Below are 57,671 nucleotides of genomic sequence, written 5' to 3'. Positions count from 1 at the left end.
CTTTTATGCCGATTTAACCAAACCTTACCAAGAATGGATAAAAGAGCTAGATGAGTTCCAACCCACGCTTTTGGTTGGTAGTGCGCAAGCTCTTCAGCTCTGTGCCCAGTTCAGCGGTCAATTTGGTCAACCCGAAATTCAACCACAGCGGATCATTTCTGGTGCAGAAGTCCTAACTGAGAGTGACCGTCACTTTATTTCTCAACGGTTCGACAGCGAACTCCATGAAGTCTATCAATGTACTGAAGGTTTTCTTGCATGTACTGATCAGCATGGACAAATGCGCTGGAATCAGGATGTTATTTACATCGAAAAACATTGGCTGAATACCGAACGTACTCATTACAGCCCAATTATCACCGATTTTCGTCGTAAAACTCAGCCCATTATTCGTTATCAGCTCGACGATATTATTGAGAATAAACAGGATAATGGCGTATTTGAACCTCTTGGCACGATTGCCGGACGATGTGGTGATCACCTCACGCTAAACGCAAACCACGTCCCAGTTACGGTGTTACCAGATCTCATCTACCGCGCTATAACACTATCTGCCAAAGGTCGCGTGGATTACCGAATCACCCAAACAGGGTCACAAGCCATTCAAATTGAAGCGGATGTTCACCACCATCGGGTTATACACCAAGCCTTGATAAAGTTGTTTGACCAATTGCGGCTTGATCCTGTCAGATTTAGTTACCGCCCTGCGCCTATTTGGACGCCAATGAATAAACAACGACGTGTGGTGAACATATGCGGGTCTTAATCACCGGAGCCCGAGCACCAGTTGCACTAGAGTGGGCAACCATGTGTATGCATCATGGGCATGACGTAACTCTCACCGATTCGCTAAAAAAGCCTCTGGGATCGTTTTTTCGAGGTATCGAGTCTTATATACCCACCGCTTCACCTCGATTTGCGTTTCCCACCTATCAACAGCAGATCCTAAAAATCATTACTCAGATGCGTATTGATATAGTGATACCCACTTGTGAAGAAGTGTATTACTTGGCTCATGTTGCCAAACAATGCCCAGAAGTAGATTTTTTTCTGCCCAATGTGGGACTACTCAATGCCCTGCACAACAAGTTGACCGTCTTTGAACAGCTTCAGGGTTTGCCAGAAATCACACTTCCAAAAACTCGTTTGGTCGCTGATAAAAGTGAGATTGAAATTAATAAGAGGACCGTTCTAAAGCCCGTTTACTCTCGGTTTGGCGGGCAAGTCATAAGAGATGTGACGACTCAGTCTATTTCTGCCGCCACGATATCGCCCCTTTTTCCTTGGGTTCAGCAACAAAAAATCCAAGGGACTCCGGTGTGTAACTATGCCATTTTTGAACATGGTGAACTTAAAGCACACCAAGCTTATGTACCGAAATACTGTGTAAACAGCTCGGCCGCCAGTGCTTTTCAGCCGATCTCGTGCGAACGACTAGATAGATTTATCGCAACTTTTGGTAAACGTCATACTTATCATGGGCAAGTGTCGTTTGACTTCATCAAATCACAAGATGAACTCTACGTGATTGAATGTAACCCAAGAGCCACCAGTGGTTTGCACCTACTCTCGTCTAGATGCAGTCAACTGCTCCCTAATATGGCATTTACTGCCCCTTCCAAACAGCGACTGCATCATTTAGGGCCAATAACACTCATCGCTGAAGGAGGGTTATCCCTGTTCAAGGCTCGAACTTGGCAAGATTGGTGGTCTGGAGTGAATGTGATGCAACAGCATAACTTACCGGTCGGGAGCCAAATCCGGAGTATGTTTGAATTACTCCGGTTAGCTAGGCAGAACAAGACGAAGTGGAGCAACGCTTCTACCGTTGATATTGAGTGGAATGGAGAGGCATTGAACTAATGACGCTTTCCTCTCAAGAATGGCATAAAACCTTTATCACTCTTATGCAGTCGAATCCCATTGATGAATGCACAGCACGCTTTGGTTGCTACTATATCGATGATGTTGCCATTCCCTACTCCGTAACACCAAAAATACCAAACAACTGTTATGCCGTGTCCCCTATGACACTGCTTAGTGGCTACGCCGAAGAAGAGCTTCACAAAGTCAAAAATGTGGCTGTTCGATGGGTATGTAAGTTACTTCTTAATATGACTAAACCAATCTTATCATTGGCTGGATTGGATCAAGTCCAAACGCTCAACAATCAGTGCTTGTCCACCAATATGTATAGCGAACAATGGGCAGCCTTAAATCTCGATGAACTGCGTCGCGTCGCACTCGATAAATATCCCACCTTTCCCTTGGTACTTCGCTCCATTAACCAACGTCAACAATCACGCTTTATTCAGCGATTAGAGCAGCAGCAATGGCAAAGCTTGGTAACACGACAAGTGTATTTACTTGATGATTGGCAAGCGTTCAGCTTCAACCGAGATTTAACGAAAGACTTCAAACTGCTTAATGATAAAGATTGGCAGTTTAGACCACTTACCACTGATGAAGAGTTTCAGCGTGCCAAAGAGTTATATGACATACTTTACCTTGATAAATACAGCATCAATAACATCCAGTTTTCAACCCAATATTTAAAACAGGCGAGCCAGAACAAATTAGTAAAGTTAGTGGGACTGTTTTATCAAGAAGAGATGCTGGCTACGTTAGGCATTGTAGAAATTGATAATGATATGACTTGCCCAATTTTTGGCTACGATACCAATAAGCCACAACGCCTCGCATTGTATCGTCGAATATCGGCCTATACCATCCGCCACGCAATGATATTCCAGCGTCGCTTTAATATGAGCTCAGGTGCTCCGGCTTTTAAACGCAACAGAAAAGCCCAGCCAGAAATTGAATTTAGCTATGTGTATATTGCGCACTTACCCTGGTACAAACGCATAATTTGGAAAAGCTTGTGCTGGCTCACTCAGCACTTTTATCGCCCTTTGTTGATACGTTTTCAGCTATAATCCGACATCTATAATCAGGTAAGCCTGCGTACACAGTCTCAATCGATAAAAAAGCCTGCGACGTTCGCAGGCTTTTTATAATGGAGCTGTGTGAGGTAACCGTTTTCTACGGTGTGTAGTATGTTGCTGCGCCAGGGCCTACTGGTAAACCAAATACGAATACCCATAGGTAGAACAGCACACTCCAACCTACAATGAAGCAGATTGAGTAAGGTAGCATGGTCGCGATCAGCGTACCGATACCTAAGTTCTTCATGTAACGAGTCGCTACGGCAAGAATCAAACCAAAGTAGCTCATCATTGGAGTAATGATGTTTGTCGTCGAGTCACCAATTCGGTAAGCAGCCTGAATCGTTTCCGGTGCATAACCAACAAGCATCAACATAGGAACAAAAATCGGAGCCGTTACTGCCCACTGTGCCGATGCCGAACCAATCATTAGGTTGATAAATCCACACATCAGGATGAAGGCAAAGAACAACATTGGGCCAGTTAAGCCAATTTCTTGCAGGAAGCTAGCGCCAGCAACCGCGAATACCTGACCGAAGTTAGTCCATTTAAAGAAAGCAACGAACTGAGCCGCAAAGAAAACTAATACAATGTACATGCCCATAGAAGACATAGATTTCGCCATTGCATCAATTACATCGCGATCCGTCTTCATCGTGCCAACAACTTTACCAAACACAAAGCCTGGAATAGCAAAGAACACAAAGATGAATGCCACGATACTTTTCAGGAATGGTGAACCTGCAATTGTACCTGCATCAGAACGTAGAATGCCGTCTTCTGGAACAACCGTCCAAGCAAGCAGCGCTGAAACAACCAGTACAGCAACACCTGCTAGTTTTAGGCCTTTCTTCTCAATGTCTGTTAAGCCACCCATTTTGTCGTTCGACAAATCTTCTGAGGCTTCTTCTTCACTGTATTTGCCAAGCTTTGGCTCAACAATTTTTTCAGTAACAAACGCACCTGTGATTGCAATGAAGAATGTCGACACAAACATGAAGTACCAGTTAACTTCTGGACCAACAGTGTAAGTTGGGTCAATCATTTGCGCCGCCGTTTCAGTAATGCCTGACAACAGCGGGTCAACCGTACCAATAAGTAGGTTTGCTGAGTAACCACCAGATACACCAGCGAACGCCGCAGCAAGACCGGCAAGTGGATGACGACCTAAAGAATGGAACAGCATTGCAGCCAGTGGAATAAGTACCACATAGCCAAGCTCTGATGCCGTATTTGAAATGATACCCGCGAAAACGACCGTCACTGTTACCATGCGTTGTGATGCACCCATGACTAAGCCACGCATTGCTGCAGATAGCAAGCCTGAGTATTCAGCAATAGCAACACCCAACATCGCAACCAATACCGTACCCAAAGGTGCAAAGCCGACAAAGTTTTTCACTAGATTGGTAACGATTAGTTCAAGGCCATCAGCGTTAAGCAAGCTAACGACATGAATCATGCCATCCGCGGCACGACCTTTTGCACCCTCAGGACGAGGATCAACTACGGAAACTTCGAAGTATCCTGCAATACCCGACATCACCAGAATGGCTAAACAGAAAATGGCAAATAGTGTGATCGGGTGGGGTAATAAGTTCCCCAAATATTCGACAGTATCCAAAAAGCGCGTAAACAGCGGCTTCTTAGGCGAGTTTTGTTTAATTGAATCAGATGAACTCATCTGTTCCCTCCTTGTTTTTATTCCTATGCAAATGTGACAAAAATGTCAAAAAGCGTGCGAAGGGTACTTGAGTAGAAGGTCAAATAAAAGCCCTAAATGTTACAAACTGTGACGAACAGAGGCATTTATAACCAACATTGAATAAAAATGTAGATATTTCATCCATGTAAGATAATTAACTCAACATTATCAATTAAACAAAACCATAAGTTAGATATATGCAGGTTGATTACTTTTGCACAGCTTTGAATCTCGGGTTCGTTTTACAAATGACATAAAGACGCCCTCTCCGTTTTACAATCTGGCAATCCGGATGACGACTTTTTGCACTTTTTAATGATTTTACTACCTTCATGATTTATTCCTTTTCGCTCTTAAATTGACCAAAACGACGGTTGAAGTTCGCAATGCGACCTTCGGTTTGTACAACGCGCTGTTTACCGGTGTAATACGGGTGAGAAGCTGACGACACATCTAACGTAAAGTAAGGGTAAGTTTTGCCATCTTTCCATTCGATGGTTCTCTCCGTTTTCAACGTAGAACCAACGACAAAGTACTTATCTACACTGGTGTCGTGGAACACCACAGGACGATATTCAGGGTGGATTCCTGGTTTCATAATACTTTTCCTTTTAATTAAATTGTTATGTTATAACATTTTAATTAATAATCATTATCAACAAGAAAAGCAAGAGAAATTTGTGATACTTTTCATCTCAATGAATTCTTAAAGATGTCCACCATGTATTCCATCGAACCCATCGGCGTCATTGAGACACCGTACAAAGAAAAGTTTGCAGTTCCGCGCCAACCACGCTTAGTACCAGAGGCTAAAGCACGCGTAAAACTGTTAGGTGCAGCAAATAGCCCTGAAGCAGTGCGTGGGCTAGAACAGTTCTCTCACGTTTGGTTGTTGTTTCTATTTGATCAGAATCTGGAAGCTGGTTGGAAACCAACTGTACGTCCGCCACGATTAGGCGGCAATGAACGAATTGGTGTCTTTGCCTCGCGCTCGACTTTCCGTCCAAACGGAATCGGAATGTCAGCCGTTGAAGTGAAAGGAGTCACTAAGCAAGGCGATCAAATCTATCTTGATTTAGGCAGTGTAGATCTCGTGGATGGGACACCGATTGTGGATATTAAGCCTTATATTCCCTATTCGGATTCTATTTCGGAAGCACAAGGCGGATACGCAGACCAAGAACCAGAAAAGTCACAAGTCACCTTTTCTGCTCAAGCATTAGCAACGATAGAAAATCGACCCGATACTGACTATGTAAGATCAGTCATTGAACAAGTTCTGGCACAAGATCCTCGCCCTGCATATAAGAAAAACAAGCCGGACGACAAAGAATATGCGGTAAATTTGTTCGACTTGAACGTAAAGTTCACAGCAACAAGCAACTTAATAACGGTTACCGCTATTGAAAGCTTTTGACAAACGCAATTGGCTGATATTATAGACGGCTAACAAATTTCCCTTTAGGGAACTCCCATACTCCTGCTTATTCAAGCTTGAGTATCTAACTTAAATAAACGGATAAATTTAATGCGTACCAGTAATTATCTTCTTTCTACTCTGAAGGAGACTCCAAACGACGCAGAAGTAGTGAGCCACCAGCTCATGCTACGTGCAGGTATGATCCGTAAGCTGGCTTCAGGTTTATACACCTGGCTACCTACTGGTCTACGTGTACTGCGTAAAGTCGAAAACATCGTTCGTCAAGAAATCGACAATGCAGGCGCAGTCGAAACTTTGATGCCCGTTGTTCAGCCGTTTGAACTATGGGAAGAGACAGGCCGCAGCGAAAAGATGGGTCCTGAGCTACTTCGCTTTACTGACCGTCATGTTCGTCCGTTTGTACTTAGCCCAACCGCTGAAGAAGTGATCACTAGCCTTGTTCGCAATGAAGTGAGCTCTTACAAACAGCTTCCGCTAAACCTGTACCAAATCCAAACCAAATTCCGTGACGAACGTCGTCCACGCTTCGGTGTAATGCGTTCACGTGAATTCTCAATGATGGATGCGTACAGCTTTGACATTGATAAAGACGGCCTACAAAAGTCATACGACGCAATGCACGATGCTTACTGTAAAGCATTCGATCGCATGGGTCTGGATTACCGTCCTGTACTTGCAGATAGCGGTGCTATCGGTGGTAGCGGCTCTCAAGAGTTCCACGTACTGGCTGAAAGCGGCGAGGATATCATCGCATTTTCTAGCGAGTCAGATTACGCGGCAAACATTGAAAAAGCAGAAGCACTAGCTCCAGCCTCTGAGGCTGCGGCACCAACACAAGAAATGACGTTGGTTGATACGCCAAACGCGAAAACAATCGCTGAATTGGTTGAGCAGTTCGAACTACCAATTGAAAAAACAGTGAAAACACTGTTTGTGAAAGCATCTGACGAAGTTGATACGCCAATCATCGCGCTTATTATTCGTGGTGATCATGAACTGAACGAAGTGAAAGCAGAAAACCTTCCTCAGGTTGCAGCTCCATTGGAAATGGCATCTGAAGAAGAAATTCGTGAGCTTATCGGTGCAGGCCCTGGTTCACTAGGCCCTGTTGGCCTTAAACTGCCGTTCATTGTTGACCGCAGCGTTGCGGTAATGAGCGACTTCGGTGCGGGCGCGAACATCGATGGCAAACACTACTTCGGTATTAACTGGGGTCGTGATGTAGAGCTTGGTCAAGTTGAAGACCTACGTAACGTTGTGGAAGGTGACCCAAGCCCATGTGGCAAGGGCATTATCCAGCTTAAGCGTGGTATCGAAGTTGGCCATATCTTCCAACTAGGTAACGCTTACTCCGCAGCGATGAACTGTGGTGTACTGGGTCCTGATGGTAAGAACGTCATCCTAGAAATGGGTTGTTACGGTATCGGTATCACTCGCGTAGTAGCGGCTGCTATTGAACAAAACCACGACAAATACGGCATCATCTGGCCAGATGCAATCGCACCATTCCAGGTAGCGATCGTTCCAATGAACATGCACAAGTCAGAAGAAGTGAAAGAAGCCGCTGAGAAATTGTACGCTGAGCTAACAGCAATGGGCATCGAAGTGCTATTTGACGACCGTAAAGAACGCCCAGGCGTAATGTTCTCTGACATGGAGCTTATTGGTGTACCGCATACCATTATTATCGGTGACCGCTCAATGAAAGAAGGCAACTTCGAATACAAGAACCGTGCTACTGGTGAGAAAACAGCAGTCGCAATGACTGACATTGTTGAGCACGTAAAAGCTCAACTAAAGTAAGCACTAGACGAGTTCGCATTTGAGGTAGTTTCAAATAGTTAAAAAGGGTTGGCTTCGGTCAGCCCTTTTTATTACAGCTCAACGCCCCCCTCCACCTTTTTCGAACTATTCACTTTGTTAATCTTTGGTTCAGCTTCTTGCTATTAAACTGATTTCATCATCTAAAGGAGGTCAGTTATGGATTTAAAAAGTCTTCTAAACCAAGCACTCAAATCAGACTTACTTAAGCAAGGTGCAGATGCATTGGGCAAACAAACCAACAACATCAAATCCTCATCAAATTCAAGTAGCCTAAAAACGCTAGGAGCAGGTGCTGTAGGCGGAGGCCTCATCGGTATGCTGATGGGCTCAAAGAAAAGTAAAAAAATGACTAAAAAAATAGGGTCAAGCGCATTAAAAGTCGGTGGCGCAGCTGCGCTTGGAGCCTTGGCCTACAAAGTGTATAACGACTGGCAAGCCAAGCAATCCGGTCAAGGTGTTCAAGAAACCTTTGACCCCGATGACAGTAAACACAGTGTCTTAATTTTAAAAGCAATGATTGGAGCTGCAAAAGCTGATGGTCACGTTGATGAAGAGGAAATGGCGCGCATTGAACAAGCTCTCGCGGATATGGGCGCAGATGAGCACGTTCGTCACCTCGTTCAGCAAGAGTTAAACAAACCGCTTGATCCTGCTGAAATTGCTAATCAGGCGACCTCTCCTCAACAAGCGTCAGAAATTTACCTGGCGTCTTTGATCGTCGCTGATGAACAAAACTTTATGGAAAAAGCGTATCTGCAAGAACTAGCAAAACAACTTCAACTTTCACCAGAAGTCACTCAGCAGTTAGAAGCACAAATGCAGTGATTAAATCTCGCTCAAGCAAACCTTCAACTTGAGCCAAAACAACTCTGTACTTTGAGTTTCAAATCCGCTGTGTGTATATTGAGATAAGTTATCATTTAGTGGAAAGAAAACATGCAAGTATACGGCTGTTGTGAACTGGTTCGTGAGCTTTATGCTCAGATTGGTAGTGGCGATCAAGCTTATATTCCCCAAGCAATTTCATGTGCAGTTAAAGCACTGAACGATGTTGCAGCGGATGAGTCCCTGCCTAAAGAAGTGCGTGAAAAAGCGGCATTTGCTGCGGCAAACCTACTGATTTCAGATTTTGAGGATAAGTAATGAATCTAGCGAACTTTGAATCCATGGACCCTGTCATGCTGATGAGCATTGTGAATATGAAGCTACGCGATGACTTCGGAGGTGATCTGGACAAACTGGTGGCTTTCTTCGATATCGAGCGCACAGCACTGGAGACAAAACTGGCTTCTGCTGGTTTTGACTTTCTTCCAGAAGCAGGACAATTCCGTTAATCCACACCATGCTTGGCGGATAACCGAAACGAGAATAACCAATATGAAAAAGGGCTTGATGAGTTACCATCAAGCCCTTTTCTTTTATTCGATAGACGTCTCGGTTAGCCAAATGAAGCCCAGATGACTGTCGCCACAAGAATTGGACATACAAACTTCACATACGCAGGCCATAACTTACCAAACCAACCTTGCGTAAACTCCGGGCAACCTTGCTCAAGCTCTTTGATTTTTGAGTTGCGATTCCATACCCAACCACCAAATAAGCAGAATAAGAGCGCAGCGGTTGGTTGTAGATACTGAGTAGCAACCGTCGCGACCATACCAAATAGAGCACCAAAATTATAAACAATCACCACACTGAACAAAGCAATGAGACCACCTAAAACCCAGCTCGTTGCGCTGCGCTTAGTATTGAAGCGCTCACTCACTAAAGCCACTGGACACTCTAACATTGAAATGGAAGACGTTAGCGCCGCAATCGTCAACAATAAGAAGAACACAATAGAGAATAATTGACCAAGCAAACCTAAACTATCAAACATTAGTGGCAATACCGTAAACACTAACGTATCTGAGCTTAAGAGAGAGCCATCTTCTGCATAGATTTGAACGCCCTTTTGCATTGCTACAAACATCGCTGGCATCACCACTAACCCTGCAATGAAAGCAACGGCAGTATCTACCATGGTCACGTTCATCGCCATCTTTGGTAGGTTCTCTTTCTTACTCAAGTAAGAGCCATAAATCAGCATTGAACAGCCACCGATCGTAAGCGAGAAGAAGCCCTGTCCCATTGCAGCAAGAATCAACTTGCGGTCCCATACCTTTTCAAAATCCGGCACTAGGTAATGTTTCAGACCTTCCATCGCACCGTTTTGCGTCATGATGTAAGCAAATAGCAGAGCAAACAAAACAAACAATGCTGGCATCAAACGTGTGGACCACTTCTCAATACCTTGTTTTACGCCACCTTGTACGATGAGAATCGTCAGTACATAAAAAGTAATGGTTCCGAACAAGTTACGTTCAACACTAAAGCCCTTTAGCCATTGAGTTGCAGCTTCTAACCCCATTAGATCTGTGATTGCACCCAGTAAAAAGCAGATCAACCAACCACCAACAATTGAATAAAACGCTAAGACAGCGCTTGGTACGCTTAAACCAATCCAACCCACAATGCCGCCGAGCTTTTTACCGGCAGGGTTATCTGTGATTGCACGCATACTGTCTACAGGGTTGGCTTGACCATGGCGACCAATCGCCATTTCAACCACCAGCATCGGAAATGCGACGATAAGAATCATCACCAAATAAACTAACAGGAAAGCACCGCCACCATTACTGGCTGCTTGAGTTGGGAAGCCCCAAATATTGCCAAGGCCAACTGCGGCACCTGCGGCAGCTAAGATGAACCCGAGACGAGAGCCAAAATGCTCGCGAGGCTGAGAAGAGGTTTGCTGTGTCATACTACTCACACAAAAATATCATTGAACTAGCTAACTAGTACACTATAGCAATATTCACTATTCAACAAGAGCACCTCGGTTAAATCCTCGACAGTTGAAACAATTTGTAGTCATTCAGCTTGTAAATTTTAACGTACATCTCATATTCATCGCTCAAAAGCCTCGCGACTGTTGTTCGTTTTACGTGGCTGAATTTTACCAATCCTTCTGCCGTGAAGTGAGCCGAAAAATAATGAGCTCTGGTGTAAGGGACGAACTGTTCCTCGTGATACTGTGTCGAAAAGCAGAATATTGTGCTTCGCTTTTTCCCCCTAATGTCTATTTATCAGCTAGTTATTACTCTGTTCTCATTTATACCCATGATTCAAGGAGAGGAAAATGAAGGTCACCCTACTTCACGGAGCGATGGTTGTAGCACTCAGCGCCAGCTACCAAGCTCAAGCCTATAACTGTCAAAGTTTACCCGACTGGGACAGCACTGCGACTTATACATCGGGCGCTTTAGTAAAAACGCAAGGAGCCGCTTATGAGGCTGCATATTGGACGCAAGGCAATGATCCCGTGACCAACTCAGGATCTTGGGAAGCATGGAAAGCGTTAGGGCAATGTGATGGTGGAAGCAACAATTTATCACCAACGGTGTCGTTCTCCTCTCCAATAAACAACGCACAAATTCCCGAAGGCAGTGCGATCACTTTGTTAGCCAACGCAACTGACGAAGATGGCCAAATCACACAAATTGAGTTTGTTGCAGGCAACCAAACCGTTGCTGTGGTAACTCAAGCACCATTCGAAGCTTCTTGGACCGCTATTGAAGGGATCTCGCAATTGACCGCAATTGCGACAGATAATGAGGGAGCTGTTAGCACCACGACGATTTCTATCCAAGTTCAACCACAAGTCGAATTACCGCCACCAAGCATTTCATTGACAAGCCCAGTAGGCACAGAAGTGCTTAATGTAGGCGATAACCTAACCGTAGCCGCTCAAGCTGACGATATTGATGGTGTGGTCACACAAGTTGAGTTCTTCGTAAACAATCAATCTGTCGCCATTGATACTAGCGCACCTTACGAATATCAATGGACCGCTAGTCCAGGTACATACTCGTTCAAAGCACAAGCGACTGATGATACAAACCTCGCAACGATGAGCCAAGAAGTAGCGCTGGTTATTAGTAATTCAGAAACCGGAACGGGCGGATGTGCAGATGCAGTACCTTATGTGGCAGGCACAAGTTATCAAGCTGGCGACCTGATTTCTCACTTCAACCAAAAATATCGTTGTGATGTTGCTGGTTGGTGCTCCTCGGATGCGACATGGGCTTACGAGCCTGGTGAAGGGCTATACTGGCAAGATGCTTGGAGTGGCCTAGGTGCTTGTTCGACACCACCGCAAGTTACCATTACGGCACCAACGGATGGACAAGTCGTGCTCGCTGGCAGCAATAACGAAATCACGGCAAACGCAAGCGATGCTGATGGCACAGTCACGCAAGTTGAGTTTTTTGCGAACAACACCAGCTTAGGGGTCACCACTCAAGCGCCATATTCCGTTACTTGGAACGCCACACTTATTGGCGCTAACCAGCTTAAAGCCGTCGCAACCGATAATGATAACAACACGTCAGAGTCCCTGGTTGGTGTGGAAGTCAGCGATAAAGATTTGGTCGTCTCTCTGACTTCACCAAGCAGCGGTCAAACCGTCGGATTAGGCAAAAGTCTCGCATTAAGCGCCGATGCAACGTCTTTAACTTCAGGCATTAAACACGTTGATTTCATGATCAACGGCTCTATTGTTGCAACCGATACCACAGCACCTTACACAGCCAACTGGACACCAACTGCACTTGGTAACTTTACAGTTAGCGCCCAAGCTGTGGATTTGTCAGGAAGCAATGCACTGTCTGACGCCGCAGCAATAACGGTGGTTGAGCAAGTAGAGAAACGCCATAAACTCATCGGTTACTGGCACAATTTTGTAAATGGTGCGGGCTGTCCAATTCGTCTAGCAGATATGGCAGATGCTTGGGATGTGATTGATATTGCCTTTGCTGAAAATGATCGCAACAGTGATGGCACTGTGCACTTTAATCTATATTCAGGCGATATTTACAGCGATTGTCCAGCACTCGATCCAACACAATTCAAGCAGGACATGGCAGCGCTTCAAGCTAAAGGTAAGAAGTTTGTTCTCTCTCTTGGCGGCGCAGAAGGCACGATTACGCTGAATACCGACCAAGATGAAGCCAACTTTGTCTCTAGCCTAACAGGTCTTATCGCTGAGTGGGGCTTTGATGGTCTAGATGTGGATTTAGAGAGTGGTTCTAACTTAGTTCATGGCTCGCAAATTCAAGCTCGCCTTGGTCGTGCTTTGCTTCAAATAGAGCAAAACATGGGTGGAGATATGTACCTAACCATGGCGCCTGAGCACCCTTATGTTCAAGGCGGCTATGTGGCTTACAGCGGTATTTGGGGAGCTTACATTCCTGTGATAAACGAGACACGCAGCACGCTCGACTTGCTTCACGTCCAGTTATATAACAACGGCGGTTTGCCAAACCCATACCTGCCAGGCAGTGCACCAGAAGGCTCTGTGGATATGATGGTAGCGCAATCTAAAATGCTTATCGAAGGTTTTGAGTTGGCCGACGGCACTCAATTTGCACCATTGCGCGATGATCAAGTCGCAATCGGTTTACCTTCAGGTCCTAGCTCGGCAAATTCAGGGCAGGCTCCAACACAGAATATTATCAACGCACTAGATTGTTTAACCAAAGGCACTTCATGTGGCACCGTAAAACCAGCGTACCATTACCCGAATTATGCAGGAGTAATGACATGGTCTATCAACTGGGATCAGCATGATGGCTTTAACTTCTCAAAACCTGTCGGCGATAAACTCACCGAGATGAATGCGCAATAAGCTATCAAAGAATAAGCGAGTAAAACGCAAAGAGAGCACAATAGTGCTCTCTTTCTTTATCTCATCGAGTTTTTGCTTTTTAATGAGTAATTAAATCGTAAATACTCGGTAATCTTTTAGCTCAGGGATTTTCTTCAACAGATCGTTTTCTTGCCCTGCCATGTCATCCAGCGAATCGCACAAGTCTTCTGCTTGTTGTTCTACCTCTTTTGAATGCTCGGCTAAACGCTCTTCTACTTTCGCGCTGAGTTCAGCCATACTCTCTGATAATGCAGTGAGGTTTATCCCTCCCTCTTCCTTCATTTTTTTCGATAAAGCATCCAACGAACTCGCTAAAAACTCTTTATTGAAGATCTCTTGTGCTTTTGCAAAGTCTTCAGTCCACCCTTGTGTCATGGACTCAAAACTTTCCGCTGGTAGAATGAAATCGCCATCTTTGTAGTAACGTGATTCAACATCAGCGAAAAAGTCCTGTACTGCGACTTTGACGTTATCAAACGCGCCAGGTGCGTCTAGGCTTTCCGCGACATCATCGATGATGTCATTTGCAAGCGCTAAACCATCACTCGCCAACTGCTTTGCTTGTGGAATATACGCGTTCATTTTTTCGCGATAGTCTTCAATTGCCGCTTTTTGGTCGGCATTGAGTTCAATTAGCTCACCTTTGATGAAGAGGTTGTTATCCTCATCCACGACAGCTTTATCACCTGTCGTTTGGCGAATTTCCAAGCTTTGCCCATCCATACGGACTTCATTATTGATGTCCACACGACACTGCGCTGCATAACCAGTAGCACTGACCATCAGCAATGAGAGTGTAAAAAGCTTTTTCATGTCATTCTCTTTTATTTAACATTACTCGTGTTAAACATAACACTGAGTGATACATGAGATGTCAGCAAATCGTCACGACTTCGTAACAAGTTGTTTTATCTCCTATTTTCACGTCAACCTCATCACCCTCTTCTTTCCCGAACAACGCTCGACCCAGAGGAGATTTGGCTGTTAAGACAAAGACTTCCAGAGTCTGATATTGAACAGTCAAACCACCAGAGCAAGGGCCTACAAAGAAGTGCTTTTCGATCAAATTCTCATCTGCGAGAACAACGTAAGCACCAACACCAACAGGCGCATTCTTAAAGTTACGAGTCACTAAAGAACGATATTGACGCAACTCCTCTTCACTATCTTGAATTCGCATGGCTTGTCCATGAGCAAGATACGCGGCTTCAAGTGCCAATGTATCGTACTTGTGCTCGGGAACAGTTTCTTCATCTGTGGCGGCATCGATAGCTCGCTGAGCCGATGAATGGGCAACTTGAAGTTTTTCTTCCAGATGTTGGATGATAATTTGGACTAAGTCAGCTTTGTTCATACTTTTAGGACGCGCGTTTAGTATTCGGGGTGTGTTAATGTAGCCAAGTTTACCATCAAAGAAAGGTTTCCCTATTATGCAAAGTGACTCGCTGCATCAAACACTTCAATCTGTATTTGGTTTTGACTCATTACGCCAAGGTCAGCAACCCGTTATTGAAGCCGTTATGAATGGTTACTCTGCTGCGGCAATCTTTCCTACAGGCTCGGGGAAGTCACTCTGTTATCAACTACCTGCAACCATATTACCCAACCTTACGTTGGTGATCTCTCCGTTGTTGGCGTTAATGAAGGATCAACTGAGCTTTTTACAAAGTAAAGGAATCGCGGCCGCTTCTATCGATAGCAGTCAAAGTAGAGAAGAAGCACAACAGGTCATGGCTGGCGTGAAGAATGGACAAATCAAAATCTTGATGATTTCTGTTGAGCGACTAAAAAATGAGCGTTTTCGTGAATTCATTCGCCAAGTACCGATTTCTTTGATGGTCATTGATGAAGCGCACTGTATTTCCGAATGGGGGCATAACTTTCGTCCAGATTATCTCAAACTACCGCAATATCAACGTGAACTGAACATCCCACAGTCTTTACTTCTCACCGCAACGGCAACGCCTGCAGTTATTGAAGACATGCAAAAAAAGTTCGATATTTCCAGTGAACATATTACCGTTACAGGCTTCTACCGCTCTAATCTGGATATCTCGGTGATCCCGTGTGAGGAAACAAAGAAACAAGAACAGCTCAGTGAGATCATCGCCTCTTCACCTAAGCTTCCGACCATCGTATACGTGACGCAGCAGCAAACAGCAGAACGAGTAGCAAAGTCATTAATCCATATTGGCATTAACGCTCACGCATACCACGCTGGCATGAAAAGCGACGTTCGTGAACAAATCCAACAGCAGTTCATGGATGGCCAAATTGACTGTATTGTTGCAACGATTGCATTTGGTATGGGGGTCGATAAATCTGATATTCGACGCGTCATTCACTTCGACTTACCCAAATCAATCGAGAACTACGCACAAGAGATTGGACGTGCAGGCAGGGACGGGCAACGCTCGGAGTGCATTCTGCTAGGCAATACGTCCGGCCTAACGGTGTTGGAGAATTTTGTCTATGGTGACACACCAGAATTTACGTCAATTAACTATGTAGTCGAGCAAGCGAAAGAACATGCTCCACAATGGGAGGTAGTGCCACTGCGTTTGTCGCGTGAAAGTAATATCCGCCAATTGCCACTCAAAACCTTGTTGGTTTATTTGGAGCTACATAACGTCATTGAAGCAAAGTACAGTTACTTTGCGGAATATCGGTTTAAGTTTTTGCACGATCAGCAATTTATTGTGAATCAATTTCAAGGCGAGCGACGTCAATTTGTGGAGGCTATTTTTTCCTGCTCACAAAAAGCCAAAGTGTGGTGCCAAGTTGATCTAGAAGCGCTATGGATGAACTATCAATCGGAACGCAGCCGAGTTGTCGCAGCGCTCGACTATTTTCACCAGAACGGCTGGATAGAACTAGAGAGCAAACAACTGACGGACGTGTACTCAGTTATGCCAACCAAACAGAGCTCGGATGTTTTAATCCAACAACTGTCTGAACTGTTCCAATCCAAAGAAAGCAAAGATATCGAAAGAATCCACACCATGCTGCACTTGTTCCAGTCCGAGCACTGTTTGAGCTCACAATTGGCGAACTACTTTGCGGATCACGATGCACCAAAGCAATGTGGTCACTGCTCCGTGTGTCGTGGTCACGTCGCCACATTCACAGCACCAGAACCTGAAGATATTGAACAATCTCAAGTATCGATATGGGCGCGGGAGTTTATTCAGCTTTCCCCATCGGCCATCAGTAATGATGCCGTTGCTCGCTTCTTGTGCGGAATCAGCACTCCTTTGATTAGCCAGCTAAAAGCCTCAAAGCTAGCAGGTTATGGTGCAATGGCAAATGTAAGTTTTGAGCAGGTATTAACGCAGGTAGAAACGGTAAGGGCCTAAAAAAAGCTCAATTGACGCGCTTGGTCTTCGGGCTTGAGCATCACGTTCAAGCCTAAAAGGCGAATTTCCCGTCCATTTTGGCGTTTAAGAATATCTCTTAGCAAGATCTTGAAGTCCTCAAGCTCTAATTGCGGATGGATGTGCTCAATTGTTGTCAGTTGAAAGTCGGCAAATTTGACTTTAATACCTTGTTTAATAATCGACTTATCTGGGCTTGCACGCTCTAAACGTTTCTCGAGTTCGGGATAAAGTTTCTCCTCAATCACTTGCCAACATTCATCATAGGTTGCGATGTTCTGGCTGAATGTCCTTTCCACACCGACGGACTTTCTCTCGCGCTCAACAACGACTTCTCGATTATCAATTCCATGGCTTCGCTGCCATAAGGAGGCACCCTGACGACCAAACTGCCTCAACAACTCTCGATAGTCACTGTTTTTAATGTCCTCACATCGATAAAAACCGGCTTGGTGGAGCTTCTCAAGACTCACCTTCCCCACACCAGGAATGTTCTCTAGCGGAAGACTATCGATAACCTCTTGGACTTTCTCTGGCGGAATCACAAACTGACCGTTGGGCTTGTTCATGTCTGACGCGACCTTGGCAAGAAACTTTATCGGAGCAATGCCCGCCGATGCCGTCAACCCAAGTTCACTCCAGATATCGCGGCGAATTGACTCTGCGATCAACGTAGCGGAGCCACGGCAAGCTGTCGAGTCCGTGACATCGAGGTATGCTTCATCCAATGAGAGAGGTTCAATGATAGGCGTATAACGCTCAAAAATAGCACGAATCTGCTGAGAGACTTGCTTATATACATGCATTCTACCGGGCACAACCAACAAATGAGGACAGAGTTGCAGCGCGCGCGCCGTTGACATTGCACTGCGAACACCATATTTACGCGCATCATAATTACAGGTGCTAATCACTCCACGCTGCTTTTCATGTCCGCCAACAGCGAGTGCAATGCCACGGTAACTGGGGTTATCTCTCATCTCTACGGCAGCATAAAAACAATCCATATCGACATGAATAATTTTTCTAATTCGATCTGACATAGCCATCAAAGCACTGTTCAAAAAAACAGTATAAATCAAATCTACCTGAAGAGAAATGGGCGTGTTTAAGCGAACGTCAATCTCGAAGCATTACGTCCAATTGATCGACTAATTCGGCCCAATCTGCATCTTCTTCGATGGCTTGTTTTAGAAAGTTCGCCTGTGACATCGTCCAAAAGCTAGCTTCATGTAAAGGCGCAGAATCTCTTTTGTGTCGATGTTGATTAATAAAATCTTTCATTTCTTGAGGAGAGCTACCGAGGCCCAGTTGTTGAAATAGCTCAGCCATACCATGTTGATGCATTTCCATACTACTTTCTCCCTACGTTAGCTAAACATAATTATATAACTAAGACAGGAATAATGATGTGATGTTAACGGATGCGTGTCAAACATTTGAGTAGTTGTTCTACTTTTGGTTGACATGTGTTTTTTGATGGCGATAAGTTTAATTTTAGTTATCATTGATTTTAAACAATTAATTTTGGGGACTGCGCTTGAGTAATAAGATTCTGGTTGTTGAAGATAGTCGTGCATTTAAAAACTTTCTTTGCCAAACAATAAGCCAAGCTGGTTATGAGGTCATCGCAGCGGAAAGCTACGCGGAGGCAAAGAACTTGTTATCTTCAGCACAGGACCTCTTCTGTGCGGTTTTAGACTATTGTTTACCGGATGCTCAAGATGGCGAGATTATTGACCTCGTTTTGGAACATGGTCATCGTGTCATTGTTTTAACGGCTCGATTTCAAGAAGACACTCGCGAAAAGATGCTTGCAAAAGGTGTCCTCGACTATATTTTGAAAGACAGCATGGCGTCCGTTTCCTATCTATTACCACTCCTCAAGCGACTAACCAACAATCAACAACACAAATGTTTAGTCGTTGATGATTCACACACCGTAAGAAGACACATTGCCCAACTTTTGGAGCATCAATATATTCAGACGTTGGAAGCTGACAATGGGCAAAAAGCCCTAGAGCTTGTCGAGCAAAATCCAGATATCACTCTCGTTTTAACCGACCATGATATGCCCGTTAAAGATGGCATTACTATGGTGCGTGAATTACGTCGGAAGTGGGATAAAAATCAATTAGCCATTCTCGGCTTGTCGGGTAGTAACTCTAAGACCATGACGGCTAGGTTTCTAAAAGCAGGGGCCAATGACTTTTTATACAAGCCATTTAATCAAGAAGAATTTTTTTGCCGTATTCACCAACTGTTAGATATCAAAGACGCAACATCTGAACTGTTTAAAATGGCAAATCAAGATGCGCTAACGGGCTTATGGAACCGCCGCTTTCTGTTTGAGCAACCCCATGTAGAAAACGCTCAAAGAAACATCGCGATGCTTGATATCGATTTCTTTAAGCAAGTAAATGATACACACGGACATGAGGGCGGCGATGCAGTGTTAGTCATGATAGCGAATATTCTAAAAATCTATTTTCCAAATGATATTGTCGCTAGGCTTGGTGGCGAGGAGTTTTGTATTCAAGCCAGTGGCGACTATGACGGCTTTCTAACACGCTTAGAACAAATGCGACAGCGCATAGAAAAAACGCCAATAACTTATTTGGACAAAAACATTCTTGTGACCGCGAGTATTGGTGTAAGCAACATCGTGGGGGAGCTAGAACAACAAATAAAAGCGGCGGATGAGCGACTTTACATGGCCAAAGAGAACGGACGTAACCAAATCATTGCTTCGTCCTAATGATTATCGATGTAGTCTTGCTCTATAACATGAGAGAAAGAAACAACAAAACACGGTATTGGGCTCTTTCTCGGACATCTGAGCTTTGGTTAGCTGCCTAAAAATAAAGCTCAGCAGAACGCTGAGCTTTATCACTTTCTTAGTACGATTAACCAATACTAAGCAATTCTATCTTTTTCCCACGCCGCCAATTTCTCAGCACGCGCAGCCTCGCGCGCTTCACGTTTTTTACGCGCATCGCAGGGTTCTGGACAATTACACACTTTTTCGATGCCAACTGCCCCTAAGCCACCACAGCTACCTTTCACGACTTTCTTTTGGAAAATGTATCCGACAGCCATTGCAGTGATTACCGCGACAAACACAGCAAAGGTAATTAGAAATGTATTCATAAAAACATGCTCACTTCTGTTGTTATTTCTTCATGAATGGCTTGTATGCTTCCGAAGCCAACTCTTTAAAACCATCTTCCGTTTTCACAATCATGAAAACAGGAATATTATTTTCGTTCGCAATTGCCATGCCTTTGTCTTCACCTAGCACCATAAGACCAGTTGCAAGACCATCAGCAGTCATCGACGATTTATCTAATACCGTTACAGACACCACTTTATGATGAATTGGTTTGCCTGTTCGTGGATTAATAATATGAGAGTATCTCACACCATTACTCTCAAAGTAATTACGATAGTCACCACTTGTTGCAATTGCCATGTCGCCTGGTTCAATAATTTCTTGAATTGAACGTTCATCAACGGTCGGTTTTTCAATTGCGATACGCCAAGGCACACCTTCACGATTGACACCTTTGAGACGCATTTCACCGCCAACTTCGACCATAAAGTTCTGTACCCCTTCAGATTGAAGGTAGTCAGCAACCACGTCAACCCCCCAACCTTTCGCAATCGTCGATAGGTCGACGTACAAGTTAGGAAGATCTTTGGACAGTGTATTACCATCAACAGATAGGTGGTGAATACCGGTATTTGCTTTGCGAGCAGCGAGTTCTTCATCGGTTGGAACTACATCTGGACGAGCTTCTGGACCAAACCCCCACAGGTTAACTAGAGGGCCTACCGTCACATCTAATGCACCTAAAGTAAGACCGTTAAGGCGAATTGCTTCTTTCACTACCGTTGCTGTTTGTGTCGAAACTGTAAATGGCTCGCTCGTTTGATGCTGGTTAAAACGACTTAACTCTGAGTCGTCACGATAGGTCGACATTTGGTCATTAACCTCTTCCAATAAGCGATCAATTTCTGTCTGCATCGCTTTTGGCGTTGGAATACCATCTTGCTCGATATACTTGATGTTGTAAGAAGTCCCCATGGTAGGGCCACTTAAATGAATTTGATCGGCAGGCTGCTCACAGCCAGCCAAAATCAATAGAGAAGCGAATGCAACAAGCCACTTTTTCACTTGTTAACTCCCAATGTTGTTGAATTGATATGGGAAATAGGACCAATCCTTTCAATCCGATTACCTATATCAACTGTTGAATATCAGTTTTATGTCTATAAAAAATAATGGCTAGCTCTTGGAGAGCTAGCCATAGATTCAATCACTTGGAGGAATTAACCACCGAAGTCATCTAGTAGGATGTTTTCATCCTCTACACCTAGATCTTTCAGCATGCCGATTACAGCAGCGTTCATCATAGGTGGACCACACATGTAGTATTCACAGTCTTCTGGCGCTTCGTGATCACGTAGGTAGTTCTCGTAAAGAACGTTGTGAATAAAGCCAGTGTAACCATCCCAGTTATCTTCTGGAAGTGGATCAGACAGTGCACAGTGCCATACGAAGTTGTCATTCTCAGCTTGTAGCATATCGAAGTCTTCTACGTAGAACATTTCACGCTTAGAACGTGCGCCGTACCAGAAAGACATCTTACGCTTAGAGTGCAGACGCTTAAGTTGGTCGAAGATGTGTGAGCGCATTGGAGCCATACCAGCACCACCACCAACGAATACCATTTCTGCATCTGTATCTTTCGCAAAGAACTCACCAAATGGACCAGAAATAGTACACTTGTCGCCTTCTTTTAGAGACCAGATGTACGAAGACATGATGCCTGGTGGTACGTCTGGGTTGTTCGGCGGCGGAGTTGCGATACGAACGTTAAGCATGATGATACCGTGCTCTTCTGGGTAGTTAGCCATAGAGTATGCACGAATGGTCTCTTCATTAACTTTAGACTCGTAACGGAAAAGGTTGAACTTCTCCCAGTCTTCACGGTATTCCTCAGGAATATCGTAGTCTGCGTATTTCACGTGGTGAGCAGGAGCTTCAATCTGGATGTAACCACCAGCACGGAAAGGTACTGATTCGCCATCTGGAATTTGTAGCTTAAGCTCTTTGATGAATGTCGCTTTGTTATCGTTAGAGATAACAGTACATTCCCACTTCTTAACGCCGAAGATTTCTTCAGGAAGCTCGATATCCATGTCAGTTTTCATTGCAACCTGACACGCTAGACGCTCACCTTCACGCGCTTCACCTTTAGTAATATGGTCAAGCTCGGTTGGTAGGATGTCGCCACCACCTGATTTAACTTTTACGCGACACTGACCACATGAGCCACCGCCACCACAAGCAGAAGATACGAATACGCCAGCACCTGCTAGAGCACTCAGTAGCTTACCACCTGGTTGTGTAACGATCGCCAGAGAAGGGTCATCGTTCACAGAAATTGTAATGTCACCTGTTGGTACAAGCTTAGACTTAGCGAAAAGAATCACTAGTACTAGTGCTAGTACGATCAGAGTAAACATCACTACACCAAGAATAATGTCCATTGACTATTCCTTAATTGTTGCGGTTTACCCGACTTACAGTTGAACACCAGAGAAAGACATAAAGCCTAACGCCATAAGACCTACAGTGATAAATGTGATACCAAGACCACGTAGACCTGGAGGTACGTCAGAGTACTTCATCTTCTCACGGATACCTGCAAGAGCAACGATTGCTAGCATCCAGCCCACACCAGAGCCGAAACCGTAAACGATCGATTCAGCAAAGTTGTAGTCACGTTGTACCATGAAAGATACACCACCGAAGATTGCACAGTTTACTGTGATCAGCGGTAGGAAGATGCCTAGCGCGTTGTACAAAGGTGGGAAGAAACGGTCTAGGACCATCTCTAGAATCTGTACAAGTGCTGCAATTACACCGATAAAGGTGATGAAGTTTAGGAAGCTAAGGTCCACGCCCTCAACTAACGCGTTCTCTCTCAGAACTAGGTTGTATACCAGGTTGTTCACAGGAACAGCGATAGTCAGAACTACCACAACTGCAACACCTAGGCCGAAAGAGGTCTTAACCTTCTTAGATACGGCAAGGAAAGTACACATACCTAGGAAGAAAGACAGAGCCATGTTTTCGATGAAAATCGATTTAACTAACAGACTAATGTAATGTTCCATGACGTCCTTACTCCTTCGCTTCTACTTGTTCTGGTTTCAGAATACGGATTACCCAGATAAGGAAGCCGATTAGGAAGAATGCTGATGGTGCTAGTAGCATTAGGCCGTTAGGCTGGTACCAACCACCGTTGCTCACTAGAGGTAGAACTTCTAGACCAAATAGTTTGCCTGAGCCAAATAGCTCACGGAAGAAACCTACAGTGATAAGAACGAAGCCGTAACCTAGACCGTTACCAATACCGTCAATAAGAGATGGTACTGGCGCAGACTTCATTGCGAATGCTTCAGCACGACCCATTACGATACAGTTAGTGATAATCAGACCAACGAATACAGATAGCTGTTTAGAGATATCGTATAGGTAAGCTTTTAGCACTTGGTCTACCACGATTACTAACGATGCGATGATTGCCATCTGAACGATGATACGCACACTGTTAGGAATGTGGTTACGGATCAATGAAACAGAGAAGTTAGACAACGCAGTTACAAATGTTACCGCTAGTGTCATTACAAAAGCTGTTTCTAGTTTAGTTGTTACTGCAAGAGCAGAACATACACCAAGAACTTGTAGCGCGATTGGGTTGTTATCCAACACTGGCGCTAGGATGCTCTTTTTAACGTTTTGTGCACTAGACATTAGTTAAGTTCTCCGTCACGAACTTTTGCTAGGAAAGGACCAAAGCCCATATCACCTAACCAGAAGTCAAATGTGTGTTGAACACCATTACTAGTGAGCGTCGCTCCTGATAGGCCATCAACACCGTGCTCAGAACCTTGCGGTGCGCCGCCTTTCACGACCTTAATCGCTGGCTGGTGATCTTCATTGTACAATTTCTTGCCAATGAATTGATCGCGCCATGAAGGGTTCTCTACTTCACCACCAAGTCCAGGAGTTTCACCTTGCTCGTAGTAAGTAATAGCAGACACAGTGTTACCATCAGTTTCAACGGCTACAAAGGCATACATCATCGACCATAGTCCTTTACCGTGCATAGGCAGGATAACTTTTTGGACTTCATCTTGATCTTTTACAAGGTACACCACTGCTGTATTCGCGCGACGACGGATATCAGCTACGTCTTCTTCTGGTGTCAATGCGATTGAACGTTCTGCATCTTTTGATGCTTCACGTTGATCGTACGTAGATGCATTACCCTCAGTAAAGTTACCTGTTTCAAGGTCTACTAGACGAGGTTCGATGTACTCAGCAAATAGCTCTGGTACTTTCTTACCGTTTGCGTCAATGCCTGCAACTTCAACGATCTTTGATTGCTTATCTAGGACAGCGTTAGCTTTTTGCTTATCACGCAGACCTACTGCTGCTGTTGATACGATGATTGAACAAACAAGGCTCAACCCGATAACAACACCCAGCGTCTTTTTAATGCTGTCGTTATTACTTGCCATAGCGTGCTAGTCTCCGCTTGATGTTCTTCTCAATCACTACATGGTCGAACAGAGGTGCGAATAGGTTCGCGAATAGAATCGCCAGCATCATACCTTCTGGGTACGCTGGGTTAACTACACGGATCATCACACACATTGCACCAATCAGGATGCCGTACCACCATTTACCTTTGCTAGTAAATGACGCTGATACTGGGTCCGTTGCCATGAAGAACATACCGAATGCAAAACCACCTAGAACTAGGTGCCAGTGCCATGGCATATTAAACATTGGATTAGTGTCAGAACCGATCACGTTAAACAGAGTCGATACTGCGATCATACCGATCATCACACCCGCAATGATGCGCCATGAAGCGATTCGCATGTAAACGATCATCGCTGCACCGATCATTAGAGCTAGAGTCGATACTTCACCAATAGAGCCAGGGATGTTACCGATGAACGCGTCCATCCAAGTGATAGGAGCGCCAGTTACTGTGTTAACTAGAGCACCGTTACCACCTTGAGCCCATTGGCTAAGAGCAGTTGCACCAGAGAAGCCGTCAGCTGCAGTCCATACTACGTCACCCGAAATTTGTGCTGGGTAAGCGAAGAATAGAAATGCACGACCTGCAAGTGCAGGGTTAAGGAAGTTACGACCTGTACCACCGAAGATCTCTTTTGCTACAACAACACCAAATGTGATACCTAGTGCCGCTTGCCATAGAGGTAGCGTTGGTGGAACGATAAGTGCGAATAAGATAGAAGTTACAAAGAAACCTTCGTTAACTTCGTGTTTACGCACCATACAGAACAACACTTCCCAGAAGCCACCAACAATAAATACTGTTGCGTAGATTGGCAGGAAGTAAGTCGCACCTAGTAGCATCTTACTGCCAACACCCGCTTCCGCACCGATAGTGCCGCCAAGCATTTCTGTTAGCCAGTAGTGCCAGTTACCTGCGATAACTGTCGCTAGTTGGTCACCAGCGTACATGTGGTTAAGTGCTGCAATAGCTTGGCCACCTGCGTTGTACATACCCCAGAACATTGCTGGGAATACCGCAAACCAAACCATGATCATGATACGTTTTAGGTCAACGCTATCACGAACGTGCGAGCTTTTATTTGTTACGATACCTGGGGTGTAAAAAACTGTTGCTACAGCTTCGTACAGGGCAAACCATTTTTCGTGTTTGCCACCAGGCTCAAAATGATGCTCGATGTCTTCAAGAAACTTTTTAAGAGCCATGAAAATTACCCTTCCTTCTCGATAGTATCTAGGCATTCACGAAGTAACGTACCGTACTCGTACTTACCTGGACATACAAAGGTACACAATGCTAGATCTTCTTCATCCAGTTCAAGCGCACCCAGTGCTTGAGCACTGTCTGTGTCGCCGGCACATAGATCACGAAGCAGCAAAGTAGGCTCCATATCTAGAGGCATTACGCGTTCGTAGTTGCCAATTGGAACCATTGAACGATCACTACCATTGGTCGTCGTTGTCATATTGAACAACTGACCTTTGAATACGTGACCAAGGAAAGAGCGAGTTACCGAGAACTTATTCTTACCAGGCATTGCCCAGCCAAATAGTTCTTTTTCACGGCCTTCACGTAATACAGAAACCTGTTGATGGTAACGGCCAAGGTATGCGTGTGGACCAGTTGCATGTGTACCTGTTAGTACTGAACCAGAGATCACACGAACTTCGCCAGGCATCAGCTCGTTATCTGTTAGGTCATCTAAGCTTGCACCCATTACGGTACGGACTAGACGAGGGTTATTCACAACTGGGCCAGCTAGAGACACAACACGATCTGTGCATAGCTCACCAGTTAGGAACAGCTTACCGAACGCGATAACGTCTTGGTAGTTGATGCTCCATGCCACATTCTCTGCATTTACTGGGTATAGGAAATGCATGTGGGTGCCAGCAAGACCTGCTGGGTGAGGGCCATCGAAGACGTGTTCTTCTACGTTAGACTGTGAAGAGCGTGGCAAGCTAGTGCCAGATTTACATACGTAAACCTTGCCTTCTGTCAGGGCTGAAAGAATGTCTAGACCAGCAATGAATGCTTCTTGTTGCTCATTAATGATCAACTCAGGCTTAGCTGCTAGTGGATTAGTATCCATTGCAGTTACGAAAATAGCCTTAGTAGAAGACTCGATTGCAGGAACCTTGCTAAACGGACGAGTACGTAAAGCGGTCCATAAGCCAGAGTCAACCAACTGAGTCTTGATCACTTCACGATCTAGACCTGAAAGTTGAGCGGCTTCGAACTTATCAAATGTCACCTGCTCTTCACCTGCCACTTCAATCACTACAGATTGAAGGACACGTTTAGCGCCACGGTTAACTTCGATCACTTTACCGGCTGCTGGTGCAGTAAATTTCACGCCTGGGTTCTTTTTATCTTCAAAAAGAACTTGCGCTTTTTTCACTTCATCACCAACGCGGACATGCATGGTAGGTCGCATGCCAACGTACTCTTCGCCAAGCAAGGCGACTTTTTTGATGGTCTTACCATCATTAATCACCTGGGATGGAGTTCCTGCGATAGGAAGATCCAAGCCCTTCTTTATTGTAATCATACGCACTTGCACTACTTTTATCGGGAAAAAGATTCTTTTGATTGCGTAACTTTTAGACACGACATCAGTGTCCGGTTTTGATGTTGTTTTAAACATCAAAATCGCAACATCCTATTAAAAATCTCGTCACAAGGAATACGCGAGATTTATCAGGTGCCGTAGTCTAGCATTTTTTAGGAACTTGATGCCATGATCAATCATTAGAATAGAGGGGTTATTTCGGTAGAATCAGGTCTAAAAGGTCAAAGAATAGTCATAACTTTGACCCATCGCACAAATGCCATATTCCATACATATCTTATGGAAAAGTGATATTCATCGCCTGAAATATTCTGCAATTTCCATTCATTTGTTGAAACACTGTTAACACATTTTTTAACCAGAATTTGTGCCACGTTAACGTCCCTAAAGAATGTAAAACGAAAAAAGATGGCCTTAAGCCACCTTTCTCTGCACCTTTATATCTTGCGTTTTTAGTGACCACCACCCATACACATCGGGCTATCAGGGGCGCCATCTTGTTCACGCTTCCACTCTTCATCAGTATATGTATGAATAGCTAATGCATGAATGTGGTTGTCCAGTTCATCTGCCAAAATTTGATGAACTTGACGATGGCGCCCAATCAAACGCTGTCCCGCGAACGAATCACTCACAACAATCACTTTGAAATGACTCTCTGAGCCTGGTGGCACATTATGCATGTAGCTCTCATTAATGACTTTGAGATAGCTGGGTTGCAGCTCACTGTGTAGTTTCTTCTCTATGATTTCTTGGATCATATTCGTTCCTCATTGATGCGAATTCCATAAGTATATACCTAAGTAAAGCAGACATGCATCACTCAAACGTCACTCTCATTATTGACGCACTTTGTAGACATATTGTCTCAAGGCGCTCGACTCCATGAGCATGCCTAGAGAGCAGCCATCACTGAACTCGTAAAATTTGACAGCTTTTTGTATCTCGACACGTCATCATTTGCGACAATAACACTTAATTTCTAAATCAACTTACATTTAGCTATGAAAACCGAACTGAACCTTCACGAGCGAAGCTTAACACTTCATCGTTTCCCAAAACGTAGTAACGAAACGCTACAAGCGTGGGATGCCGGTGATGAGTATCTTATTAATCATGTTGAAGAGCTTGCTTTGCCAGACAATCAAAACATCCTCGTGATTAATGACAGCTTTGGTGCCCTCTCCTGCTGGTTTTCGGAAAAGCACCATGTAACGCTAATGAGTGATTCATTCATCTCACATAAAGGTGCACAGCAAAATCTCGAGCAAAACCAGTGCAATAAAGTAGCGCTTGCCACCACGATGGACCTCGTTCCTGCCAATATTGATCTCGTCTTGCTGCAACTGCCCAAAAGTAACCGCCATCTAGTGTGGATACTAAGCCAATTAAGAAAGGCGCTACCGGCTTCCTGCCCCGTCATTGCAGTCAATAAAGCGAAAGACATTCATACTTCGACGCTAAAACTGTTTGAAAAATACTTAGGCGAAACAAAAACATCTTTGGCCTGGAAAAAGCACAGATTGGTGTTTTCTCAAGCAACAGTTGAGCCTCCGATTGAAGTAATGCCTTTCACGACTTGGCGCGTTGATGGCGAAGATATCGAACTCAAGAACATGCCAAATGTCTATTCAGGAGAAAGTTTAGATTTAGGTGCACGCTTTATGCTGCAGCACCTGCCTCAAGACCCTTCGATAGACAATGTCATCGACCTCGGCTGCGGCAATGGTGTTTTGTCTGTTAAATTTGGTCAGTTGAATCCAAATGCTCGGCTAACATGTGTTGATGAAAGCTTTATGGCGCTTGAGTCGGCAAAACAGAACCTACTCGACAACCTTGGTGAAAATAGAGACATACAGTGCATAGCGAACAATTGCTTGGACGGTTTTAAACACAGCAGCAGCTCTATGGTTATGTGTAATCCACCGTTTCATCAACAACAGGCAATCACCGATCATATTGCTTGGCAAATGTTCTGCGATGCTAAACAAGTATTAAGTGAAAATGGCCGTTTACTGGTTATCGGAAATCGTCACCTCGGGTACGACGCAAAACTCAAACGTCTGTTTGGCGATAAAAATGTGAAACTTATCGCTTCCAACAATAAGTTTGTGATTTTACAGGCTACAAAAAATCCTGCTAAATTAAGCGCAAAATAAGCTTTAGCAAAATAGTTAAAAGGAATAATAAAATGAGAAAATTGGTACTTGCGGCTTCGGTTGCGTTGCTTGCTGCGTGTTCAGCCCCTCAACAACCTCAGCTGAACCTGATGCCAGAAAGCACATTGAGCACCAATCCAATTGTTCAAGGCAAGACTTACAGTTTGACCAGCAAAGATGTACGTGCAGCGCAGTACGTGGCGTTGGTGGATAACGGCCGTTCGAACATTCTTCCTCTTCATGCTAAACAGAATTTACGTATTGCGTTAGAAGAAGCATTAGAGAAGCAATTCTCATCTCAAGGTTTCCATGCGGATCTAAACAGCAACAACGCGATTGAATTGAGCGTTCAAGAAGCGTTGGTCAACGTGAAGCATTCGGTGATGGAAAATGAGATGGATGCTAAAGTTGTGCTGGAAATCACAGCAGAGACACCTGAGGGCAAGCTAGTCAAAACTTATACAGGTACAGCAAAGCGATCTGGCACATTGAGTGCTTCTGATGCCGATATTGAAGAGACATTGAATGATGTGGTGACATTGACGCTTAAAGAGATTGCCAATGACCCTGAGCTTCGTCAATACATGCAGGAGCGTTTCTAATGTTACGCAAAGCGATTCTGTCTTTAGCATTACTCAGCTGCAGCGTTTGGGCTGGACCAAAAGTAGCGTTTGAAACGACACTTGGCTCATTTACGGTTGAGTTAAACGAAGAGAAAGCACCTATCACTGTCGCTAATTTTCTGAAATATGTAGAAGATGGGAGCTACGAAGGTACTATTTTTCATCGTATTATCCCAGGCTTCATGGCACAAGGTGGCGGCTTTAACCAAGATATGCAGATGGTGAAAACATACGCGCCAATCAAAAACGAAGGAAATAATGGTCTAAACAATGACCGTGCTACCATCGCCATGGCACGAACTAATGCACCAAACTCTGCAACTCGTCAGTTTTTCGTCAACTTAGTCGACAATGACTTTCTCAACTATGGCGCTCGACCACCAGGTTATGCTGTATTTGGTGAGGTTACTGAGGGGTTCGACGTTATCCAGAAAATGGCTCAGCAGCCGACCACGACAGTAGGCCGAATGCGTGATGTACCAGAGACGCAAATCGTCATCACCAAAGCTACACTACTTAAATAGCCAAAACGATAAGCCCTTTGAATAATCGAAGGGCTTTCTCTTTCAACGGCTTCATTTTATTGGATTGATTTATGTCTTCATTACCTTCCATCACTTGGTTGGAAACGGTAAAAAGTTACCTCGATAAACGACTCATGTGGGTTTTCATGCTGGGCTGCTCTAGCGGCTTTCCGTGGGTTCTTATCGGTTCAAACATGTCAGGTTGGCTAAAAGATGCCGGCTTGACCCTCTCCGCAATTGGCTATTTTGGTAGCGTTTTTGCGGTCTATGCGATCAACTTTCTGTGGGCACCTCTGGTTGACCGCGTGAAGCTGCCAGTCCTCTTTAGACTGCTGGGGCAAAGACGTAGCTGGATTTTCTTTTGCCAAAGTATCGTACTCGTCGCTACCCTATTTATTGCCGGCGTTAATCCAGCGGAAAACTTGGTGTTTGCGTCACTACTCGCCTTGTGCATTGCAACGGCTTCAGCGACACAAGACATCGCAATTGATGCTTTTCGTATTGATACTTTCCCAAAGTCAGAAGAGTCTAAACTGCCTCAAGCTTCTGCAATGGCGGTCATTGGCTGGTGGACAGGTTATTCACTACCGGGTTATTTAGCGTTTGTTAATGCTGACAGTGTCGGTTGGAATGGTGTGTACTACGGGATGGCGGTGATAGTCGGCATTCTAATGGTCTTTACGATTTTAGTCGGTGAACCGAAGACTCAACGCGAACAACTTCAGTCTGCCGCTGAACAACGCCACAAAGAAGTGGTTGGTTCAAAAGTCGTAGCTTGGTTTACCGTGACTGTTGTAGAACCTTTCCTTGATTTCTTTAATCGCAATGGCGTCCGTGTCGCGATTACTCTGTTGCTGTTCGTTTTCCTATTTAAAATTGGCGAAGCGTTTTTGGGCAGGATGTCGATCGCGTTCTATAAAGATATTGGTTTTAGCAATGAACAAATTGGCTATTACTCCAAACTGATTGGTTGGGGAGCCACCATCTTCTTTACTTTTGTCGGAAGCATGTTCAACGTTAGGTTTGGTATTGTACGTGGATTAATGATCGGCGGTATTGCTATGTCTGCCAGTAACTTGATGTTTGCATGGATTGCTTCGGTAGGCCCAAACGAGCACTTGTACTTAGCCACGATTATTGTCGATAACTTTACGACTGCTTTCTCAACTGTCGCTTTTGTTTCATTTTTGACGATTCTAACCGGGCAAGCATTTTCGGCAACTCAGTATGCGTTGCTTGCCTCTCTAGGAAACTTCGGACGGACGACTCTTGCTTCTTTCAGTGGCGAGCTAGTGGATTATCTTAATGATTGGAGCACATTCTTCGTGCTTACCGCTGTCATGGTCGTGCCAAGCTTGATTATGTTGTACTCGCTACGACATTACTTTGATGCTCTATTGGAAAAAGCACGTCACAAGCATTAACGAAGCATATAAAAAACCACCGAATTCGGTGGTTTTTGTTTTGCGATATATAAGATAAGAGGTCTATGGGTATAACCCTTTACCAAACATATTAAATATACGTGCCACGCCTTGAGTAAAGATCATCGGCTCAGTCAATACGGTTAAACACAAGCAGTCTTCTCCGGCCTTAGTGTAAGGGCTATGCTTCACTGATGCGTCTCTAATCATCAAATCGCCTTCTTCATATTGGCCATCCTCGTCACTAAATCCGCCATGTAGGATCAATGTAGACTCCAGGCCTTTGTGCGTATGTTGAGGAATTTGCACATCTTCCCCGATGTACATTAAGCTGACACGAGCGTCTTCCCCTAGGTCAATCTGAGCACTGAAAACCTTGCCTCCGTAACTTCTCCATGACCCTACGAGGTCAGAGAAACGCGCTAGAGTTTTAGGAAGAGCGAAACTTTTTCCTGCCACATTAACAGCAGCAGGGTCGCGGATCACGATATTATCAGTCGCTGGCTCCGCATTGATGATGTCATTAAACATGTCGTCAAATTCAGAAACATACTCAGAAGGTATGTCACTTACGATGTTCGCTTGACTTGCTTCGACTTGGTTCACATAAGCTCGGCACTTGGTGCATGTTTCTAAATGGGTTGCGACCACAAGACCAGAAACTGCATCAATGCTTCCCGAAGCGTATGCTTCTAACAAGCTGTTATCTGGGTGTTTGTTCATAGTTGCTCCGTATGCATTGAATGCCTTAGCTTTTCTACTGCAAGCCTCAGCCTGGATTTTACAGTACCGAGGGGTATATCAAATAATTCCGCGACCTGTTGATGAGGTAGCTCTTCAAGATATACCGCTTGTAAAACATCTCTCTGGTTTTTCGGTAATATATCTAAAAACTTAACCACCTGTTCTTTCAACATATCTTGCTCTGGTGAATAGTGATCAACAAGATCAGGTGGATAATACTCTGACGGCCAAATGTCATCAGAATGAATGTGTAATTCCTTACCTTTCTGTTTTCTCAGCAAATCAAAACAAAGGTTTCGGATTATGGTATATATCCAAGTCGATAACGCGCTCTTTTCACCATCATAGAGGTGCGCTTTCTGCCAAACTGTCGCCATGGTCTCTTGCACCATCTCCATAGCAACTTGCTCATTACCAACATGTTTGTAAGCGAATTGCTTCAGCTTGGGTGCGTAAAAACGGAATACAAAAGCGAACGCGTCTTTGTCTCGAGCCTTCACTTTATCCATGTAATCGTTCCAATCACTGCGCCCCAGTTTTTTCGGGCTATCACTCATCATAATCGGCCTTAATTTGTGGGAGGAGTTTCCTCCTCCCATTCTTCCTAATCGGTCACGTCATCGACCAACAAGTTGAAACCACCGTTGTTCCCATCATCAATGGCAACGACTTGGTACACAACACCGTTCATTACATTGACTGGTGCTGAGTCAACCGCAACAATACTTGGGTTACCAGCCACTGTTACCGTTACATAATATGTACCTTCAGCGACATATAATCCTTGTACACTATTTTTATACGCAAAATTAGCAATAGTTGGATCACTTCCATCTATTCCTGCACTCGTAGTGAGGTAAATATCCACCATTTCCGCTATAGGATTAGCCGCCGCGTGTGTCACATTCAATGTCGCGCTAGTCGTCACAGCGCGTCTCATATCTTCAACAACCAGAGCTTCGATATCAATCGCTGGGCTAACAACACCGACTGCATAAACACTGTAATCCATTCCACCTGCAACCATTAACCCGTCAACATCTATGATCGGATTGGTTGTTGTGCCATCCACGTAAACATCAATATCGTAATCCCCAGCAGCAAGATCCAAATAACCACGAATCTCTTTGAACGCTAAGTCGGCAAGAGGAGCGAAGGCCGCCCCGTTAACGTTAACATCGACGACTGGCGCTCCATCGACAAGGTGTCCGACTCTTACTTCAGCTTGGCTGCCCATATCTTCAATTATAGAAGAGCCCGAACCGTCCAACACCAAGAGTTTGACAGGTGACGTGCTATTCGAATCTCCTGTGCCGATAGCGGCAATCGTCAAGTTGGAGTTAGCCGCAAGAGGTACTGTGCCGGAGTCAAAAGCAACGCTGTCTCCTACGGCAAGTCGAACTTGATACTCACCAGCTGGGATGTTCAATACGTCGGTAGAAGCTTTGTAAGCAAGGTTAGTTATTGGAGTCGCGCTAGCAAGAGCAACACCTGGCTCAGTGACATAAAGATCAACAGCAGGAACGCCTGAAGCTGCATGAACAACTTGAACATCTAGACTATTGGCATCAGCCATTGAATCGGCGCTGCGAGTCACAACTAAAGGCTCAACTGGGTTTGGCGAACCATCGGCATCGCCAACAACGAACACGTTATAATTGAGGTCGGAATCAAGATCTAGTTCTGTTTTAGGTATTACGGTCGCGGTTTCATTACCTGGGAGCTGAACATCGACCTGAATCGAATTCATCCCCTCTCGCAATTTAACGTAGCCAGATCCCACACCATAATCAACATTCGTTAATGATGGTTTATCGTTGATCCACACATTTGCAAGCGGCGCATCAGAAGACGCGTGCACTGCCTGTAAATTGGAATACTCGATAGTGTCACTGTCGGAGCCACACGCCGCCAGTCCTAATGTCGCAACAATAGTTAGCGCAGCTTTATTAAATCCTTTCATATCCTTGCCTCTTTGTTAGTCGGGGCTTCTATGGCTTCTGTCAGAAATTGCAACGCAGAAATACAGTCCTCTGCGCCGACTAGCTGTTCGAACAGATTGCAGTCTAGGGGTAGTAACTCAAGCCAACGCTGAGTAACCCAAGCAGAGTCATCGTAAAAACGATGCTGGTAGAGGCTTCCAAGTTGAGGAAACTCTTCATAAACATGGGATAACTGCTGGCTTAAAAAGAAGAAATCTGGTGAGTTGTCTAGATGTTGCCAATTGTCTAACCATTCAACCTCTGCATGACGTAAGCCATCCGCATCTGCACGGACGCGTTTGACAACAAAGCGTTGCTCACCAGCAACTGTAATACCAAGAAGGCCATCACTGAGTGTTTCAAAATCAACGATCCTGACCAAAGTTCCGATAGATGAAACGTTACCCACGTCTTTAGGGTCACCTTCACTTCCTACTAGGCAAACTCCAAAGCCCACATTTTGTAGGCTGCATTCCTTTACCATTCGCTTATATCGTGGCTCAAAAATGCGCAGATTCATTTTACCTTCAGGGAGTACAACTGAAGTGAGTGGGAATAACATGACTTCTTTCATTCAAACGTCCTCTTTGATTCACGGATACATACGAATCCCTTATCACTCCGATCACTAACGATTTATGTTGGTTAATCGACTGGCTTAAAAAGTCATAAAATCGCTTACGCAAACGATCCAAATCACATATTTATTGCAATCAAATGCAACAAACAAAAAGTTCCGTAAATAAAGATAATTTCGTGACATAACTCACCAAAAACGTTCAATTTTGCACCCTTTATCACTTTCATTTGGGATTTTTATCGCTATTATTCCCGCCAATTGGAAAGCGCAGCACAGATTGCGTGTTCTGAATCATTACAAACATAGAGAGTCCCCTTATGCGTAAATCACTTTTAGCTCTTAGCCTTCTAGCGGCTACTTCAGCTCCAGTTATGGCTGCTGACTACTCAGATGGCGATATCCACAAGAACGATTACAAGTGGATGCAGTTCAACATCATGGGCGCAATAAATGAGAAAGGTCCTTACGAATCAACTCACGATTACCTAGAAATGGAATTTGGCGGTCGCTCTGGTATTTTCGACCTTTACGGCTACGTTGACGTATTCAACCTAACTTCCGACAGCAGCAGTGATAAAGCTGATAAAGATGGTAAAATCTTTATGAAGTTCGCCCCTCGTATGTCTCTAGACGCTATTACTGGTAAAGACTTATCTTTCGGTCCAGTACAAGAGCTTTACTTGTCTACTCTTTTTGAATGGGACGGTAACAATGGCGGTGTTAACACTCAGAAAGTAGGTCTTGGTTCTGACGTAATGGTTCCTTGGTTTGGTAAAATGGGTCTAAACCTTTACGGCACTTACGACTCAAACCAAAAAGATTGGAACGGTTTCCAAATCTCGACTAACTGGTTCAAACCATTCTACTTCTTCGAGAACGGTTCATTCATCTCTTACCAAGGTTACATCGATTACCAATTTGGTATGAAAGACGAGTATTCTCAAGTTAGTAATGGCGGTGCTATGTTCAACGGTATCTACTGGCACTCTGACCGCTTCGCGGTAGGTTACGGTCTGAAGCTATACCATGACGTATATGGTTTCGAAGATGGTACTGGTCTACCATGGGATTCTTCGACAAAATCTGAGTCTTCAGGCGTAGGTCACTACGTAGCTGTAACTTACAAGTTCTAATTGAACCACTAAGTTTCATCAAAAATGGCGCCTTTCGGCGCCATTTTTATTTGCTTTCCTTTTTTCCCTCATTATCCTTGCAGCAAACCTTTTTAATGAGAGCGTTTGGTGAATATCCTTATCCTCGGTCCAGGTGCGGTGGGCTCACTCTGGGCAACAAAATTTCAGCTTGCCGGGCACAATGTTTCATTGTGGGGAAGAAGTTCAGAGAGACAACAATCACTTCAGTTGGATGACACACCCGCAATCGTATTCAGTAATCAAGATATTTCCTCCGTAAATCAAGCGGATCTCATTTTGATCACGGTAAAAGCTTGGCAAGTGGAAGACGCCATTCAGCCTTTGCTCCCTCATATCAATACAGACACGATTATCATGCTGATGCACAATGGTATGGGTACTGCCTCTGGCGTGGAGAAGGTTGTGCAAAACAATCCGATAGTGCTCGCAACAACGACGCACGGCGCATACAAACCAGATAACCAACACGTACTGCATACCGGTCACGGAACAACGCAAGTGGGTGGTTATAATGACAAAGGAATGCAGTGCGCTTTTCTGCAAGATGTTATGCTTCATGCTCTTCCAGAGGTCATTTGGAATCCACACATCCAATCTGCGTTATGGACTAAGTTAGCAATTAACTGCGCGATTAACCCACTGACTGCGATTCAGCAGTGTAAGAATGGTGAGCTTGCGCAGCCCGAGTTTAAGATACAACTCGAAAGCATCACTCAAGAACTGGTTGAAGTAATGAGTAAAGAAGGTATTGCTATCGAGTTTCGCTCTCTTTTCGATACGGTAATGCAAGTGGTGAACGCCACAGCTGAGAACTATTCTTCAATGAGACAAGACGTATTCCATCAGCGTCGAACGGAAATTGATTTTATAACCGGATACTTTTTAAAGGCTGCCGAGAAACATCGCATCAATACGCCTGAGAATTTAAAACTTTACCAACGCATCAAACAAATAGAACAAAGCTGGACAGAACAATGAGTAAGAAAATCTTAGTGCCAATAGCTCCAGGCACCGAAGAAATGGAAGCCGTCACCGTTATCGACATGATGGTTCGCGCGGGTTATGACGTTACAGTAGCGAGTGCTGCTTTTGATGGCTCATTGACGATGAAAGCTTCTCGCGGAGTCACATTAACGGCAGATTGTAAGCTAGTCGATATCGCTGATGATGAGTTTGATGCCATAGCACTGTCTGGTGGTGTTGGTGGTGCAGAAATTTTCCGTGATAGTACGGTGATGATAGAAATCCTTAAGCAGCACATCTACGAGGGAAAATTGGTTGCTGCTATCTGCGCATCACCGGCGTTGGTATTGCAACACCATGATCTTTTCCCACAATCACTGATGACCTGTCACCCGAGCTTTCAGTCACATATCCCGGAAGAGAAGTGGCGCAGCAAACGCGTGACCTTTGATATCAACCACAACCTGATCACTAGTCAAGGTCCGGGTACAGCTTTAGAGTTCGCGATGGAAGTAATCATTCAACTCTCAGGTAAAAAACACGCATGGTCAGTTGCTGAACCAATGCTCCCTCTGCCTACTCTGCACTACCACAAGCTTGGTGAAGAATAATGTTTGACGTAAATGCTGTACGTGAGCAATTTCCCGCTCTAAATCAATCCGTCAACGATACGCCCTTAGTGTATCTAGATAGCGCAGCGACAACGCAAAAACCGCAATGTGTGATTGATGTCATCAGTCATTACTACAGTGCGCAAAATGCCAATGTTCACCGTGGCAGTCATAGTTTAACGGCTAATGCTACCAGCCAATTTGAAGCGGCACGAGAACGAGTGGCAAGCTTTATTGGTGCAAACAGCTCTAAGGAAATCATTTGGACACGGGGCGCAACCGAAGCACTGAACTTAATTGCTCAAACCTACGCCCGTAGCACGTTACAACCAGGTGATGAGATCTTAATTAGCGAGATGGAGCACCACGCCAACATCGTGCCCTGGCAAATCGTGGCAGAGCAAACGGGGGCTAAAGTCATTAAAGTTCCGATGACATCAGATTGTCAGTTCGACATCAGTGCATTTGAGGCGCTTCTGTCTGACCGCTGTAAAATTGTTACTTGCGGACAAATAACCAACGTAACAGGCACACGCCAACCTATCGAAAAAATCACTGAACTGGCGCACAACGTTGGCGCGGTTATTGTAGTTGATGGCGCGCAAGGCATCGTACATGAGCAACTTGATTTATCGGCATCAGATATCGATTTCTACGTTTTCTCAGGTCACAAACTTTATGCACCAGCAGGCATTGGGGTTTTATACGGCAAGCTTGAACTTTTGGAAGCCATGCCACCATGGCACGGCGGCGGTAAAATGGTTGAACGCGTTTCTTTCGAAAAAACGACGTTTTCTGCACTTCCTGGAAAATTTGAAGCGGGCACACCAAACGTTGCGGGCGCGATTGCTCTAGCGAAAGCCATTGAGTGGTACCAAGGTTTTGACCATCACGAAGTAGAGACTCATCTCCATGCGCTTCAGGATAAGGCCTACCAAGCACTAAGCGCTTTGGATGACATCCATATTCTAGGCTATCAACCGAATGCCTCTGTACTGACCTTCGTAATGGACGGCGTTCATCACCAAGATATTGCGACGCTGCTCGATCAACAAGGCATTGCGGTACGAGCAGGACACCACTGCGCTCACCCATTGATGGATGCGCTAAATGTGAAAGGCACGGTACGCGTCTCTTTTGGTATTTATAACACGACGAGCGATGTGGAAAGACTCATCGCCGCCGTTGAAAAAGCCGTCGACATGCTATAACGCCAACGGTTTGATTTGGAGTAACCAACAAGGTTACTCCATCTGCCTATCCAGAGTCGCCACGCAATTTCTGCCATTTCTTTTCGCAGCATAAAGCGCTTTATCTGCATGCGCATACAAACGTTTGGTGGTTTCATTTCTGCCTATTTCCACCACGCCTACACTCACCGTGACCGGAATTTCAATCTTTTCAAATTCGAACTGACAATTTTGAATGTGGGAACGTACTTCCTCTCCTACCTCTTTCGCCGCCGACAGAGAAGTTTCTGGCAAAATAATCGCAAACTCCTCCCCTCCGACTCTTGCGAAAATTTCATCTTTGACGAGTAAGTGAGAAACCAAATCAGCTAACGTTTCTAAGACATGGTCTCCCGCATCATGACCACGTTTATCATTAATGACTTTAAAAAAGTCCAAATCAAACAATAACAACGCGGAGTGATAGTTCGGCTCTTGAGCTTTAATGACCTCTTCTGTGAGCTTTTCGAAAAAAACACGTCGGTTGTAGATATTGGTGAGAGCATCTATTTGGCTTTGATGGCGAAGAAGGGTTTCAACTCGGTGGCGATTGGAGATGTTGCGTGTAAGAATAAGGACAACGCGACGACCCCGGTATTTTATAGCGAGTGGGCAGATCTTGCCTTCGTAGTATAGGTCGCCTCTTGGCCCACTGTTAGCATCTATTCCCTGAATGCTGTCGGCGCACATCTTGTACTCGATCGTCACAATACTGTCTTGTTTCAGTGACCGATTTATCTGTTCGATAAACCAGTCAGCTTTATCTTTCTCGAGTACGCTGTGCAGCGTCTCACCTATCAAATTACTTCCATCGTGATAGGCTTTTTTATCTGTTCCTCCAAAAACATCAATATAGATACCATCTTCACTCAGAATAAAAGTGGGGTCTGGCATTCCGGATAACACGTCTTGCGCATGTTCCAAGGTGAATTGCATATAGGGAGGTTCCTAGCATTTGTATCTAAGTAACCCAATCGCTTCCAAGTGTGTTTCCACATTGGGGAATAGGAGCGAATGGGGCATATGTCTATTATCTAATATAGACAAATTTTAAATACAATTGAGTTTATAAAAACCAAGTGGGCAATATAATGAACCAGGATCAATAGAATGGTTAATTAACGCTAAAATAGTCGACCATTTGCATACTTTTTATCCATATGCAAAAAATATCTCAACTCAGATACAAAAAACGCCAAACAGTTAGGCTATTCGGCGTTTTTTAAGAGTTGGGAAAATGACTCGTTACACGGCGATTTGCTTAATCTGCTCTACAATAGCTTTCAAGCCATTACCACGTGACGGGCTTAAATGGGAGACAAGCCCCAGCTGATCAAAATAAGCATCAATATCAAATGCTTGAATTTGATCGGCCGTTTTACCGTCATAAGCTGCCATCACCAAGGCAATCAACCCACGGACGATACGCGCATCGGAGTCCGCACAAAAATGCCAAACGCCATCTTGCTCTTTGCTCACTAACCACACCAAGCTTTCACAACCCGAAACGGTAACTTGTTCTGATTTCAGCTCTTCTGGCATTTGTGGCAGCTTTTTACCCCACTGAATAACCTGACGGTAGCGATCTTCCCAGCCTTGAAATTGCTGCATAGTCGCTACAATGTCTTCGCTGGTGATATCTGTACCAAATGGAGAAACGGGAAAATCTGTCATGATGCGCTCTTCTTCTAGTTTACTTCTTATATTTTGAAATCAACTTCTCAACGATTCGCGATACCGCGACAAAGCCAAACGTTGCAGTTACCACAGTCGCCGCACCAAAACCGCTAGCACAATCCATACGTTTTGGGCCTTCCGCTGTCGACTTCACACCACACACTGAACCGTCTGCTTGAGGGTACTTCAGCTGCTCGGTTGAAAACACGCAATCAATACCAAACTTACGAGCCGGATTCTTAGGGAAGTTATGATGACGACGCAAGGTGTCTTTGATTTTCTTCGCTAGAGGATCTTGGATCGTTTTCGTTAAATCAGCGACCATGATCTGCGTTGGGTCAACCTGACCACCAGCGCCCCCCGTAGTGATCACTTTGATCTTGTTGCTGCGGCAATACGCCAACAAAGACGCCTTCGCTTTTACGCTGTCAATCGCATCTAGCACGTAATCAAACTCTTTGCTTAAGTACTCATGTTGATTGTCTGGCGTGATGAAATCATCAATCAGATTGACTTTACACTCTGGGTTGATCAATTTGACACGCTCGGCCATAACTTCAATTTTGCTTTGGCCAACGGTGCCCGTCATCGCATGAATTTGGCGGTTAATATTCGTGACACAAACATCGTCCATATCAATCAGAGTCAACTCACCGATCCCCGTACGAGCCAGCGCTTCCACCGCCCATGAACCTACGCCACCAATACCAATCACACAAACGTGTGCAGCGCGAAGAATGTCTACTTCGCTGTTGCCATAAAGACGACGAGTGCCGCCAAAGCGTTGATTGTAGCTGTCAGATGCTGGGGTATCGAGTTCACGCATATTGAAGTCCAGATGATCGATAGAAAAACAAAGAGTGCGATTTATACGCACTCTTTGATGAAATGTCTAGATAAGAGAGTGCTCCTCTCTCTTGGACGACTATTGTAGCTTTTCTGGCGGTAAAGCCCAAGGCGCTTGAGTTGGTGAGTTTTCCAGCCCAAGTTTCCAAACTCGACCAAAATGCTTGTAGTGCCCTGCTTCCGTTCCTGCTCTCGCACCAATGCCATGATACAGATCCAAATGGTTCTGTTTTACCGCACCACCAGTGTCTAAAACGATCAGCATTCGCAGTTGATGCGCACCGCTCCACGTACCATCCGCATTCAGCAATGGTACTTCCGCCAAGATTGGTGTCCCCATTGGTAAGATAGAACGGTCACCCGCGACCGCCGCCATTGGCAACAAAGGAATACCAGCCGACCCCGTTACTGGCGCTTCCTCTTTTGGCGCAAAGAAGACGTAAGAAGGGTTTTGCTCCAACAACTCGCGCACTGTCGCATCGTCGTTGTCCATCACCCACTCTTTGATTGCTTTGAGGGACATTTTTTCACGCGGCACTTCACCACGTTCAATCAAAATGCGGCCAATACTAACGTAAGCTTTATTATTTTTCCCTGCGTACGCGAAGTACTCCAACGTATCATCATCTTCAAAATGCACATAGCCACTGCCCTGCACTTCCATCATAAACGGGTCAATACGATTAGGCGCATAACCTAGCACTAAACCTTGGCCATCTAATGCCCCGTTGTAGATCTCCGCGCGAGTCGGACAATCTGATGAGCAGTTTGGCTTGCCATAAACTGGGTACTTAAAAATGTCGTTTGGTGTATGACGCAGCTCCATCACGGGAGAAAAGTATCCGGTAAACAGTACATTACCTTTTTGATCACCACCGCCTAATTGCGCAGCTTGAATGCCAAACGCACTCAACGCGCTGGTATCTCCGCTTTGTTGCGCCCACTCACTTAATCGTTGATATAGCGGTTGGTAAATCTTCGCCATGGATGGTGACTTTATCACCACTTGCTCTGCTTGCTTGTTAAATTCAGTAAAATCGCGTGGTTTGTTAGACTCAACCACATCCACTTGATTGAGGATCTGAGGAAACTCACCATCAAGATATTGCTGAGCACGATCATTTTGTTGAGCACAGCCAAAGAGTAGGCTCAAAGAGATAATAGGAAGGAGTTTTTTTAACACGTGTCTTTTCCGTAAAAGAGAATAGCAAAAGGATGGCAAACAAATGCATACGGTGCAATTGAAAAGCAACGACAAAATGTTTCAACGCTAAGCCAATCCGTTTACTCGTTGTGAATTCATTCAGTTAATACAACATGATAGCAGCGGAAGAATTACGGAATTGTCCGGATTATGTTTGAAAGTAAGATTTACTGATTGAGAGATGAAATTGTGATCATCCATGTGACTCACAGACGCAAGAGATCTCTGCTTAACAGACAAAGATAAAAACGACTATCTTACCGCAATCCTTGCACGCCCCTCTAAACGGAATACAGGTAGATAATGTGCATTGGCATCCAGCTTCATTTCTGCATGCTGCTTACCCACAAAATTGAAGTGCCGCTCATTTGAACCCACTCGATACGAAAACGAATCCCCATCGAATTCAAAACTGGTCGCCACTGTAGAACCATTTACGGTAACACCGCGCTCACTCAACACAAATTCTTCACGAGCATAAGGCGCAACATCTTGCTCAACCCAGCGACCATAAATTGTCGATTTGGGAATGGGCGGATTAATGGTTCGAGTAATCAAATCACTATACAGCATGCACACGACAACGGTTCCAACTATCGCTATAAGCATGAGAGAACGCTCTAGCCACTTACGAAGCATTGATTTAGATGACGTTTTTGACAGATTTGAAGCAGTGATCGCAGCATTCTTATTAACAGCAGAAGACATGAGGTTCACGTATTGAGGAAAGACGCCACCATTGTAACCTTCCCTCTTAACGGGACCAAGAACCTACCTCAATATGTTTGTGCTTTATTCCAAAATTTCACCTTGCCACCGAGTGAATAAAAAGGCATTATTTTAACATAATTAAACAAAGGGATGGCTGTAGTGAAAATTCGTAGTACTGCTCTCGTAAAAGGATTCCGTCAATCAACACCTTATGTCAATGCTCACCGCGGAAAAACCATGGTGATCATGCTGGGCGGAGAAGCCGTCGCACACAAAAATTTTGGCAATATTATTAATGATATCGCACTCATGCACAGCCTCGGAATTAAAGTCGTGGTGGTGTATGGTGCACGTCCTCAAATTAATCAGCTGCTAGAAAAACAAGACCTCACTACGCCTTACCACAAAAATATCCGCATTACGGATGAATCGGCTTTATCTGTTGTTATGCAAGCTGCCGGACAACTTCAACTTGCGATTACTGCGCGCCTATCAATGAGCCTCAACAACACTCCGATGGCAGGCACCCAGCTCAATGTCGTTAGCGGAAACTACATCATTGCTCAGCCACTCGGCGTTGATGACGGGGTGGATTATTGCCATAGTGGACGTATTCGCCGCATTGACACCGATGCTATCAACCGCACTCTTGATCAAGGCTCTATTGTGCTACTTGGCCCCATTGCGAGCTCTGTGACTGGCGAGTGTTTTAACTTACTTTCTGAAGAAGTTGCGACACAACTGGCGATCAAATTAGGCGCAGACAAACTGATTGGTTTCTGTTCAGAACAAGGTGTCATTGATGACAACGGTAATGCTGTCGCCGAGTTGCTGCCAATTGAGGCGGAGCATGTCATCAAAACGCTCTCTGAAAATACGTCTCCTGACCTAGATTACAACACTGGGACACTGCGCTTTCTTAAAGGGTCTATTGCCGCTTGCCGTGCCGGAGTACCTCGCAGCCACTTGATCAGTTATAAAGTAGATGGAGCCCTAATTCAGGAGTTGTTCTCTTTCGACGGTATCGGAACCCAAGTCGTTATGGCGAGCGCTGAACAAGTGAGGCAAGCCAATATTGACGATATTGGCGGTATCTTAGACCTCATTCGTCCTTTAGAAGAACAAGGTGTACTCGTTAGGCGCTCTCGAGAGCAGCTAGAGCAAGAGATTGGAAAGTTTACCATTATCGAAAAGGACGGTCTGATTATTGGCTGTGCAGCCCTTTATCCATACCCAGAAGAGCGCAAAGCAGAGATGGCTTGCGTAGCGATTCACCCTGACTATCGTGATGGGAACCGAGGTTTGTTACTGCTCAACTACATGAAACATCGTTCTAAATCCGAAACCATTGATCAGATTTTTGTCCTCACGACACACAGTCTGCATTGGTTCAGAGAGCAAGGTTTTTACGAAGTCAGTGTCGACTATTTGCCCGGAGCCAAACAAGGGCTATATAACTTCCAGCGTAAGTCAAAAATCTTAGCGCTAGATTTGTAGCTTAACCTTAAATCAGGAAGAGAAATTTAAGGTCCCGCTATACCAACACCTCAAGGTGCGGGATTCAGCTCATTGACGCTCAATCCCACACATCAAGTTTGTTTTGGAGTAAAGCCTCACATAAATCCTGCTTCGAGCTAGTGAGTCATCATGTAAACACCAACTTAGAAATGCGCAAACCATTGCTTAATTTTCGTTCCAATTTTATCTTTTAAATATACATTTGGTTGGCTATACTCTGCTCGCTAGTGATTGGTTTTTAACCAATACGAATGGATCTAGGTGATGTAATGTAGCCTTCACCCTAAAATACTGGGCAATTGAAAAACTAGTTAGCTCCGTATTGCACACCAAGGACAGTTGTTAATCTGACTTTAAATAAGCCGAGACGAGCACTGTTATGAGAACAATCATTTGTAATTCGCTTCAAAGCTTCTGGGATATGGCTGACAATCAGTTTTTAGAAGGCCTAGACGTCCACTGTGTTTTCCCCGTAAATGACGCTGTCCGAGATTTTATTCTTGCTTATCAACAGCAATACAAAATACGCAGCGTGTCTTTTACCAATGCGTTTGCAAAACATGCATAAAAGAAGACCGAGCCATAAGCTCGGTCTTCTTTTACGTACGTAATCAATTCAAAAAAAAATCATAGCCAACAAAGATGCAAAAATAGTGACTACGATAAAGATTAAAATAGTCCAGTACACTACCCCAATACTTATGAACCACTTTGGGCAAACTCTACGAATATCTGTTAGCTTTCTTTTTTTGGCCAACTTAGGAAATGCAACTGCGGCAACAAGGGCTAATCCATGTATTAAGGCCCCAAAGTGACATCCAGAAACTAAAGCAAGCTCAATATCTGTATAATGCTCACTAGTGTACGCATAGCGCTTTACTTTTTGCGGCGTGATAACAATAAGCAAAATACCTACTATCAGGTACCAAAAAACTAACAAAGCACCTGCAACAAAAAATGTAATAAAAGAAACTTCTAATAACTGCAAACTTCACCGACCTTCTATTCCAGCTCTCAAGTAATAGACATCCAAACCACCATTGAGCCTAAAGTGATCATAGCTAGAAGCAATAAAACGCTTATATAAATACGGCAAATTCCGATGAATAGACCGGAGCAAACTTGATGAATATCAGCAAAGCCCCTTCTCCTCGCTAAAGTTGGTAAAGCGACCGCCGCAACTAAGCCTACACCATGTACTAAAGCACCAAAGTGAAAACCCGAGACTAAGGCTAACTCTACTTCTGAATAATGTTTCGGATTAAAAGCAAACCGCTTCACCTTTGGCGGTATAAAAAATATAAAAATTGCTCCGATAATAACGAACCATAAAAACGCGACTCCTCCGGCGATAAAGAAGGTTAGAAAGGACCAATCTAATAACTGCATATATTACCTACACCTGTCGATTCAACTACGTCTAAGTGAGAATAGTGCTCTTTATATACCGCTGCAGCTTGTTTTCCTGAATAATAACTTCCGACAGATGAAGCAACTCCCAATACCAGAGCTCCCACCCAACCAACGGGTGTAGCAACAACAAATAATGATATTGCAATACCAGACATAGTACCTACAACTGTACTTGCTGCAGTTTCCACCAATATTTCGTTTTTCTTTGCCTTAGAGTCTGCTCTAGCTATCTGATCGCAGGCAATACCAATATTAACTGCAGTCAATACAGTGCCACCTTTAGCTGCTACTTTTGATAACTTTGCTAACCTATCAGTATTCTTCTGAAGCGCCGCGGTAGTCATAACCCCGCCGTTTCGAGATATCCTCATAGCCTCTCGAGCTTTCTTACCATTAAAGAGAAGCTTCTCAGTTGGTCCAAGGTTTTTTGCTACATTCTCTAATAGTTTTTTCCTGCGGTAATCATATTGCCCTTTCGAAAACTTTCCTGATTTATAATCTCTATATAAACCATCAAGCTTTTTTAGCTCTGCGACATTTCCTTTTTCACTATCTCCTAATAAAGCCCCCATGGACGCAAAAGTAGCACCGATACCTGCGCTCGCAGGCCCCCAATTGTCATCAAGCCAAGAAAGAGCCCAAAATGCTTCCTTTTCGTTTTGCGACATAGATTTCATCGTTGATTCAAATTGCGCTTGATCATGATCTGAAATGGCAATTTTAGAAGAAAACTCAGATTGCTTGGTGTTTGAAACGTTCAACTTTCTCAAGTAAATAGATTGACCAGATTTAATCGAATTAGGGTCTGAAATTTTTGGGTTGTCTTTTTTTATTTGAGCAACAGCAAAATTATAGCCATCTGTTCCAAACTTAAAATGATAAAACTTCCATATAATTCTCGTAAGAGTATCACCAGGCTTAACACTATATATGTAGCTATACCTATTAACGCTGTTAAAATAAGTTGTATTCATTCCATTCAAATCCTTATGCTCACAATTGCGCATAATGTTAACGTTTCAGATTCAAAAACATCAATTGAAATGACTTTTCTTTCAGAAAGAGAATTGTTAAAACACAACTCATCACCAAGTTTGACATGTAACAAAGGTAAAACTGACTGTAAACTAAGTCCATAATCAGTTAGTAAGCCGCTGTACTAACCCACTCGCGCGAGTCGTTTTCACCTTAATACCTCGCTTCAGAACGTTGAGTTCGGCGTAAAGAGCTAAACGCTTTTTCGCGCGGGTAATGCCTGTGTAAATCAACTCACGAGTTAATATCGGGCTAAAGTCTGGTGGCAAAATCATCAGGGTGTAATCAAATTCACTGCCTTGCGATTTATGGATGGTCATGGCGTAAGCCGTTTCATGTTCAGGCACTCGGCTTGGCAAGACCGATTTCACACTGCCGTCAGGTAACTCGAAAAAGACTTTCAAACGCGGTTCTTCTTCACTGTCATCTCGCATGCAAATACCAATATCACCGTTATACAAACCTAGACCATGATCATTACGCGTAACCATGACAGGTCTACCGTGATACCAAATTTCATCCTGAACCTGAATGAACTTGCGCGCCGCGAGCGCTTTCTCGATGCGCTGGTTTAGCCCAGCAACACCAAAGTCACCTTCACGAATCGCGCAAAGCAGTCGGCATTGGTTGAAGGTATCTAATACCGCTTTGGCTTTACGCGTTAGCGACTCTGGCTCTCCGGTTTCAGGATCGGTTTCCTGTTGTCCAATGCGTTTGAGGTAACGACCGTATTCCTGCACCAACGTCTGCATCATTTGGTTGTAGTGCTGACTACTTAGCGCGAAATGTTCGATATCAGAAAAGTCACGCGCCCAGACGTTATCTACGCTCGCTGCAGAACCTGAGTTAACCGCTTTTGCCAACTGACCAATGCCTGAGCGAGCGTCAAATCGGTAACTCTTTTGCAGCATACATAAACTATCGGCAATGCTAGATGCACTGTTACCCGTATGGGCTAAAGTATCGAACCCCGTCAGTTTTGCAATGGCTGACGCCTGCTCTTTTCCATAACCCAATGCGTGGAACGAACAGATATCACCCAACACGGCCCCTGCTTCAACTGAAGCAAGTTGATCTTTATCACCTAGCAAAATCAGCCGCGCATGTTTCGGTAAGGCATCGACCACTTTATACATCATTGGCAAATCGACCATCGACGCTTCATCGATAACCAAAATATCCAAATGCAGTGGATTTTGCTTGTTGTGACGAAATTCTGCGCTATTAGGAATCGCGCCCAGCAACCTATGTAAGGTACTCGATTCAGTCGGAATTTTGGCTTTTAGCTCCGGAGAAACTGGCAGTTCTTGCACTGCTTTACCAATGGACTCGGTTAATCGCGCCGCCGCTTTCCCCGTCGGGGCCACCAGCTTAATGGTCAGATTTTTCTCGTGCGTTGCCTGTTCAATCAAAGCAGCAAGCAATTTGGTTACTGTCGTCGTTTTACCCGTACCTGGGCCACCAGAAATCACAGCAAATCGACGGGTTAACGCAACTGCCGCCGCAATTTTTTGCCAGTTCACGCAAGCCGAGAGTGGCACGAGTTCATCCAGTGTTTGTAAATCCTGAACCTTGCGCGCATTGCTAAGCACGGAATCAATGGCGTGCCAATCCAACGATTCGCTTGCGACCACATCAAGGTGGTCACACACCAATTGTTGACGCAACACTTGGTTGCTGCTTCCCGCTTCTACTGCTTTGCCTAACGCGTTAAACAGAAAATGGTATTGGCGTGCAAATAAATGGTTGAGCAACTTGGATAATCGCGCAAACTCTTGTGGTTGCAAGTTAACTGCGGCGCCCAACTGATTGAGCTTTTCCGCCAGTGTCACTTCATAATGCCAATAGCGGTGCAGATACAGACGCTCGCCATCGAACATCAGCGGTAAGGCTTCTCCTTGCGCGCCGACCAAGCTGGAATTTTGTAATACTTGAATCCAATCTATGCCTTGCAACTGTGTATTGAGCGCCAATGCCGACTCACCAAACAGCCCTAGCTTACTGGCTAAATCCGTAGATTGCCCTTGTGCATCGAACAGAGACAGACAGATATGTCCTTTGCCGAGCTCACTACTGACAACACCCGCGATAAACGCCAGTGCTTGGCTATCCGACTGTTCATCATGCGTTTGAGAATCAATAAAACAGGCGAATTGGTAGTCGAGCTGACGAATAGCACCTTTGTGCGCCAAGCGTTCCAGCACTACCAATAGACTATCTTGGTCAGAATGAAGATTGCGATTTGTCGTCATTAAAGTAGCTCCATCTGCCCGGCTTGAGTTGAGCGCGTTTCAAGTGCTTGACCATCAATCAAACGATCCATCTCTTGTAAGAAGTCTAAGGTTGGTTTCGCGGCAAAAATGCCGTGGTCACTCTGCCCGTCCATGCCGCGCAAGAACAAGTAATACACGCCACCGAAGTGCTGTTCATAATCATAATTGGCCAATCGGCTACGTAGGAAACGATGCAGTGCTAACGCATAAATCTGATACTGCAAATCGTAGCGGTGATCCGCCATCGCCGATTTCAGAGCCTCACCATGGTAGCTCGTCACATCGTCGCCAAGATGATTCGATTTCCAGTCAAGCACGTAGTATTTACCTTGATGTTCAAACACCAAGTCGATAAAACCTTTGAGCATACCTTGCACGGTTTGGAAACCTAAATCCCCCGCTTTCGCCGACAACGGATCGTGACGTTGAATGACTCGGTTTAACGCCGGTGCAGACAACACTTCAATCGGCAGCAAAAATTCCATCTCCACCAAACGTTGCGACGGTGCATTTTGATTCAGCAGCAAAGACTTACCATCCAACGGCGTTGCGAGTACGGTATCAATCAATTGCTGTAAAATGGGCAACCACTCTTCATCGAGCTGTTCGCTTTCCATCAAGCCAAGGATGATTTGTGTATTCTCTTCCGTCGTGGCTGGCTGAGTAAATTCAATTTCCTCAAACAGGCTGTGCAGGAACGTACCCGGACGCGCACCACGAGGGAAGGTAAAAATCGAACGCTCTGGCTCCACCAAATCCGCTTCGTCTTGTTCTTCAGATGAGTCGATATCAAAACCTGTAATCTCAATCGTGGCATCATGCTCGGCGTGATGAGAGCCTTGCTTGACCAAGCCAGAATAACTGGTGATGCGCCAGTTTCTGTCGATAGGGTTTTGCAGTTCTTTCGCACTAAGATCGTGTATTTCTTCTTGTGGCGCTACGTACTTATCTTCGAGTTGCTGCGGCGGATCGGCCACAACGACACAATCAAGCTCGTCTTGTTGCTTTGTTAAACCTTGGTGCAAATCGTTAATGCCACCTTCTTGACCATTTTGAATCAAATAGCCAATCGCACTGCGGTGTACACCAGTTGGCTCTTTGGTCGAACGGCCATTGCGCAACGGTGAGGCACCGATAAAACACGCATAAACAGCACGCGTTAGTGCCACGTATATCAAGCGTAAGTCTTCCGCCAAACGCTCTTTGTCCGCTTGCTTCATGGACGCATCGTTGCCAGTGATATCCAGTACCGTGCGGTCATTGGCTGCATCGTAATATTTGGCTTCACTGGCTTCTCGATAGCTGAACACAAACGGCAGAAATACGAGGTCATACTCCAAGCCTTTTGATTTGTGAATAGTTACGATCTGCACTAAGTTACGTTCCGATTCTAAACGTTGGATTTGGTCATCACTGCCACCCAAACCGTTTTCCGCATCACTGATAGACTGAGCGAGCCAACGCAGCAGACCGTGATCGCTATCCAGTTCATTACTGGCGTGTTGAAGCAGTTCACCAATGTGCATTAAATCGGTAAGTACTCGCTCACCATTTTCACCCTGTGAACTCGCACCTTCTTCTAGTAATCGCTCGGCAATATGGCGTTTGCTGATCACCGCGCGCAACATCGGCAGCACACCACGTTGAATCCAAAGTTTGCGATATTCTTTGAATTCGTTTACGGCGTTTTCCCACACCACTTCATCGTTATTAAGTGCATCCAAACTTGCTGCGTCGAGGGCAAACAGCTCAGAAGCAAGACTTGCACGCAGCGCACGGTCATTTTCTGGAGTCAGCACCGCTTGCAGCAAACGCTGTAGATCCTGCGCCACTGAACTGGTAAACACACTGTCTCGGTTAGACAGGTACACGCTGGCAATGCCTTGTTCAGCCAGCGCTTGTTTGATCATTCGACCTTCACTACCTGTTCGAACCAACACCGCGATATCGCCCGCTTGAACCGCTTTCTGTTTTTCGCCATTCACCAGACACGCTTGCCCCTGTTGAGCCTGCGTCAAAATAGTTTGGATTTGGCTTGCAGTCGCCTCTGCCATTCGAGTCAAATACTCGCCTTTTGGTAGCGGTTTATCGTCCGCTTCTTGCAACCAATAGGTCAGCGCGGGTTGCTTTTGGCCACCCATAGTCCAAATGCGTTTTTCGGCATTGGGACTGTACCTAACGGGTAAGAACGGAATATCCGAATCATAGATAAATGGACTGTCTGGCAAAGCAAATACTTGGTTTACCGCCTGCACCATATCTGCGCTAGAACGCCAGTTGGTTCCTAACGTGTAGTGGGCACTTACTTGGTTACGCGCTTTGATATAAGTGAAAATGTCTGCGCCACGAAAGCCATAAATCGCCTGCTTGGGGTCCCCGATCATAAACAAACCACATTCCGGGTTGTTCAGATAAATACGGCTGAAAATACTGTATTGAAGCGGGTCGGTATCTTGGAACTCGTCAATCATTGCGACAGGATACAAAGTACGAATACGCGCAGCTAAAAGCTTGCTTTCGTCCGTATCGATAGAAGCAGAAAGTTGTGTCAGCAAATCATCGAAAGAGAGCCACTGTTTTTGATTTTTCGCGTTAGCCAGCATCACACGACAATGTTCAATCGCATGAGCAAGCAGTGGCGCTTTTAAGCTGATTGGGTTGGCAAGAAATGTTTCAATGACTTCAAATACCGCATGCTGCGGCGCACTGCCTTTCGGTGTTTTTTCCAACAAGACGTTTTGCGCGAATTTCTCCAGCTTGTCTGGATAATTGTAACCTGTAGTTTCCGTTGCCGCCCAAGCGTTTACCGCCTCCAACCACGTCGGCAGAGACTTTTTGGTATAGCTACGTTTGTTAATATCTGAATCTGAAATTAGCGTTAAGAAGTCATCTTGGCTTTCTCGCCACTGTGCTTTTAATTCATCAATTTTTTTCAAATTTTCAGTATGAAGATCAGCCAAACTGCCTTTCATTGCTGGAACAGAAAGGCTTAACGGCGCACCAGTTAAGTAATTGCTGATGTCAGACAACAACGCAGATGGAGAGCCCCATAGCTGGCGAATTTCTCCAGCCAACGTAAATGGCAACGGGTAGAAATTGCGACGCCAGTAATCGGCTACAACTTGCGCTTTTAGGTGACTTTCATCGGTCACAAACTCGTTATTAAATCGGCTGCCAGATTCAAACGCATTTTGCGTTAGCATACGTTGGCAAAAACCGTGAATGGTGTAGACCGCCGCCTCGTCCATCTGACGCTCTGCCTGCAATAAAATTTCTGCGGCTTGCTTGTGATCGTCAAACTCATTAAGCAAAGGTTGGATCACCGGGTCGGAACTCTGTCCACGCGCAAACGCGATTCGCGCATCATGGATTCTTGCCCTGATACGATCGCGTAATTCCGCAGTTGCCGCTTCGGTAAAGGTTACAACCAGAATTTGGTCGACCGTAAGCGGTACGCGATGCCGAGTTTCCGCGCTGCCGTGACCAAGCAAAAGGCGCAGATATAAACCTGCAATAGTGAAGGTTTTACCTGTACCTGCTGATGCCTCGATTAACCTCGCGCCATGCAGAGGAAACGTCATCGGTTCTAGTGGCGTTGGTTGAGGTTGCTCTGTGCGGTCTAACGTATGTAGAGGGCACTCTGCACCTGACATTTGATCCATAACGCTGAATCTCTCCGGATTATTTACTAGGACGTATCACCTAATAAATGTGATCTATAGTTAAAAATTCTATTAATATGTTTAACAAGTTGGATCATTTAGAGCTTTGTGAGATCTTTCTCACGGTTATCCATAAGACGTACCGTTAGTATGCGCCCCACGAGATAAGCCAAACCTTTTTGGCGGCACAACTCAAATGAATTAAACAAAAGTATCATGGTCCCTCTGACCTTGTGGCCGTACAGCGAACGCCCTACAAAAAATAATGATTTTCTGGCGGCCACCCTACTCTTCCTTCTCTTTATCCAACTTTCTTTATCACGCTTTTACATCATCAGCGTCTTGAACCGCTAAGCGCGCACCTTGCAGTACTAATGCTGTCAGCAAACGAACTTCTGAGGCCAACTCATCATTCCAAGCAGGCCAAATTCGAGAGATGTACGAATTATTGCCTTCGCCCGGGCTCATGAAGCCATCATTGAATGCGTCAGCCATTTTCTTCAAAGATTTCTCTTCGTCATCGACCCACTGACCGCGGCTAAAGCCCGCTTCAACACAAGCCAACGCCGTTTTCGGGAAATAAGGCAAAGGCTTAGTCATGCCTTCGAAAAATAAGCGAACTAATTCAGTCAGTAGCTGTTTGGCATACTGCGCATCGGCAATTTCTGGGTAGATCAAATGCAGCGCGCCTTCTTTACGATCGTAACCAATGATGTGAGTTTTCTTAGCATGACCCGACGCCGACATGGCAAGGTGATCGATCCACGCAGCAAGGTAATCCTGCGAGCGAATCTTACCGCTTCTATAGCGAATCAAACCGGATTGGTAGCATTGAGTCAGCCAACCTGTTAGGCGAACGTTTTTCTCTTCGCCTTCATTTCGCTCAAACAAGGAATCAAACGTCAGGTCGATTTCCAAATCGTCTTGAGGCGCACCAGATAAAAACGCCAGTTTATCCACCAGCTCTTCCGCCTGAACTCGGTTAGTTTCAAATTCGATATCACCAAACGCCCCCACCGGCAGTTTGCCTTGCGCGCGCTGTTGACTCATAAAGTGTTTAAGTACCTCTGTTTTTTTCTCTGGCTGCATCAATGTCGTTTCAAGCAAGGTTTCTAACAGCTCATCACGCATTTGATAGCTCTCCAAACCACCTAAAACAAAGGGTTCGTCGTCCTCCATCACCGGTAGTGGCGGTTCAAAGATTACTTTTAAACGACGATTGAAAAAATACTGCACAGGTAAGCGCCAGAAACGTTGCAACTCGACTAAGTCGAGCTCAAGTGGGAACGTCGCTCCTAACAGATAGTCGTCTAATGCCCGATTAAAATCACGACGAACATAGCCTTGCGATTGACTACTTTGAGTTAATGCCGCTGGAATCCACTCTTTCGCGTAGCTGGCGTGCATGCCTTGGAACGCACTTGGGCTAAACGGCACCATGGCGTGGGTATTCACCAACGCATTTAATAAGTTGTCGCCAGACTCATCAACGGGCAACGCTTCATCACCACTTAAACAATAGTTTTGGTGGCAGTATTCCATCAGCTCAGAAACCAGAACCGAAGGTACTCGCTCGGTATTGTCTTGGATTGAACGGCCAACATAACTGATGTAGAGCGTTTGCTGTGCCGATAGCATTGCTTCGAGGAATAGGTAACGGTCATCATCTCGACGCGAACGGTCGCCCGGTTTGGTTCTTCCGGTCATCAAGTCAAAGCCTTCTGGCGGCATGGAGCGTGGGTACACGCCGTCATTCATCCCCAGTAGACAAACGGTTCTAAACGGAATAGAGCGCATCGGCATCAGGGTACAAAAGTTCACTTGACCAGCCAGGAAGCGCTGGCTGACTCGTGTGCCAGATAATTTGTTTTGAAGGTATTGGCTGATGATCGACGGCGACAACGCATCATCAAATGCGGCATCAGCTAATTGCTCTTTGAGTTGGCTGAGCGTATCGCGAATGGATTTGAGCGCCATTTCGCCTTCTAACTCAACTGAGAAGAAGTCATCCAGCAGTGAAACCAAAGTCTCTCGCCAACCATCAATAGTCTGAACATGAGAAAGTTTGCTTCGATAAGTGCTAATTTGTTGGATAAAGTGTGCCAACTTGCCCGCCAGCTCTGCACCCATGCCTTGCACTTCGTTGTACGGAGATAAACTGCCTTGCTCGGTTTCAAACAAACCTGCGGATTCTGGCATCGCGTAGCCAAGCAACATGCGTTGAATACCAAATTGCCATGTGTTTTGACGGGTTTCCGGCAGTTCAAATTCGCGTCCGGTATTGGCATCCAACCCCCAGCGAATCCCCGATTCCTCAACCCATTGTTTGGCTTGTAAGAAATCATCTTCGCTGAGTTCAAAACGCTTTAATATCGCCGGAGTTTCCAAAAGTTCGAGTAGTTCTGATGCCAAACAGCGCGTATTGGGTAAGTTCACCAACTGCATAAATGCGGCCAGAATTGGGCTCTCTTGATCGGCGGTTCGGTCAGAAATCGAATAGGGAATAAAACGCTCACCCGGTGCGTTACCAAAGACCGCCTGAATCGCAGGGCTGTAAGCGTTGATGTCCGCGACCATCACGATAATATCGCGCGGTTTTAACGTTGAGTCAGCATCGAACATCGCCAATAGTTGATCATGCAGCACTTCCACTTCACGCATCGGGCTGTGACAAGCGTGTAGGCTCAGTGATTTATCACCCAAGCTAACCACTTGTTTGTGATGACTGTTTTCAATCTGTTGGTCATCTTGATGTTCTTCAAGATTGAGAATATCCGCTTGCAATTGATGGAGCAGACTGTCGCGCTCAACATCAACAAAGGCTTCAATTTCATGAGATTCCAGCTGAGACAACAGATACATATTGTCGCGCCCGAGTTTACCCATGGACGCCAACAGACTGTTTCCGACCACATCGGTGTGCAGCTCATCGATCACATTATCTTCCAGTGATCCTTTCAGTTGCTCAGTTTCACCTTGCACTTCCGAGTGATCGTCCTGCCACACAACGTGCTGACGATGTTTCGCCGCCAAACGAGCCAGATATTTGCGATCTCGAACTTCACCCCAGTAATAACGACACGGGTTGGTGAACATCAGATGCACGTCGATGTGTTCACCAATTGCTTTTAGCGCATCCATATAGCGAGGCGGCAACGAAGAAATGCCAAAAACAAACAAACGCTTGGGTAAATGGTCAAAATTGCCGTTAAAACTCTCTAACGTGTCGATAAAGTGCTCATAAAGGTTGGCACGGTGATATGGAGACTGTCCTAATGACACAGTGTGATCATACAACGCTTGCCATAAGATCGGCTGCCACGGATGCTCATCTTCCAGCTCTGGCACACTCTGCCCAGCTTCCCAACTTGCGATCCATTCCGGACGATACACCAAGTAACCATCGAAAATATCGGCAATTTTCTCAGCCAGCTGATACAGCTTAGAGTGGTCAATGTCATCTTTGAGGTACTGCGCTAACGGCGAAAACACCTCTTGGTTGAGAAGCCCCGGAAGCAAATGCATCAACTTCCACGTCATCGCTTCTTTGTTAAACGCACTGCGTTTTGGCACGTCTGGCAATACCTGCGTAAACATTTCCCAAATGAAAGTCGCAGGGAGCGGAAAATCAATGTTCGCGGCAACACCAAACTCTTTGGCCAATTCCATTTTTAGCCACTGGGACATGCCTGGACTTTGAACCAGAATTTGTTCTTTTTCGAACGGGTTTTCCAGCGGACTGATTCGAATCAGTTCGACAAGGAGTGATTTAAGAACGTCAACTTGGTTGGAGTGATAAACAGTAAACAAATTGGGAATACCGAGCGCCGATTGAAACTGTTAGCTAGCTTAGCACAGCCCCATTTAAACCCGCAGTGATCTCGCGTTCGGAAAAAACAAAAGGTTATATATCACTCAAATAGAGTATGAATCTTCTGAATTTTCACATGTCAATCAAGTCTGACATTTCCATACAAAATGTGACATTCGTCGCAACTATTCCATAATAAAAAACACTGTTTTATACTCCCTCTACCCATAATTTATAAACAAACAAAAAGTATGTTTCGCAAACTGTCTTCCAACAGCGCTTGGCTGATTGCT

The 57,671-nt window shown here is 44.9% G+C and carries 54 protein-coding genes (2 of these 54 cut by a window edge); 22 read left to right on the top strand and 32 right to left on the bottom strand.

Translation table 11 applies throughout. From position 1 onward, the window contains the following. The 3 genes in view from R7044_RS14230 to R7044_RS14220 are tightly spaced (each overlapping or abutting the next) and all read left to right on the top strand, a layout consistent with a single transcriptional unit that may run on beyond the window. Positions 1 to 766, top strand: the 3' portion of a protein-coding gene (locus tag R7044_RS14230; RefSeq protein ID WP_225455636.1) for a F390 synthetase-related protein. Its footprint begins 503 nt before the window's first position; 766 of the gene's 1,269 nt are visible here — the last part of the coding sequence; its start codon lies off the left edge, out of view; its stop codon occupies positions 764 to 766. Further along, a complete protein-coding gene (locus tag R7044_RS14225; protein WP_225455635.1) occupies positions 754 to 1,863 on the top strand; it encodes an ATP-grasp domain-containing protein in 1,110 nt (369 codons plus the stop codon). The genes R7044_RS14230 and R7044_RS14225 overlap by 13 nt, the downstream gene beginning before the upstream one ends. Continuing rightward, a complete protein-coding gene (locus tag R7044_RS14220; RefSeq protein ID WP_225455634.1) occupies positions 1,863 to 2,936 on the top strand; it encodes a hypothetical protein in 1,074 nt (357 codons plus the stop codon). Before R7044_RS14225 ends, R7044_RS14220 begins: the two co-directional genes overlap by 1 nt. Positions 2,937 to 3,042: 106 nt before the next feature. Here the strand turns inward: R7044_RS14220 and R7044_RS14215 are convergent, their stop codons facing one another. The 3 genes from R7044_RS14215 to R7044_RS14205 all read right to left on the bottom strand — a co-directional run bounded on the left by R7044_RS14215 (position 3,043) and on the right by R7044_RS14205 (position 5,248). Further along, positions 3,043 to 4,629: an AbgT family transporter gene (locus R7044_RS14215; protein ID WP_005380301.1), complete on the bottom strand. Its 1,587-nt coding sequence runs from the start codon at positions 4,627 to 4,629 to the stop codon at positions 3,043 to 3,045. Positions 4,630 to 4,858: 229 nt separating this feature from the next. Next, positions 4,859 to 4,984, bottom strand: a complete 126-nt coding sequence (ykgO, locus tag R7044_RS14210) for a type B 50S ribosomal protein L36 (protein WP_005380299.1) — start codon at positions 4,982 to 4,984, stop codon at positions 4,859 to 4,861. Positions 4,985 to 4,987: 3 nt separating this feature from the next. Beyond that, positions 4,988 to 5,248 carry a type B 50S ribosomal protein L31 gene (locus R7044_RS14205; RefSeq protein ID WP_005380295.1) on the bottom strand — a complete coding sequence of 87 codons (261 nt, stop codon included), beginning with the start codon at positions 5,246 to 5,248 and terminating at the stop codon, positions 4,988 to 4,990. A gap of 123 nt (positions 5,249 to 5,371) precedes the next feature. On the opposite strand from R7044_RS14205, the gene tsaA reads away from it, so the two are divergent. From tsaA to R7044_RS14180, 5 genes are all read left to right on the top strand, one after another. Beyond that, complete coding sequence (tsaA, locus tag R7044_RS14200) at positions 5,372 to 6,067, top strand: tRNA (N6-threonylcarbamoyladenosine(37)-N6)-methyltransferase TrmO (RefSeq protein WP_025768239.1); 696 nt, start codon at positions 5,372 to 5,374, stop codon at positions 6,065 to 6,067. A gap of 111 nt (positions 6,068 to 6,178) precedes the next feature. After that, positions 6,179 to 7,894 carry a proline--tRNA ligase gene (locus R7044_RS14195; protein ID WP_017820763.1) on the top strand — a complete coding sequence of 572 codons (1,716 nt, stop codon included), beginning with the start codon at positions 6,179 to 6,181 and terminating at the stop codon, positions 7,892 to 7,894. A gap of 177 nt (positions 7,895 to 8,071) precedes the next feature. Then, positions 8,072 to 8,740 (top strand): tellurite resistance TerB family protein, encoded by a 669-nt coding sequence (locus tag R7044_RS14190; protein ID WP_005380291.1) that lies wholly within the window; start codon positions 8,072 to 8,074, stop codon positions 8,738 to 8,740. Positions 8,741 to 8,851: 111 nt separating this feature from the next. Then, positions 8,852 to 9,058, top strand: coding sequence for a YaeP family protein (locus R7044_RS14185; protein ID WP_005391765.1), 207 nt, complete (start codon positions 8,852 to 8,854; stop codon positions 9,056 to 9,058). Next, the gene (locus R7044_RS14180; RefSeq protein WP_005380289.1) at positions 9,058 to 9,249 is read left to right on the top strand and encodes a DUF4250 domain-containing protein; all 192 of its coding nucleotides are present in this window, start codon (positions 9,058 to 9,060) and stop codon (positions 9,247 to 9,249) included. Before R7044_RS14185 ends, R7044_RS14180 begins: the two co-directional genes overlap by 1 nt. 104 nt (positions 9,250 to 9,353) lie before the next feature. Here the strand turns inward: R7044_RS14180 and R7044_RS14175 are convergent, their stop codons facing one another. Further along, on the bottom strand, positions 9,354 to 10,718 hold the full coding sequence (locus R7044_RS14175) for a sodium-dependent transporter (protein WP_005391763.1): 1,365 nt from the start codon (positions 10,716 to 10,718) through the stop codon (positions 9,354 to 9,356). A gap of 378 nt (positions 10,719 to 11,096) precedes the next feature. On the opposite strand from R7044_RS14175, the gene R7044_RS14170 reads away from it, so the two are divergent. Continuing rightward, entirely contained in the window at positions 11,097 to 13,643 is a 2,547-nt protein-coding gene (locus R7044_RS14170; RefSeq protein WP_053304077.1) for an Ig-like domain-containing protein, read from the top strand. A 90-nt stretch (positions 13,644 to 13,733) separates the two neighbouring features. Here the strand turns inward: R7044_RS14170 and R7044_RS14165 are convergent, their stop codons facing one another. After that, positions 13,734 to 14,477: a YggN family protein gene (locus R7044_RS14165; protein WP_053349826.1), complete on the bottom strand. Its 744-nt coding sequence runs from the start codon at positions 14,475 to 14,477 to the stop codon at positions 13,734 to 13,736. Positions 14,478 to 14,538: 61 nt separating this feature from the next. Next, positions 14,539 to 15,018, bottom strand: coding sequence for a GreA/GreB family elongation factor (locus R7044_RS14160; protein ID WP_005380280.1), 480 nt, complete (start codon positions 15,016 to 15,018; stop codon positions 14,539 to 14,541). Between the two features lie 76 nt (positions 15,019 to 15,094). On the opposite strand from R7044_RS14160, the gene R7044_RS14155 reads away from it, so the two are divergent. Continuing rightward, positions 15,095 to 17,020, top strand: coding sequence for an ATP-dependent DNA helicase RecQ (locus R7044_RS14155; RefSeq protein ID WP_225455633.1), 1,926 nt, complete (start codon positions 15,095 to 15,097; stop codon positions 17,018 to 17,020). On the opposite strand, the gene dinB is transcribed toward R7044_RS14155, so the two are convergent. Together dinB and R7044_RS14145 are read right to left on the bottom strand one after the other, a co-directional pair. Beyond that, on the bottom strand, positions 17,017 to 18,081 hold the full coding sequence (dinB, locus tag R7044_RS14150) for a DNA polymerase IV (protein WP_025768236.1): 1,065 nt from the start codon (positions 18,079 to 18,081) through the stop codon (positions 17,017 to 17,019). The two genes, R7044_RS14155 and dinB, sit on opposite strands and share 4 nt — an antisense overlap. 76 nt (positions 18,082 to 18,157) lie before the next feature. Then, the gene (locus R7044_RS14145; RefSeq protein ID WP_005380277.1) at positions 18,158 to 18,391 is read right to left on the bottom strand and encodes a DUF2789 domain-containing protein; all 234 of its coding nucleotides are present in this window, start codon (positions 18,389 to 18,391) and stop codon (positions 18,158 to 18,160) included. 187 nt (positions 18,392 to 18,578) lie between these two features. Here R7044_RS14145 and R7044_RS14140 point away from each other — a divergent pair, with 187 nt between their 5' ends. Next, positions 18,579 to 19,796: a response regulator gene (locus R7044_RS14140; protein ID WP_047102622.1), complete on the top strand. Its 1,218-nt coding sequence runs from the start codon at positions 18,579 to 18,581 to the stop codon at positions 19,794 to 19,796. Positions 19,797 to 19,954: 158 nt separating this feature from the next. Here the strand turns inward: R7044_RS14140 and nqrM are convergent, their stop codons facing one another. The 9 genes from nqrM to bolA form a co-directional block, all read right to left on the bottom strand. Then, on the bottom strand, positions 19,955 to 20,188 hold the full coding sequence (gene nqrM, locus R7044_RS14135; RefSeq protein ID WP_005380273.1) for a (Na+)-NQR maturation NqrM: 234 nt from the start codon (positions 20,186 to 20,188) through the stop codon (positions 19,955 to 19,957). 22 nt (positions 20,189 to 20,210) lie between these two features. Further along, the gene (locus R7044_RS14130) at positions 20,211 to 21,215 is read right to left on the bottom strand and encodes an FAD:protein FMN transferase (RefSeq protein ID WP_005380272.1); all 1,005 of its coding nucleotides are present in this window, start codon (positions 21,213 to 21,215) and stop codon (positions 20,211 to 20,213) included. Positions 21,216 to 21,370: 155 nt separating this feature from the next. Continuing rightward, a complete protein-coding gene (nqrF, locus tag R7044_RS14125) occupies positions 21,371 to 22,594 on the bottom strand; it encodes an NADH:ubiquinone reductase (Na(+)-transporting) subunit F (protein ID WP_005380271.1) in 1,224 nt (407 codons plus the stop codon). Between the two features lie 33 nt (positions 22,595 to 22,627). Beyond that, complete coding sequence (gene nqrE, locus R7044_RS14120; protein WP_005380270.1) at positions 22,628 to 23,224, bottom strand: NADH:ubiquinone reductase (Na(+)-transporting) subunit E; 597 nt, start codon at positions 23,222 to 23,224, stop codon at positions 22,628 to 22,630. Positions 23,225 to 23,231: 7 nt separating this feature from the next. Next, positions 23,232 to 23,864, bottom strand: coding sequence for an NADH:ubiquinone reductase (Na(+)-transporting) subunit D (locus R7044_RS14115; RefSeq protein WP_005380269.1), 633 nt, complete (start codon positions 23,862 to 23,864; stop codon positions 23,232 to 23,234). Beyond that, positions 23,864 to 24,634, bottom strand: coding sequence for a Na(+)-translocating NADH-quinone reductase subunit C (locus R7044_RS14110; RefSeq protein WP_005380267.1), 771 nt, complete (start codon positions 24,632 to 24,634; stop codon positions 23,864 to 23,866). Before R7044_RS14110 ends, R7044_RS14115 begins: the two co-directional genes overlap by 1 nt. Beyond that, a complete protein-coding gene (locus tag R7044_RS14105) occupies positions 24,624 to 25,868 on the bottom strand; it encodes an NADH:ubiquinone reductase (Na(+)-transporting) subunit B (protein ID WP_005380265.1) in 1,245 nt (414 codons plus the stop codon). Before R7044_RS14105 ends, R7044_RS14110 begins: the two co-directional genes overlap by 11 nt. A 5-nt stretch (positions 25,869 to 25,873) precedes the next feature. Further along, positions 25,874 to 27,214 (bottom strand): Na(+)-translocating NADH-quinone reductase subunit A, encoded by a 1,341-nt coding sequence (locus R7044_RS14100; RefSeq protein WP_005380264.1) that lies wholly within the window; start codon positions 27,212 to 27,214, stop codon positions 25,874 to 25,876. Positions 27,215 to 27,687: 473 nt separating this feature from the next. After that, complete coding sequence (gene bolA / locus R7044_RS14095; protein WP_005380262.1) at positions 27,688 to 27,996, bottom strand: transcriptional regulator BolA; 309 nt, start codon at positions 27,994 to 27,996, stop codon at positions 27,688 to 27,690. Positions 27,997 to 28,239: 243 nt separating this feature from the next. Here bolA and R7044_RS14090 point away from each other — a divergent pair, with 243 nt between their 5' ends. From R7044_RS14090 to R7044_RS14075, 4 genes are all read left to right on the top strand, one after another. Next, the gene (locus tag R7044_RS14090; protein WP_033905535.1) at positions 28,240 to 29,394 is read left to right on the top strand and encodes a methyltransferase; all 1,155 of its coding nucleotides are present in this window, start codon (positions 28,240 to 28,242) and stop codon (positions 29,392 to 29,394) included. A 32-nt stretch (positions 29,395 to 29,426) separates the two neighbouring features. Beyond that, the gene (locus R7044_RS14085; protein WP_005380259.1) at positions 29,427 to 29,996 is read left to right on the top strand and encodes a YajG family lipoprotein; all 570 of its coding nucleotides are present in this window, start codon (positions 29,427 to 29,429) and stop codon (positions 29,994 to 29,996) included. Then, entirely contained in the window at positions 29,996 to 30,541 is a 546-nt protein-coding gene (locus tag R7044_RS14080; protein WP_005380258.1) for a peptidylprolyl isomerase, read from the top strand. The genes R7044_RS14085 and R7044_RS14080 overlap by 1 nt, the downstream gene beginning before the upstream one ends. 71 nt (positions 30,542 to 30,612) lie before the next feature. After that, on the top strand, positions 30,613 to 31,965 hold the full coding sequence (locus tag R7044_RS14075) for an AmpG family muropeptide MFS transporter (protein WP_005380257.1): 1,353 nt from the start codon (positions 30,613 to 30,615) through the stop codon (positions 31,963 to 31,965). Positions 31,966 to 32,028: 63 nt separating this feature from the next. Here the strand turns inward: R7044_RS14075 and R7044_RS14070 are convergent, their stop codons facing one another. Genes R7044_RS14070 through R7044_RS14055 form a run of 4 tightly spaced genes read right to left on the bottom strand, consistent with a single transcriptional unit; the run spans position 32,029 to position 35,265 of the window. Beyond that, positions 32,029 to 32,688, bottom strand: a complete 660-nt coding sequence (locus tag R7044_RS14070) for a ChrR family anti-sigma-E factor (RefSeq protein WP_033905538.1) — start codon at positions 32,686 to 32,688, stop codon at positions 32,029 to 32,031. Beyond that, positions 32,685 to 33,269 carry an RNA polymerase sigma factor gene (locus R7044_RS14065; RefSeq protein WP_005380255.1) on the bottom strand — a complete coding sequence of 195 codons (585 nt, stop codon included), beginning with the start codon at positions 33,267 to 33,269 and terminating at the stop codon, positions 32,685 to 32,687. Before R7044_RS14065 ends, R7044_RS14070 begins: the two co-directional genes overlap by 4 nt. 44 nt (positions 33,270 to 33,313) lie before the next feature. Next, positions 33,314 to 34,672: a DUF4397 domain-containing protein gene (locus tag R7044_RS14060; protein ID WP_033905539.1), complete on the bottom strand. Its 1,359-nt coding sequence runs from the start codon at positions 34,670 to 34,672 to the stop codon at positions 33,314 to 33,316. Next, entirely contained in the window at positions 34,669 to 35,265 is a 597-nt protein-coding gene (locus tag R7044_RS14055) for an LON peptidase substrate-binding domain-containing protein (protein WP_033905540.1), read from the bottom strand. Before R7044_RS14055 ends, R7044_RS14060 begins: the two co-directional genes overlap by 4 nt. 323 nt (positions 35,266 to 35,588) lie before the next feature. Here R7044_RS14055 and R7044_RS14050 point away from each other — a divergent pair, with 323 nt between their 5' ends. From R7044_RS14050 to csdA, 4 genes are all read left to right on the top strand, one after another. Next, positions 35,589 to 36,404, top strand: coding sequence for an outer membrane protein OmpK (locus R7044_RS14050; RefSeq protein WP_033905541.1), 816 nt, complete (start codon positions 35,589 to 35,591; stop codon positions 36,402 to 36,404). Between the two features lie 108 nt (positions 36,405 to 36,512). Beyond that, a complete protein-coding gene (panE, locus tag R7044_RS14045; protein WP_033905542.1) occupies positions 36,513 to 37,403 on the top strand; it encodes a 2-dehydropantoate 2-reductase in 891 nt (296 codons plus the stop codon). Beyond that, entirely contained in the window at positions 37,400 to 37,999 is a 600-nt protein-coding gene (locus R7044_RS14040; protein WP_033905543.1) for a DJ-1 family glyoxalase III, read from the top strand. Before panE ends, R7044_RS14040 begins: the two co-directional genes overlap by 4 nt. Then, on the top strand, positions 37,999 to 39,210 hold the full coding sequence (csdA, locus tag R7044_RS14035) for a cysteine desulfurase CsdA (protein ID WP_064376477.1): 1,212 nt from the start codon (positions 37,999 to 38,001) through the stop codon (positions 39,208 to 39,210). The genes R7044_RS14040 and csdA overlap by 1 nt, the downstream gene beginning before the upstream one ends. 33 nt (positions 39,211 to 39,243) lie before the next feature. Here csdA and R7044_RS14030 read toward each other — a convergent pair whose 3' ends face one another. The 5 genes from R7044_RS14030 to R7044_RS14010 all read right to left on the bottom strand — a co-directional run bounded on the left by R7044_RS14030 (position 39,244) and on the right by R7044_RS14010 (position 43,663). Next, entirely contained in the window at positions 39,244 to 40,164 is a 921-nt protein-coding gene (locus R7044_RS14030; protein ID WP_033905545.1) for a GGDEF domain-containing protein, read from the bottom strand. A gap of 309 nt (positions 40,165 to 40,473) precedes the next feature. Further along, positions 40,474 to 40,902: a cysteine desulfurase sulfur acceptor subunit CsdE gene (gene csdE / locus R7044_RS14025; protein ID WP_005380244.1), complete on the bottom strand. Its 429-nt coding sequence runs from the start codon at positions 40,900 to 40,902 to the stop codon at positions 40,474 to 40,476. Positions 40,903 to 40,921: 19 nt separating this feature from the next. Continuing rightward, positions 40,922 to 41,731 carry a tRNA cyclic N6-threonylcarbamoyladenosine(37) synthase TcdA gene (gene tcdA / locus R7044_RS14020; protein WP_005380241.1) on the bottom strand — a complete coding sequence of 270 codons (810 nt, stop codon included), beginning with the start codon at positions 41,729 to 41,731 and terminating at the stop codon, positions 40,922 to 40,924. Between the two features lie 99 nt (positions 41,732 to 41,830). Beyond that, a complete protein-coding gene (gene mltA, locus R7044_RS14015) occupies positions 41,831 to 42,934 on the bottom strand; it encodes a murein transglycosylase A (protein WP_033905546.1) in 1,104 nt (367 codons plus the stop codon). 273 nt (positions 42,935 to 43,207) lie between these two features. Continuing rightward, positions 43,208 to 43,663, bottom strand: a complete 456-nt coding sequence (locus tag R7044_RS14010; protein WP_005380234.1) for a DUF2850 domain-containing protein — start codon at positions 43,661 to 43,663, stop codon at positions 43,208 to 43,210. Between the two features lie 162 nt (positions 43,664 to 43,825). On the opposite strand from R7044_RS14010, the gene argA reads away from it, so the two are divergent. Together argA and R7044_RS14000 are read left to right on the top strand one after the other, a co-directional pair. Continuing rightward, complete coding sequence (argA, locus tag R7044_RS14005; RefSeq protein ID WP_012841478.1) at positions 43,826 to 45,163, top strand: amino-acid N-acetyltransferase; 1,338 nt, start codon at positions 43,826 to 43,828, stop codon at positions 45,161 to 45,163. Between the two features lie 400 nt (positions 45,164 to 45,563). Beyond that, positions 45,564 to 45,752 (top strand): hypothetical protein, encoded by a 189-nt coding sequence (locus R7044_RS14000; RefSeq protein ID WP_074191720.1) that lies wholly within the window; start codon positions 45,564 to 45,566, stop codon positions 45,750 to 45,752. Positions 45,753 to 45,800: 48 nt separating this feature from the next. On the opposite strand, the gene R7044_RS13995 is transcribed toward R7044_RS14000, so the two are convergent. From R7044_RS13995 to recC, 6 genes are all read right to left on the bottom strand, one after another. Next, positions 45,801 to 46,172 carry a hypothetical protein gene (locus tag R7044_RS13995; RefSeq protein WP_033905547.1) on the bottom strand — a complete coding sequence of 124 codons (372 nt, stop codon included), beginning with the start codon at positions 46,170 to 46,172 and terminating at the stop codon, positions 45,801 to 45,803. Positions 46,173 to 46,198: 26 nt separating this feature from the next. Next, on the bottom strand, positions 46,199 to 46,573 hold the full coding sequence (locus tag R7044_RS13990) for a hypothetical protein (RefSeq protein ID WP_033905548.1): 375 nt from the start codon (positions 46,571 to 46,573) through the stop codon (positions 46,199 to 46,201). Continuing rightward, a complete protein-coding gene (locus R7044_RS13985; protein WP_033905549.1) occupies positions 46,561 to 47,571 on the bottom strand; it encodes a LysM peptidoglycan-binding domain-containing protein in 1,011 nt (336 codons plus the stop codon). The genes R7044_RS13990 and R7044_RS13985 overlap by 13 nt, the downstream gene beginning before the upstream one ends. Before the next feature lie 165 nt (positions 47,572 to 47,736). Continuing rightward, positions 47,737 to 49,884 carry an exodeoxyribonuclease V subunit alpha gene (recD, locus tag R7044_RS13980; RefSeq protein ID WP_033905550.1) on the bottom strand — a complete coding sequence of 716 codons (2,148 nt, stop codon included), beginning with the start codon at positions 49,882 to 49,884 and terminating at the stop codon, positions 47,737 to 47,739. Further along, complete coding sequence (gene recB, locus R7044_RS13975) at positions 49,884 to 53,558, bottom strand: exodeoxyribonuclease V subunit beta (protein WP_225455639.1); 3,675 nt, start codon at positions 53,556 to 53,558, stop codon at positions 49,884 to 49,886. Before recB ends, recD begins: the two co-directional genes overlap by 1 nt. 327 nt (positions 53,559 to 53,885) lie before the next feature. Then, positions 53,886 to 57,377 (bottom strand): exodeoxyribonuclease V subunit gamma, encoded by a 3,492-nt coding sequence (recC, locus tag R7044_RS13970; protein ID WP_225455632.1) that lies wholly within the window; start codon positions 57,375 to 57,377, stop codon positions 53,886 to 53,888. Between the two features lie 252 nt (positions 57,378 to 57,629). On the opposite strand from recC, the gene R7044_RS13965 reads away from it, so the two are divergent. Continuing rightward, positions 57,630 to 57,671, top strand: the beginning of a protein-coding gene (locus R7044_RS13965) for a DUF3413 domain-containing protein (RefSeq protein ID WP_205390987.1). It continues 1,782 nt past the right edge of the window; only the first 42 of its 1,824 coding nucleotides appear in the window; the start codon lies at positions 57,630 to 57,632; its stop codon lies off the right edge, out of view.

Source organism: Vibrio sp. 1402, assembly GCF_033340275.1.
This window is presented reverse-complemented; position numbering and strand designations above follow the sequence as displayed.

Excerpts from the sequence above, each read along its gene's own strand:
- R7044_RS14225 (WP_225455635.1), top strand. The coding sequence starts at position 754 with ATGCGGGTCTTAATCACCGGAGCCCGAGCACCAGTTGCACTAGAGTGG.
- R7044_RS14220 (WP_225455634.1), top strand. The coding sequence starts at position 1,863 with ATGACGCTTTCCTCTCAAGAATGGCATAAAACCTTTATCACTCTTATG.
- R7044_RS14215 (WP_005380301.1), bottom strand. The coding sequence starts at position 4,629 with ATGAGTTCATCTGATTCAATTAAACAAAACTCGCCTAAGAAGCCGCTG.
- ykgO (WP_005380299.1), bottom strand. The coding sequence starts at position 4,984 with ATGAAGGTAGTAAAATCATTAAAAAGTGCAAAAAGTCGTCATCCGGAT.
- R7044_RS14205 (WP_005380295.1), bottom strand. The coding sequence starts at position 5,248 with ATGAAACCAGGAATCCACCCTGAATATCGTCCTGTGGTGTTCCACGAC.
- tsaA (WP_025768239.1), top strand. The coding sequence starts at position 5,372 with ATGTATTCCATCGAACCCATCGGCGTCATTGAGACACCGTACAAAGAA.
- R7044_RS14195 (WP_017820763.1), top strand. The coding sequence starts at position 6,179 with ATGCGTACCAGTAATTATCTTCTTTCTACTCTGAAGGAGACTCCAAAC.
- R7044_RS14190 (WP_005380291.1), top strand. The coding sequence starts at position 8,072 with ATGGATTTAAAAAGTCTTCTAAACCAAGCACTCAAATCAGACTTACTT.
- R7044_RS14185 (WP_005391765.1), top strand. The coding sequence starts at position 8,852 with ATGCAAGTATACGGCTGTTGTGAACTGGTTCGTGAGCTTTATGCTCAG.
- R7044_RS14180 (WP_005380289.1), top strand. The coding sequence starts at position 9,058 with ATGAATCTAGCGAACTTTGAATCCATGGACCCTGTCATGCTGATGAGC.
- R7044_RS14175 (WP_005391763.1), bottom strand. The coding sequence starts at position 10,718 with ATGACACAGCAAACCTCTTCTCAGCCTCGCGAGCATTTTGGCTCTCGT.
- R7044_RS14170 (WP_053304077.1), top strand. The coding sequence starts at position 11,097 with ATGAAGGTCACCCTACTTCACGGAGCGATGGTTGTAGCACTCAGCGCC.
- R7044_RS14165 (WP_053349826.1), bottom strand. The coding sequence starts at position 14,477 with ATGAAAAAGCTTTTTACACTCTCATTGCTGATGGTCAGTGCTACTGGT.
- R7044_RS14160 (WP_005380280.1), bottom strand. The coding sequence starts at position 15,018 with ATGAACAAAGCTGACTTAGTCCAAATTATCATCCAACATCTGGAAGAA.
- R7044_RS14155 (WP_225455633.1), top strand. The coding sequence starts at position 15,095 with ATGCAAAGTGACTCGCTGCATCAAACACTTCAATCTGTATTTGGTTTT.
- dinB (WP_025768236.1), bottom strand. The coding sequence starts at position 18,081 with ATGTCAGATCGAATTAGAAAAATTATTCATGTCGATATGGATTGTTTT.
- R7044_RS14145 (WP_005380277.1), bottom strand. The coding sequence starts at position 18,391 with ATGGAAATGCATCAACATGGTATGGCTGAGCTATTTCAACAACTGGGC.
- nqrM (WP_005380273.1), bottom strand. The coding sequence starts at position 20,188 with ATGAATACATTTCTAATTACCTTTGCTGTGTTTGTCGCGGTAATCACT.
- nqrF (WP_005380271.1), bottom strand. The coding sequence starts at position 22,594 with ATGGACATTATTCTTGGTGTAGTGATGTTTACTCTGATCGTACTAGCA.
- nqrE (WP_005380270.1), bottom strand. The coding sequence starts at position 23,224 with ATGGAACATTACATTAGTCTGTTAGTTAAATCGATTTTCATCGAAAAC.
- R7044_RS14115 (WP_005380269.1), bottom strand. The coding sequence starts at position 23,864 with ATGTCTAGTGCACAAAACGTTAAAAAGAGCATCCTAGCGCCAGTGTTG.
- R7044_RS14110 (WP_005380267.1), bottom strand. The coding sequence starts at position 24,634 with ATGGCAAGTAATAACGACAGCATTAAAAAGACGCTGGGTGTTGTTATC.
- R7044_RS14105 (WP_005380265.1), bottom strand. The coding sequence starts at position 25,868 with ATGGCTCTTAAAAAGTTTCTTGAAGACATCGAGCATCATTTTGAGCCT.
- R7044_RS14100 (WP_005380264.1), bottom strand. The coding sequence starts at position 27,214 with ATGATTACAATAAAGAAGGGCTTGGATCTTCCTATCGCAGGAACTCCA.
- bolA (WP_005380262.1), bottom strand. The coding sequence starts at position 27,996 with ATGATCCAAGAAATCATAGAGAAGAAACTACACAGTGAGCTGCAACCC.
- R7044_RS14090 (WP_033905535.1), top strand. The coding sequence starts at position 28,240 with ATGAAAACCGAACTGAACCTTCACGAGCGAAGCTTAACACTTCATCGT.
- R7044_RS14085 (WP_005380259.1), top strand. The coding sequence starts at position 29,427 with ATGAGAAAATTGGTACTTGCGGCTTCGGTTGCGTTGCTTGCTGCGTGT.
- R7044_RS14080 (WP_005380258.1), top strand. The coding sequence starts at position 29,996 with ATGTTACGCAAAGCGATTCTGTCTTTAGCATTACTCAGCTGCAGCGTT.
- R7044_RS14075 (WP_005380257.1), top strand. The coding sequence starts at position 30,613 with ATGTCTTCATTACCTTCCATCACTTGGTTGGAAACGGTAAAAAGTTAC.
- R7044_RS14070 (WP_033905538.1), bottom strand. The coding sequence starts at position 32,688 with ATGAACAAACACCCAGATAACAGCTTGTTAGAAGCATACGCTTCGGGA.
- R7044_RS14065 (WP_005380255.1), bottom strand. The coding sequence starts at position 33,269 with ATGATGAGTGATAGCCCGAAAAAACTGGGGCGCAGTGATTGGAACGAT.
- R7044_RS14060 (WP_033905539.1), bottom strand. The coding sequence starts at position 34,672 with ATGAAAGGATTTAATAAAGCTGCGCTAACTATTGTTGCGACATTAGGA.
- R7044_RS14055 (WP_033905540.1), bottom strand. The coding sequence starts at position 35,265 with ATGAAAGAAGTCATGTTATTCCCACTCACTTCAGTTGTACTCCCTGAA.
- R7044_RS14050 (WP_033905541.1), top strand. The coding sequence starts at position 35,589 with ATGCGTAAATCACTTTTAGCTCTTAGCCTTCTAGCGGCTACTTCAGCT.
- R7044_RS14040 (WP_033905543.1), top strand. The coding sequence starts at position 37,400 with ATGAGTAAGAAAATCTTAGTGCCAATAGCTCCAGGCACCGAAGAAATG.
- csdA (WP_064376477.1), top strand. The coding sequence starts at position 37,999 with ATGTTTGACGTAAATGCTGTACGTGAGCAATTTCCCGCTCTAAATCAA.
- R7044_RS14030 (WP_033905545.1), bottom strand. The coding sequence starts at position 40,164 with ATGCAATTCACCTTGGAACATGCGCAAGACGTGTTATCCGGAATGCCA.
- csdE (WP_005380244.1), bottom strand. The coding sequence starts at position 40,902 with ATGACAGATTTTCCCGTTTCTCCATTTGGTACAGATATCACCAGCGAA.
- tcdA (WP_005380241.1), bottom strand. The coding sequence starts at position 41,731 with ATGCGTGAACTCGATACCCCAGCATCTGACAGCTACAATCAACGCTTT.
- R7044_RS14010 (WP_005380234.1), bottom strand. The coding sequence starts at position 43,663 with ATGTCTTCTGCTGTTAATAAGAATGCTGCGATCACTGCTTCAAATCTG.
- R7044_RS14000 (WP_074191720.1), top strand. The coding sequence starts at position 45,564 with ATGAGAACAATCATTTGTAATTCGCTTCAAAGCTTCTGGGATATGGCT.
- R7044_RS13990 (WP_033905548.1), bottom strand. The coding sequence starts at position 46,573 with ATGCAGTTATTAGATTGGTCCTTTCTAACCTTCTTTATCGCCGGAGGA.
- R7044_RS13985 (WP_033905549.1), bottom strand. The coding sequence starts at position 47,571 with ATGAATACAACTTATTTTAACAGCGTTAATAGGTATAGCTACATATAT.
- recD (WP_033905550.1), bottom strand. The coding sequence starts at position 49,884 with ATGACGACAAATCGCAATCTTCATTCTGACCAAGATAGTCTATTGGTA.
- recB (WP_225455639.1), bottom strand. The coding sequence starts at position 53,558 with ATGTCAGGTGCAGAGTGCCCTCTACATACGTTAGACCGCACAGAGCAA.